Annotated in this window: 52 protein-coding genes (2 of these 52 cut by a window edge); 27 read left to right on the top strand and 25 right to left on the bottom strand. The window is 68.7% G+C overall.

The window, feature by feature from the left end; all coding sequences use genetic code 11:
• The 3 genes in view from J2S76_RS13485 to J2S76_RS13495 are tightly spaced (at most 52 nt apart) and all read right to left on the bottom strand, a layout consistent with a single transcriptional unit that may run on beyond the window.
• Window positions 1-350, bottom strand: partial view of a DUF4159 domain-containing protein gene (locus tag J2S76_RS13485; protein WP_307060957.1) — the start only. 2,554 nt of this gene lie to the left of the window's left edge; 350 of the gene's 2,904 nt are visible here — the first part of the coding sequence; its start codon is at window positions 348-350; its stop codon lies off the left edge, out of view.
• Window positions 347-1,294 carry a DUF58 domain-containing protein gene (locus J2S76_RS13490; protein ID WP_307060958.1) on the bottom strand — a complete coding sequence of 316 codons (948 nt, stop codon included), beginning with the start codon at window positions 1,292-1,294 and terminating at the stop codon, window positions 347-349. Before J2S76_RS13490 ends, J2S76_RS13485 begins: the two co-directional genes overlap by 4 nt.
• 52 nt (window positions 1,295-1,346) lie before the next feature.
• Window positions 1,347-2,357 (bottom strand): AAA family ATPase, encoded by a 1,011-nt coding sequence (locus J2S76_RS13495; RefSeq protein WP_018387168.1) that lies wholly within the window; start codon window positions 2,355-2,357, stop codon window positions 1,347-1,349.
• 260 nt (window positions 2,358-2,617) lie between these two features.
• On the opposite strand from J2S76_RS13495, the gene J2S76_RS13500 reads away from it, so the two are divergent.
• From J2S76_RS13500 to J2S76_RS13515, 4 genes are read left to right on the top strand one after another with little or no spacing between them, the layout of a single operon-like run.
• Entirely contained in the window at window positions 2,618-3,205 is a 588-nt protein-coding gene (locus J2S76_RS13500) for a DUF1285 domain-containing protein (RefSeq protein ID WP_307060959.1), read from the top strand.
• Window positions 3,202-3,876, top strand: coding sequence for a CoA pyrophosphatase (locus J2S76_RS13505; protein WP_307060960.1), 675 nt, complete (start codon window positions 3,202-3,204; stop codon window positions 3,874-3,876). Before J2S76_RS13500 ends, J2S76_RS13505 begins: the two co-directional genes overlap by 4 nt.
• Window positions 3,876-4,136, top strand: a complete 261-nt coding sequence (locus tag J2S76_RS13510; protein WP_307060961.1) for a DUF6111 family protein — start codon at window positions 3,876-3,878, stop codon at window positions 4,134-4,136. The genes J2S76_RS13505 and J2S76_RS13510 overlap by 1 nt, the downstream gene beginning before the upstream one ends.
• A complete protein-coding gene (locus J2S76_RS13515) occupies window positions 4,133-5,347 on the top strand; it encodes a CCA tRNA nucleotidyltransferase (protein WP_307060962.1) in 1,215 nt (404 codons plus the stop codon). The genes J2S76_RS13510 and J2S76_RS13515 overlap by 4 nt, the downstream gene beginning before the upstream one ends.
• A gap of 155 nt (window positions 5,348-5,502) precedes the next feature.
• On the opposite strand, the gene J2S76_RS13520 is transcribed toward J2S76_RS13515, so the two are convergent.
• The gene (locus tag J2S76_RS13520) at window positions 5,503-6,528 is read right to left on the bottom strand and encodes a helix-turn-helix transcriptional regulator (protein WP_307060963.1); all 1,026 of its coding nucleotides are present in this window, start codon (window positions 6,526-6,528) and stop codon (window positions 5,503-5,505) included.
• A gap of 176 nt (window positions 6,529-6,704) precedes the next feature.
• On the opposite strand from J2S76_RS13520, the gene J2S76_RS13525 reads away from it, so the two are divergent.
• Genes J2S76_RS13525 through J2S76_RS13560 form a run of 8 tightly spaced genes read left to right on the top strand, consistent with a single transcriptional unit; the run spans window position 6,705 to window position 15,089 of the window.
• A complete protein-coding gene (locus J2S76_RS13525) occupies window positions 6,705-7,832 on the top strand; it encodes an ABC transporter substrate-binding protein (protein ID WP_307060964.1) in 1,128 nt (375 codons plus the stop codon).
• Between the two features lie 10 nt (window positions 7,833-7,842).
• Complete coding sequence (locus tag J2S76_RS13530; protein ID WP_307060965.1) at window positions 7,843-8,577, top strand: aspartate/glutamate racemase family protein; 735 nt, start codon at window positions 7,843-7,845, stop codon at window positions 8,575-8,577.
• Window positions 8,574-9,464: an ABC transporter permease gene (locus J2S76_RS13535; RefSeq protein WP_307060966.1), complete on the top strand. Its 891-nt coding sequence runs from the start codon at window positions 8,574-8,576 to the stop codon at window positions 9,462-9,464. Before J2S76_RS13530 ends, J2S76_RS13535 begins: the two co-directional genes overlap by 4 nt.
• Window positions 9,461-10,258 carry an ABC transporter permease gene (locus tag J2S76_RS13540; protein ID WP_307060967.1) on the top strand — a complete coding sequence of 266 codons (798 nt, stop codon included), beginning with the start codon at window positions 9,461-9,463 and terminating at the stop codon, window positions 10,256-10,258. Before J2S76_RS13535 ends, J2S76_RS13540 begins: the two co-directional genes overlap by 4 nt.
• A gap of 3 nt (window positions 10,259-10,261) precedes the next feature.
• Window positions 10,262-11,344: an ABC transporter ATP-binding protein gene (locus J2S76_RS13545; RefSeq protein WP_307060968.1), complete on the top strand. Its 1,083-nt coding sequence runs from the start codon at window positions 10,262-10,264 to the stop codon at window positions 11,342-11,344.
• A gap of 21 nt (window positions 11,345-11,365) precedes the next feature.
• The gene (locus J2S76_RS13550; protein WP_307060969.1) at window positions 11,366-12,448 is read left to right on the top strand and encodes an S-methyl thiohydantoin desulfurase family protein; all 1,083 of its coding nucleotides are present in this window, start codon (window positions 11,366-11,368) and stop codon (window positions 12,446-12,448) included.
• Window positions 12,445-13,980 carry a hydantoinase/oxoprolinase N-terminal domain-containing protein gene (locus J2S76_RS13555; RefSeq protein WP_307060970.1) on the top strand — a complete coding sequence of 512 codons (1,536 nt, stop codon included), beginning with the start codon at window positions 12,445-12,447 and terminating at the stop codon, window positions 13,978-13,980. The genes J2S76_RS13550 and J2S76_RS13555 overlap by 4 nt, the downstream gene beginning before the upstream one ends.
• A 47-nt stretch (window positions 13,981-14,027) precedes the next feature.
• Window positions 14,028-15,089, top strand: a complete 1,062-nt coding sequence (locus tag J2S76_RS13560) for a threonine aldolase family protein (protein ID WP_307060972.1) — start codon at window positions 14,028-14,030, stop codon at window positions 15,087-15,089.
• On the opposite strand, the gene J2S76_RS13565 is transcribed toward J2S76_RS13560, so the two are convergent.
• Window positions 15,086-16,393 carry an amidase gene (locus tag J2S76_RS13565; protein ID WP_307060974.1) on the bottom strand — a complete coding sequence of 436 codons (1,308 nt, stop codon included), beginning with the start codon at window positions 16,391-16,393 and terminating at the stop codon, window positions 15,086-15,088. The two genes, J2S76_RS13560 and J2S76_RS13565, sit on opposite strands and share 4 nt — an antisense overlap.
• A 198-nt stretch (window positions 16,394-16,591) precedes the next feature.
• Complete coding sequence (locus J2S76_RS13570) at window positions 16,592-17,413, bottom strand: metallophosphoesterase family protein (protein WP_307060976.1); 822 nt, start codon at window positions 17,411-17,413, stop codon at window positions 16,592-16,594.
• Window positions 17,414-17,768: 355 nt separating this feature from the next.
• Here J2S76_RS13570 and J2S76_RS13575 point away from each other — a divergent pair, with 355 nt between their 5' ends.
• The 3 genes from J2S76_RS13575 (at window position 17,769) to J2S76_RS13585 (ending at window position 22,412) form a co-directional block, all read left to right on the top strand.
• A complete protein-coding gene (locus J2S76_RS13575) occupies window positions 17,769-19,364 on the top strand; it encodes a CYTH and CHAD domain-containing protein (RefSeq protein ID WP_307060978.1) in 1,596 nt (531 codons plus the stop codon).
• Window positions 19,365-19,473: 109 nt separating this feature from the next.
• Complete coding sequence (locus tag J2S76_RS13580; RefSeq protein WP_307060980.1) at window positions 19,474-21,831, top strand: Orn/Lys/Arg family decarboxylase; 2,358 nt, start codon at window positions 19,474-19,476, stop codon at window positions 21,829-21,831.
• A 20-nt stretch (window positions 21,832-21,851) separates the two neighbouring features.
• A complete protein-coding gene (locus J2S76_RS13585; RefSeq protein ID WP_307060981.1) occupies window positions 21,852-22,412 on the top strand; it encodes a GNAT family N-acetyltransferase in 561 nt (186 codons plus the stop codon).
• 156 nt (window positions 22,413-22,568) lie between these two features.
• Here J2S76_RS13585 and J2S76_RS13590 read toward each other — a convergent pair whose 3' ends face one another.
• Both J2S76_RS13590 and J2S76_RS13595 read right to left on the bottom strand, forming a co-directional pair.
• Complete coding sequence (locus J2S76_RS13590; RefSeq protein ID WP_307060983.1) at window positions 22,569-23,270, bottom strand: LytR/AlgR family response regulator transcription factor; 702 nt, start codon at window positions 23,268-23,270, stop codon at window positions 22,569-22,571.
• Window positions 23,255-24,346, bottom strand: a complete 1,092-nt coding sequence (locus J2S76_RS13595; protein ID WP_307060985.1) for a sensor histidine kinase — start codon at window positions 24,344-24,346, stop codon at window positions 23,255-23,257. The genes J2S76_RS13590 and J2S76_RS13595 overlap by 16 nt, the downstream gene beginning before the upstream one ends.
• 276 nt (window positions 24,347-24,622) lie before the next feature.
• Between J2S76_RS13595 and J2S76_RS13600 the strand changes: the two genes are divergently transcribed.
• The 3 genes from J2S76_RS13600 to J2S76_RS13610 all read left to right on the top strand — a co-directional run bounded on the left by J2S76_RS13600 (window position 24,623) and on the right by J2S76_RS13610 (window position 32,925).
• Window positions 24,623-26,344 carry a type I secretion system permease/ATPase gene (locus J2S76_RS13600; RefSeq protein ID WP_307060987.1) on the top strand — a complete coding sequence of 574 codons (1,722 nt, stop codon included), beginning with the start codon at window positions 24,623-24,625 and terminating at the stop codon, window positions 26,342-26,344.
• A complete protein-coding gene (locus J2S76_RS13605; protein WP_307060989.1) occupies window positions 26,341-27,651 on the top strand; it encodes an HlyD family type I secretion periplasmic adaptor subunit in 1,311 nt (436 codons plus the stop codon). Before J2S76_RS13600 ends, J2S76_RS13605 begins: the two co-directional genes overlap by 4 nt.
• 156 nt (window positions 27,652-27,807) lie before the next feature.
• A complete protein-coding gene (locus tag J2S76_RS13610; protein ID WP_307060991.1) occupies window positions 27,808-32,925 on the top strand; it encodes a Calx-beta domain-containing protein in 5,118 nt (1,705 codons plus the stop codon).
• A gap of 42 nt (window positions 32,926-32,967) precedes the next feature.
• Here the strand turns inward: J2S76_RS13610 and hemF are convergent, their stop codons facing one another.
• Complete coding sequence (gene hemF / locus J2S76_RS13615) at window positions 32,968-33,861, bottom strand: oxygen-dependent coproporphyrinogen oxidase (RefSeq protein WP_307060993.1); 894 nt, start codon at window positions 33,859-33,861, stop codon at window positions 32,968-32,970.
• A 68-nt stretch (window positions 33,862-33,929) separates the two neighbouring features.
• Entirely contained in the window at window positions 33,930-34,625 is a 696-nt protein-coding gene (locus tag J2S76_RS13620) for a VIT1/CCC1 transporter family protein (protein WP_307060995.1), read from the bottom strand.
• Window positions 34,626-34,768: 143 nt separating this feature from the next.
• On the opposite strand from J2S76_RS13620, the gene J2S76_RS13625 reads away from it, so the two are divergent.
• A complete protein-coding gene (locus tag J2S76_RS13625; RefSeq protein ID WP_307060997.1) occupies window positions 34,769-36,631 on the top strand; it encodes an ABC transporter ATP-binding protein in 1,863 nt (620 codons plus the stop codon).
• Between the two features lie 21 nt (window positions 36,632-36,652).
• On the opposite strand, the gene J2S76_RS13630 is transcribed toward J2S76_RS13625, so the two are convergent.
• Window positions 36,653-37,150, bottom strand: coding sequence for a tRNA (cytidine(34)-2'-O)-methyltransferase (locus J2S76_RS13630; protein WP_307060999.1), 498 nt, complete (start codon window positions 37,148-37,150; stop codon window positions 36,653-36,655).
• 293 nt (window positions 37,151-37,443) lie between these two features.
• On the opposite strand from J2S76_RS13630, the gene petA reads away from it, so the two are divergent.
• The 3 genes from petA to J2S76_RS13645 are packed head-to-tail and all read left to right on the top strand — an operon-like array spanning window position 37,444 to window position 40,171.
• On the top strand, window positions 37,444-38,004 hold the full coding sequence (gene petA, locus J2S76_RS13635) for a ubiquinol-cytochrome c reductase iron-sulfur subunit (RefSeq protein ID WP_307061001.1): 561 nt from the start codon (window positions 37,444-37,446) through the stop codon (window positions 38,002-38,004).
• 24 nt (window positions 38,005-38,028) lie between these two features.
• Window positions 38,029-39,303 carry a cytochrome b gene (locus tag J2S76_RS13640; protein ID WP_307061003.1) on the top strand — a complete coding sequence of 425 codons (1,275 nt, stop codon included), beginning with the start codon at window positions 38,029-38,031 and terminating at the stop codon, window positions 39,301-39,303.
• Window positions 39,304-39,313: 10 nt separating this feature from the next.
• The gene (locus J2S76_RS13645) at window positions 39,314-40,171 is read left to right on the top strand and encodes a cytochrome c1 (RefSeq protein WP_307061006.1); all 858 of its coding nucleotides are present in this window, start codon (window positions 39,314-39,316) and stop codon (window positions 40,169-40,171) included.
• 142 nt (window positions 40,172-40,313) lie between these two features.
• Here J2S76_RS13645 and J2S76_RS13650 read toward each other — a convergent pair whose 3' ends face one another.
• The 13 genes from J2S76_RS13650 to lgt form a co-directional block, all read right to left on the bottom strand.
• Window positions 40,314-40,790, bottom strand: a complete 477-nt coding sequence (locus J2S76_RS13650; protein WP_307061008.1) for a MaoC family dehydratase — start codon at window positions 40,788-40,790, stop codon at window positions 40,314-40,316.
• Window positions 40,791-40,798: 8 nt separating this feature from the next.
• Complete coding sequence (locus J2S76_RS13655; protein ID WP_307061010.1) at window positions 40,799-41,257, bottom strand: MaoC family dehydratase; 459 nt, start codon at window positions 41,255-41,257, stop codon at window positions 40,799-40,801.
• 138 nt (window positions 41,258-41,395) lie between these two features.
• Window positions 41,396-41,869, bottom strand: coding sequence for a GNAT family N-acetyltransferase (locus J2S76_RS13660; protein WP_307061012.1), 474 nt, complete (start codon window positions 41,867-41,869; stop codon window positions 41,396-41,398).
• A gap of 22 nt (window positions 41,870-41,891) precedes the next feature.
• Window positions 41,892-42,989 (bottom strand): redox-regulated ATPase YchF, encoded by a 1,098-nt coding sequence (gene ychF / locus J2S76_RS13665; RefSeq protein ID WP_018387146.1) that lies wholly within the window; start codon window positions 42,987-42,989, stop codon window positions 41,892-41,894.
• A gap of 87 nt (window positions 42,990-43,076) precedes the next feature.
• A complete protein-coding gene (gene pth / locus J2S76_RS13670; RefSeq protein WP_307061014.1) occupies window positions 43,077-43,688 on the bottom strand; it encodes an aminoacyl-tRNA hydrolase in 612 nt (203 codons plus the stop codon).
• Window positions 43,689-43,818: 130 nt separating this feature from the next.
• Window positions 43,819-44,442, bottom strand: a complete 624-nt coding sequence (locus J2S76_RS13675; RefSeq protein ID WP_307061016.1) for a 50S ribosomal protein L25/general stress protein Ctc — start codon at window positions 44,440-44,442, stop codon at window positions 43,819-43,821.
• Window positions 44,443-44,609: 167 nt separating this feature from the next.
• A complete protein-coding gene (locus J2S76_RS13680; RefSeq protein WP_307061017.1) occupies window positions 44,610-45,518 on the bottom strand; it encodes a hypothetical protein in 909 nt (302 codons plus the stop codon).
• A 134-nt stretch (window positions 45,519-45,652) separates the two neighbouring features.
• Window positions 45,653-46,606, bottom strand: coding sequence for a ribose-phosphate pyrophosphokinase (locus J2S76_RS13685; protein ID WP_307061019.1), 954 nt, complete (start codon window positions 46,604-46,606; stop codon window positions 45,653-45,655).
• Between the two features lie 148 nt (window positions 46,607-46,754).
• The gene (locus J2S76_RS13690; RefSeq protein WP_307061021.1) at window positions 46,755-47,429 is read right to left on the bottom strand and encodes a hypothetical protein; all 675 of its coding nucleotides are present in this window, start codon (window positions 47,427-47,429) and stop codon (window positions 46,755-46,757) included.
• A gap of 86 nt (window positions 47,430-47,515) precedes the next feature.
• Entirely contained in the window at window positions 47,516-48,667 is a 1,152-nt protein-coding gene (locus J2S76_RS13695) for a M24 family metallopeptidase (RefSeq protein WP_307061022.1), read from the bottom strand.
• A gap of 9 nt (window positions 48,668-48,676) precedes the next feature.
• A complete protein-coding gene (gene pgeF / locus J2S76_RS13700) occupies window positions 48,677-49,438 on the bottom strand; it encodes a peptidoglycan editing factor PgeF (RefSeq protein ID WP_307061024.1) in 762 nt (253 codons plus the stop codon).
• Window positions 49,435-50,544 (bottom strand): class I SAM-dependent methyltransferase, encoded by a 1,110-nt coding sequence (locus tag J2S76_RS13705; RefSeq protein ID WP_307061026.1) that lies wholly within the window; start codon window positions 50,542-50,544, stop codon window positions 49,435-49,437. The genes pgeF and J2S76_RS13705 overlap by 4 nt, the downstream gene beginning before the upstream one ends.
• The gene (gene lgt / locus J2S76_RS13710) at window positions 50,541-51,389 is read right to left on the bottom strand and encodes a prolipoprotein diacylglyceryl transferase (protein WP_307061028.1); all 849 of its coding nucleotides are present in this window, start codon (window positions 51,387-51,389) and stop codon (window positions 50,541-50,543) included. Before lgt ends, J2S76_RS13705 begins: the two co-directional genes overlap by 4 nt.
• A gap of 220 nt (window positions 51,390-51,609) precedes the next feature.
• Between lgt and J2S76_RS13715 the strand changes: the two genes are divergently transcribed.
• The 5 genes from J2S76_RS13715 to J2S76_RS13735 all read left to right on the top strand — a co-directional run bounded on the left by J2S76_RS13715 (window position 51,610) and on the right by J2S76_RS13735 (window position 54,876).
• Complete coding sequence (locus J2S76_RS13715) at window positions 51,610-51,888, top strand: accessory factor UbiK family protein (protein ID WP_307061030.1); 279 nt, start codon at window positions 51,610-51,612, stop codon at window positions 51,886-51,888.
• Window positions 51,889-52,175: 287 nt separating this feature from the next.
• Window positions 52,176-52,676, top strand: coding sequence for a type III secretion system chaperone family protein (locus J2S76_RS13720; RefSeq protein WP_018387136.1), 501 nt, complete (start codon window positions 52,176-52,178; stop codon window positions 52,674-52,676).
• 101 nt (window positions 52,677-52,777) lie between these two features.
• Complete coding sequence (gene proC / locus J2S76_RS13725) at window positions 52,778-53,602, top strand: pyrroline-5-carboxylate reductase (protein ID WP_307061032.1); 825 nt, start codon at window positions 52,778-52,780, stop codon at window positions 53,600-53,602.
• A gap of 128 nt (window positions 53,603-53,730) precedes the next feature.
• Complete coding sequence (locus tag J2S76_RS13730) at window positions 53,731-54,432, top strand: TetR/AcrR family transcriptional regulator (protein ID WP_307061034.1); 702 nt, start codon at window positions 53,731-53,733, stop codon at window positions 54,430-54,432.
• A gap of 90 nt (window positions 54,433-54,522) precedes the next feature.
• Window positions 54,523-54,876, top strand: a complete 354-nt coding sequence (locus J2S76_RS13735) for a tRNA-binding protein (protein ID WP_307061036.1) — start codon at window positions 54,523-54,525, stop codon at window positions 54,874-54,876.
• A gap of 11 nt (window positions 54,877-54,887) precedes the next feature.
• Here J2S76_RS13735 and J2S76_RS13740 read toward each other — a convergent pair whose 3' ends face one another.
• Window positions 54,888-55,880, bottom strand: the 3' portion of a protein-coding gene (locus J2S76_RS13740; protein WP_307061168.1) for an ATP-binding protein. Its footprint extends 345 nt past the window's final position; only the last 993 of its 1,338 coding nucleotides appear in the window; its start codon lies off the right edge, out of view; it ends in the stop codon at window positions 54,888-54,890.

Consider the following 55,880-nt stretch of genomic DNA (forward strand, 5'->3'; position numbering starts at 1 on the left):
CTGGCGCGGCGGGCGGCCCAGCCGGCGGCGGCCGGCCAGCCGGAATCGATCAGCAGCGCCACCGGGCCGGACGAGGCCGGGCCGGCGACGGGCGGATTCCAGATCGGGCCGGCGGCGGCGACGATGATGATGGCCGCCAACAGCAGCCGCAGCACGGTGAGCCACCACGGCGTGCGGGCCGGGGTCTCCTCCTTCGGCGGAATGTCCAGCAGCAGCCGCATCGGCGCGAAGGCGATCTTGCGCGGGCGCGGCGGCACGAGGCGCAGCAGGAACCACAGCAGCGGCAGGGCGGCGAGCGCGGTCAGCAGCAGCGGGGTGGCGAAGGCGAGGGGCAGCCCGAACAGGTTCATGCCGCGTGTCCCGTCTGGTCGGCGCCGTCGACGGCCGTGCCCTCACGCGGCGGCACGGCGCCATGGCCCCCGCTCATGCGCGCATGCAGCGCCAGCAGCACTTCGCTGGCCGGCCGGTCGGTGCGGTGGACGAGGAAGCTCCAGGTGCGGCGCTCGGCCTCGCGGCGGATGGTCTCGCGATGGGTGGCGACGCGGGCGACATAGTCGGCCCGCACCGTCTCGGCCCGGCCGATGGTCAGTGTCGCGCCGCTTTCCGGCTCGCGGAACTCGACCCGGCCGGAATAGGGGAAGGTTTCTTCCGCCGGATCGCAGACCTGCACCACATGGCCATGGGCGCCCGACGAGGCGAGGCCGGCAAGGCTCGTCACCACCTCGCGCGTCGGGCTCCAGAGATCCCCGAGCAGCACCACCTCGGCCAGCGGCGAGGGGGCGAAGGCGGGCGGCAGGCTTTGCGGCAGGCTGGGGGCGTGGATGAGCGATTCCGCCATCTTCTCGACGATGCGGCGCGAGGCGGACGGGTTCATGACGCCGGGAATGCCGACGCGCTCGCCGCCGCGCACCAAGAGCTCGGCCAGCGCGAAGGCGAGCACCAGCGCGCGGTCGCGCTTCGTCTCCCATACCAAGGGCGAGGCAAACACCATGGAGGCCGAAAGGTCCGGCCAGATCCACACCGTGTGGGCGGCCTCCCATTCGCGCTCGCGCACATACAGATGATCGTCGCGGGCGGAGCGGCGCCAGTCGACGCGGCTCGACGGCTCGCCATCGTTGAAGCGGCGGTACTGCCAGAAATTCTCGCCGGTGCCGGCGCGGCGGCGCCCGTGCAGGCCGTGATAGACGCTGGCCGCTATGCGGCGCGCCTCCAGCACCAGCCGCGGCATGGCGGCGATGAGGCCGGCTGCATCCTGCGCGGCGCTTCGCACGGCGGTATCGGCCTCGAACTCCACCCGGTCAGGTCTCCGTCACGCGGTTGGCGGCTCGCGCCGCGGTTAAACAGGTTCAGCCGATGCGCTTGGCCAGCTTGGCGATCACCCCCGGCACCGTCTCGCCATCGGCGCGGGCGGCGAAGGTGAGCGCCATGCGGTGCTTGAGGATCGGCTCGGCCAGCGCCACCACATCGTCGATCGAGGGGGCATAGCGCCCGTCCAGCAGCGCGCGGGCGCGCACCGCCAGCATCAGCGATTGCGAGGCGCGCGGGCCGGGGCCCCAGGAGATGAATTTGGAAAGGTCGCCGGCCTCCGAGCCCGGACGGGCCGAGCGGACCAGAGTGAGGATGGCCTCGACCACGGATTCGCCCACGGGCAGGCGGCGCACCAGGCGCTGGGCGGCGGCGAGTTCTTCCGCGTTCATCACCGCGCGCGGCTTGGTTTCCTCGGCGCTTGTGGTGTCGAACAGGATTTTCCGCTCGGAATCGCGGTCGGGGTAATCGACGTCGATCTCCATCAGGAAGCGGTCGAGCTGGGCTTCGGGCAGCGGATAGGTGCCCTCCTGCTCCAGCGGGTTCTGCGTCGCCAGCACATGGAAGGGCTTTGGCAGATCATGGCGCACGCCGGCGACCGTGACATGTCCTTCCTGCATCGATTGCAGCAGGGCGGACTGGGTGCGGGGCGAGGCGCGGTTGATCTCGTCCGCCATCAGCAACTGGGCGAAGACCGGGCCGGGAATGAAGCGGAAGGAGCGGCGCCCGCCCGCGCTTTCCTCCAGCACCTCGGCGCCGAGAATGTCGGAGGGCATGAGGTCGGGGGTGAACTGCACGCGGCGGGCGTCAAGGCCCAGCACCACGCCGAGCGTTTCCACCAGCTTGGTCTTGGCGAGGCCCGGCACGCCGACCAGCAGGCCGTGGCCGCCTGACAGCAGGGTGATGAGCGTGCGCTCCACCACCGCCTCCTGGCCGAAGATGACGGCGCCGATGCCGGCCCGGGCGGCGCGCACATTGGCAGCGGTGGATTCCGCCGTGCGGATGATCATGTCATCGAGGGATTCGAAATTCTCGCCGGTGGCGGACGTCATGCCGTTCTCCTGCAATCCCAAATCCCGCGCTCCACACCGCCCTGCCGGGCGTGCCGCGAGACGTTCTGTCTTTCCCACCCTGCTGGCATTGTGCGCTGCAACAATACGATTGCAATGCACCATCCGCAATTCCGCTGGTCGGGACTCGCGTGCCGGCATGGGCTTCCGAAGGACCGAGCTTACGCTATCTTGCAACCGCGTCGACTATCGGGCGGGGGATCACGACTGCGCGATTGCGGCTGTGTGACACGGATTGGTTCATGGATTCAGCGGTTTCCGGCCGATTTGACGAATTGGTGCGCGCGGTGGATGGCGCATCGCAACGGCCCCTGCCGCCGCTGGAGCGGTGGAATCCGCCCGATTGTGGCGAAATCGACATCGTGATCGACCGCGAAGGGGTGTGGCACCATGAGGGCCGCCCCATCCTCCGGCCGGCGCTGGTGCGCCTGTTCGCCTCGGTGCTGCGGGCCGAGGGGACGCGCCATGTGCTGGTGACGCCGGTGGAAAAGCTCGGCATCACGGTGGAGGATGCGCCCTTCCTCGCCGTCGAGATGGCGGTGGAGCCGGGTGAGGGCGAGCCGCGCCTCGTGTTCCGCACCAATCTGGACGACCTCGTCATCTGCGACCGCGACCATAGGCTGCGGGTCGAGATACGGGCGGATGGCGAGCCGCGACCCTATCTCTATGTGCGTCGCGGCCTGTGGGCCCGGCTGACGCGGGCCGTGTTCCTCGAACTCGCCGAGCGGGCGGAGGAGCGCGTGGTAGAAGGGCGGCCCGTGTTCGGCGTCGCCTCGGGCGGGGCGTTTTTCGCCCTGGCGCCCGCCGGGACGCTGAAGGAGGAGGGATGAACGCCGTGCCTGCCAACGTGCTGACGATGCCGGAAGCGAATGACGCGGCGCCGCTCGATCTCGGCGATTTTCTCGCCCGTGCCGGCACCCGCCTGCTCGCCGTGCCGGACCTCCATGGCGACCCGGTGCGCGGCGACCATGAACTGACCCCGGAATTCCGCGCCCTCGTCGACGCCCGGCCGGTGCGCGGGGCGGCGGTGCTGGTGCCGATCATCGCCCGCGAACGGCCCACCGTGCTGCTCACCCTGCGCTCGGCGCAGCTTTCCTCTCATGCCGCACAGATCGCCTTTCCCGGCGGCAAGATCGACCCCGAGGACGATGGCCCTCTCGGCGCGGCGCTGCGCGAGGCGCAGGAGGAGGTGGGGCTGGCGCCCGGCCTTGTCGCGCCGCTCGGCTATCTCGACGCCTATCTCGCCCGCACCGGCTACCGCATCATTCCGGTGGTCGGGCTGGTGCAGCCCGATTTCGGCCTGACGCTCAACCCGGACGAGGTGGACGAGGCGTTCGAGGTGCCGCTCGATTTCCTGATGAATGACGGCAACCACCAGCGCGAGAGCCGCGAATGGCTCGGCATGGTGCGGACCTTCCACGCCATGACCTATGAGAAGCGCCGCATCTGGGGCATCACCGCGGGCATTCTGCGCAGCCTCTATGAGAGGATCTACGTCTGATGGCCCGCATCCTCGCCCAGCTGGCGCTGTTCATCCTGCCCTTCCTCGCCTTCGCGCTCTATCTGCGCTACGGCCGCAAGGTCGATTCCTGGCTTTCGGGCTGGTCGCTGCGGGCGATGATCGTCTGCTCGATCATCGCGGTTCTGCTGGTGGCGGGCAGCCTCGTCGTGATGGAATCTTCCTCGCGCGGGCCGACCACCGGCCGCTACGTGCCGCCAACCTGGACGGACGGGGTGATGGTGCCGGGACATATCGAATGAACCCGCTGGTTGAGGGCCGGCCAAGCCTTGCCCGCGTGCTGGCCGCGCTCGATGGCGAGGGCGAGGAGGCGCGCATCGTCGGCGGCGCGGTGCGCGACTGGCTGATCGGGCGCGGGCTGCGCTCCGATATCGACATCGCCACCACCGCCTTGCCGGAGGAGGTGACGGCGAGGGCGAAGGCCGCCGGGCTGAAGCCGGTGCCGACCGGCATCGAGCACGGCACGGTGACGGTGATCGCCGATGGCGAGCCCTATGAGGTGACGACGCTGCGCGAGGATGTGGAGACCGACGGGCGCCGCGCCCGCGTCGTCTTCGGCCGCAGCTGGGCGCAGGACGCGCGCCGGCGCGACTTCACCATGAACGCGCTCTACCTCACCCGGTCCGGCGAGCTGGTCGACCTCGTCGATGGCGCGGCGGACGCGAAGGCGGGGTGCGTGCGCTTCATCGGCGATGCCGATACCCGCATCCGCGAGGACTATCTACGCATCCTGCGGCTGTTCCGCTTTCACGCCGCCTTCGGCCGGGGCCCGCTCGACCCGCCGGCGCTGGAAGCCGCCATCCGCAACCGCGAGGGGCTGGACCGGCTCTCGCGCGAGCGGGTGCGGGCGGAATTGATGAAGCTTCTCGTCGCCCCGCGCGCGGCCGAGACGCTGGCGCAGATGCAGCAGGCCGGCCTGCTGGCGCCCGTGCTCGGACGCGAGGGGGAGGTGCCCGCCTTCGTCCGCCTCGCCGAGGTGGAAGCCGCGCTGGGGCTGGCGCCAGACGCGGTGCGCCGGCTCGGCGCGCTCACCGTGCGCGAGGCAAGCGAGGCGCAGGCGCTGCGCGCGGGGCTGCGGCTGTCCAATACAGAGGCCGCGCGGCTGGAGGCGCTCGCCGGCCCGGCACCGACACCGGGCATGTGCGAGAAGGGGCAGAAGGCGTTCCTCTACCGCATGGGCCGCGAGCCGTTCCAGGACCGGGCGCTGATCGCCTTCGCCCGCTCCGGCGCGCCGCTCGACGATGAGGGCTGGCGGGCGCTGGCCATGCTGGCGGCGCAGTGGCCGATCCCGGTATTTCCGCTGAAGGCCGGCGATTTTCTCGCACGCGGCCTCGCCCCCGGCCCGGCGCTGGGCGCCGCGCTGAAGCGGGCCGAGGAGGCATGGATCGAGGCCGGTTTCCCGATGGAGCCGGCGGCCCTGGAGGGGATTCTGGCGGCGGCTGCGCAGGGCTGAGCCCCCCGGGTCACGCCGGTGAAGCCACCGATTCCGATGCCGCCCGGACCATAACCGACCAAAAAGAGAGCAGAGTCCCGCGATCAGCGAGGGTGGATCGGCGGCAGGGTCATCCGGATTCAAGGGGCCGCTGGTGGCAAGAAGGCGTGGCCCCGTCACAGCCCCATCAGGAACGCCGGCAGCAATTCACGTTCGCTGGTGATGTCGAGCTTGTCGTAGATCCGCAGCTTGTGGTTCTTCACGCCGCCGATGGAGATGTTCAGCAGCCGGGCGATGGAGGCGTTGTGGTGGCCCTCGAAGGAGAGCTGGACGATCTGTTTCTGCCGCTCGGTCAGTCCGTAAAGCCGCGCCAGCCGGTCGAGGCGACTGCCGAAATCCTGGGCTTCCTTGCGCAGCACGAAGATGCGCGCGTCGTGCAGCAGCGCATCGGTTCCCTCACAGGCCGGCCGGAACAGGCACCAGCCGCCATTGGCCGGGATGACGTGGCGGTCGGTGGAGGCGAGATGTCCCGGCAGCGCGGCGCGGTCGAAGGCTTGCCGCGCCGCTTCCATCCAGCCTTCGGACTGGAAGAGGGGGGTGCCATTGGCGGTGAGGATGAGGATTTCCGCCGAGGCGCCGCCGGAAAGCACCGCACTGCGCGCCACCTGCCGCTCCACCATGCGCGTCACATGCTGGCGGTGCATTTCCAGCAGCAGGTCGAGCATCTCGGAGGCGAGGCGCACCTCGCGCTCGTCAAAGGCTTCGCTATGCCGGTCGAGACACAAGGCGAGGAAGCTGCGCTCGTTCAGCGGCAGCAGCAGAGCGAGTTCGTCGACGATGCCGAGATCGACGTCGAGATAGCGCGCATAGGTCCGATCCAGCGAGCCATCCGCGCACAGCGTGCGCAGGCTGATGGCGCTGTGGCTCTCCCCGGCGAAGGGCGCGCGCGCGAGCGGATCGAGGCGCCAGAGCTTGTCGGCATAGGCGGACTTGGCCCCCGGCGCCATGCCGGATTCGGAGAGGATGCGGGGCTGCGCCGCTGTCTCGTAGCGTGCCATGATCCAGAAATCGCAGGGGATTAACGGCGCGACGGCGTCGATCACGCTCTCATAGAAATCGTCGCGGCCGATGCGGGAGAGCACGCGCGCCAGGTCCCGGCCGAAGCCGGCCGGAAGATCGTGGTCGCGTTGGTGGAGTCCCATGCCGGCCTGCTCCCTGTTGCTGCAGCCCCGGACTCAGGCAGAAACCATGCCACGGCTGGGCGAAGGCGCGGCGGGCGGTGACTGCGGTCACTATGGAAGGGCGACCGCCGCCGGCCTTATACATCGGCCATGAGCTGCGATGGTAGTCATACGCCGCTCCAAGAGGGAATGGTCGCATGTCTCGGTCTCGCGTGCTCACTCATCTGTCACCCAGCCGCCGCGACGTGCTGCGATTCGGCGCGCAGGCCGCGATGTTCGCGACCGTTGCCGCGCAAGTCGATTTCACCAAGCCCGCCTATGCCGGCGACACCAAGCTGACCGGCCCCCTCAACGTGCTCGCCTGGGCCGGGTATAACGACCCGGATCTGATGCGCGGCTTCACCGAGCAGACCGGCGTCGAGCTCAACATCAAGGAAGCCGAGAGCAACGGCGCGCAGCTGAGCCTGGTGCAGGCCGGCACCACCAAGTTCGACGTGATCAACCCGGACGCGGTGTGGACCGCCAAATTCGCCGCCGCCGGCCTCACCTTGCCGATCGACACCGCCAAGCTGCCCTCGCTCGAAGAGACGCTGCCAGCCTTCCGCAACCGGCCGGAGACGATGGTTGACGGCAAGGTCTACGCCATCCCGACCCGCTTCGGCGTCAACGGCTTCGTCTACTGGCCGGACAAGATTTCCGCCGCCTCCGCCGCCGATGCCGAGCTCGCCTGGGACCCCGCGCTGAAGAACCGGATCGAGATCATCGACTGGCCCGAGCTCTATCTCTGGATGACCGGCAAGTGGATCGGCCAGGAAAAGCCCGAGGAGGCGACCGGCGAGGCCCTCCAGAAGATCCTCGACAAGATGATCGCCTTCCGCCCCAACATGCGCGCGCTCCAGGCCGACATGGGCACGGTGAAGTCCGACCTCACCAACCGCGAGGCGTGGATGGTGTGGGGTTCGTCCAGCGACAATGTCCGCACCACCGCCCGCCTCGCCGGCGCCGATGTCGAACTGTCCATTCCCAAGCAGGGCGGCGCCATGTGGATGGAGACGCTGCAGATCGTGCGCGGCACCGAGCATCTCGCCTCGGCCATGGCCTATATCGACTACATGACCAGCGCCAAGGCGATGAAGCAGATGGCCTGGGGCGCGGACAAGTTCGCGGTGACCAATGCCAAGGTGAAGGACCTGCTCACCGCCGAGCAGGTGAAGGCGCTCGGCCTCGACAAGATGGAAGAGTGGGTCGCCAACTGCCAGATGAGCCTGGCGCCCGTCGACGAAAACGCCTGGGCGGATGCCTGGCAAACCTTCAAGATGGGCTGAGGCGTCGCAGATGCATATTCGCGTGATCGTGCCGGTGCTGGATTCCAAGGAGCTGGTGGGCAAGGCCGAGGCCGAGTACCGCTCCTTCGCCGGCGAAGGCGTCGAGATTTCAGCCGTGCCGCTGCGGCGCGGCACCCACTCGATCGAGGCGGAGTTCGATTCCGCGCTGGCCGCGCCGGAGGTGATGCGCCTCGCGCGCGAGGCCGAGGCGGATGGTGTGGATGCCTGCACCATCGCCTGCTTCACCGATCCGGGCCTGACGGGCGCGCGTGAGCTGGTCTCGATCCCCATCGTCGGGGAGGGCGAAGCCGCGCTGCACATGGCGGCGATGCTGTCGAACCGCTTCACCGTGTTCATCACCGAGAAGCCGCTCTTCCCGCTCATCCGGCGTGTCGTGGCGCGGTATGGGCTGGAGCGGAACCTCGCCTCGGTGCGGGCGGCGGGAGCCAGTGTGCTGACGCTGGACGAAGGCTGCCTTCCCCATATCATCGCCGAGAGCATCGACGCGGTGGAGCGCGATGGCGCGGAGGCGTTCGTCATGGGCTGCACCGGCACCGGCTTCGACATGGCTCAGGCGGTCGAGGAGGCGCTGCACCGCCATTTCGGCGTGGCGATCCCGGTGATCGATCCCGGCAAGGTGGCGCTGCATTTCGCCCGCGCCATGGTCGCGACGGGGCTGAAGCCGTCCAAGCTCGCTTACCCCAGGCCGGCCTTCGCCCGCGACGAATATGCCTTCGCCAGATGAGCGCCGCGCGTGACATTGCACGGCGCCGCTCGCGGCTGAGGGCGGCGCTTCCGGCAGCCGGCCTGCTGCCGCTGGTGCTGTGGCAGATCGTGTTCTTCGTCGTGCCGGTGGCGCTGATCCTGGGGCTCAGCGTCTGGCGCAGCCAGAGCTACCGCCTGATCCCCGCCTTCACCTTCGACAATTACATCGCCATCTTCGCCCGCCCGGCGATCTGGCGCGCCCTGCTGCTGTCGGTGGAGACGGCGGCCTTCGTCACCGTCGCCTGCGCCGTCCTCGCCTATCCCGTCGCCTATTTCATCGCCAAGAAGGCCGGCCGCTGGCGCGGGCTGCTGCTGGTGGCGGTGATCGCGCCGTTCTGGATCAGCATCGTCATGCGGGTGGCCGCGTGGCGGTTGCTGCTCGGCGAGCGCGGGGTGATCAACCAGATGGCGATAGCGCTCGGGCTCACCGAGGCGCCGATGAGCTTCCTGCTCTACTCCCCCGTCTCGACGGCGATCGGGCTGATCTACGCCTATCTGCCGCTTTATGTCCTGCCGCTCTATGCCGCCATCAGCAACATCCATGACAACTGGATCGATGCGGCGATGGACCTCAACGCCAGCCCCACCCGCACCTTCTTCGAGGTGATCCTGCCGCTGTCGGCGCCGGGGCTGGTGGTTGGCGCGGTGTTCTGCTTCGTGTTCGGGCTCGGCGAATTCGTGACGCCGGCCCTGCTCGGCGGCGGCAAGCAGCTGATGTTCTCGCAGGTCATCCAGGACGAGTTCCAACGCCGGCTGGACTGGCCGAGCGGGGCGGCGATGGCCGTGGTGCTGCTGGTTCTCGTCTTCGCGTCGCTGGCGCTGTCGATGAAATGGATCCGCCGCGCCAGCGGGGAGACAGGGCTATGAGCCGGCTTTCCCTCGGCTGGACGCTGCCGGCCTATTCGGTGCTGCTCTACGCCTTTCTCTACCTGCCGATCGCGGTGATCGTGCTGTTCGCCTTCGATGCCAAGGCGATACCGGGCCTGCCGATCGACACCTTCACGACGGACTGGTTTGCCGTGAGCCTCGCGGATACGCGGCTCGTCGGTTCGCTGTTCACCAGCATCCGCCTGGCGCTGCTGGCGGCGGTGCTCTCCACCGCGCTCGCCATGCCCGCCGCCATGGTGCTGGCCTGGCGGCCGGTGCGGATGAAATCGCTGGTGCTCTGTCTGGTGCTGGGGCCCGTTGTGCTGCCGCAGCTGGTGCTCGGCCTCGGCCTGATCGTGCTGTTCCGGGCCGCGCCCGACCTCATCGGATCGCCGGCCATCGTGCTGGCCCACACGACGATGACGTCGAGCTACGCGACGCTGATGCTCTATTCGCGTTTTCTCGGCTTCCGGCGCAGCTATATCGAGGCGGCGATGAATCTGGGGGCCGACGAGTTCGTCACGTTCCGGGAGGTGGTGCTGCCGCTGGTCGCGCCCTCGCTCATCGCGGTGCTGCTGCTCGCCTTTACCGATGCCTTCGGCGAGTTCGTCGTGGCGTGGTTCCTCGCCGGCTTCACCGAGACCCTGCCCATCGCCATCTGGACCTCGCTGCGGCAGGTCATCTCTCCCAAAATCTACGCGCTGTCCGCGCTGGTGATCCTCGTGACGCTGTTCGTCAGCGTCTCGGCGCAAATCTGGATCCTCGGCCAGAGCCGGCGCGAATGTGAGTCCTGACCGATGACCGAGCCAGTCCCCAACGCCGTCGAACTGCGGGCCGTGAGCAAGGTCTATGGCGCGTCGACCGCTGTCCGCGAGGTCTCGATGGACATTGCGCGCGGCGCCTTCGTCACCATTCTCGGCCCGTCCGGCTGCGGCAAGTCCACCTTGCTGCGGATGATCTCCGGCTTCGTCAGCCCCAGCTCCGGCGACGTGCTCATCGACGGCGTGTCCGTTCTCGGCGCCGCGCCCTATGAGCGCGACACCGCCATGGTGTTCCAGGACTACGCGCTGTTTCCCCACCGCACGGTGGCGCAGAACCTCGCCTTCGGGCTGCGCATGCGCAAGGTGGCGAAGGACGAGATCGCCCGCCGGGTCGAGGCGATGCTGGAGCTGGTCAATCTCAAAGGCTTCGGCGACCGACGGGTGAGTCAGATGTCGGGCGGGCAGGCGCAGCGCGTGGCGCTGGGCCGGGCGCTGATCGTGCGGCCGGCGGTGCTGCTGCTCGACGAGCCGCTGGGGGCGCTCGACCTCAAGCTGCGCAAGCAGATGCAGGCGGAGCTGAAAACGATCCACCGCGACCTCGGGCTCACTTTCGTCGCCGTCACCCATGACCAGGAGGAGGCGCTGACGCTCTCCGACCGAATCGCGGTGATGAATGGCGGCGCGCTGGAGCAGTTCGACACGCCGGAGAACCTCTACCGCCGGCCGGCGACACGCTTCGTCGCCGACTTCGTCGGCAACGCCAACCTGTTCGACGCGCGGCTTGGCAGCGATGGGCGGGTGGAGGCGCAGGGCCTGCCGCTGACCCTCTTCCTCAATCCCGTACAGCGCGGCGGACGGCAGTCCGGGGCCGCCATCGCGCTGGTGGTGCGCCCGGAAACCATCGCCGTCGGTGCCACTGCCCCGGAGAGCCATGACGGGCGCGTCGAGGCGCAGGTGGAGGAGATCATGTTTTCCGGCGCGGTGCAGCAGATCGTCGGCCGCCTGCCGGACGGGCGGCGCATCACCGCGCACCAGAGCGCCGCTCTGCCCGCGCCCGAGCGTGGCACCACCGCCGTCTTTTCATGGCCAAGCCAGTCGGTCTGGCTGGTCGACGCCTGACACCTTCAAGGCAGCAGTTTCATGCGCGAACTCCACTATGACGAACTGGAGGCGCTCGCCATTGGCGCGGGCGTCCTCGGGACGGGCGGCGGCAATCATCCGCATCTCGAACTCATGTGCGCCCAGGCGGAGTACCGCCGTGGCCGGCGCATCCGCCTGATCGACCCGGACGAACTTGCCGACGACGCCCGCGTCGCGGTGGTGTGCATCATGGGCGCGCCTCTGGTGACGAAGGAGCGCCTGCCGGAACCGCAGTCGATCTGCCGTGCCGTGCGGCGGATGGAGGCGCATACCGGCGCCCCCTTCGATGCCATCATGTCGATCGAGATCGGCGGCGAAAATGCCTTCTTCGCCATGCTGGTGGGCATGGAACTCGGCCTGCCGGTGGTGGATGCCGACACGATGGGCCGCGCCTTCCCCGAGGCGCAGATGGCGAGCTTCGCCATTCGCGGGCTGGAGGTGGCGCCCTTCGCCATCGCCGACATCCGCGACAATGAAATCCTGATCCCGCGTGCGGAGAGCGCCACCCGGGTGGAGCGGATTGGCCGGCGCATCGTGGTCGAGCTCGGCTCGATCGCCGGCACCTGCACCGCGCCGCGTTCCGGTGCCGAGGTGAAGGCGCACGCCATCCTCGGATCGGTCTCACGTGCCATCGGTATCGGCCACACCATCCAGGCCGCCAAGGCGGCCGGCGCCGATCCGGTGGCGGCGGTGGTGAACGGCGCGCATGCCCGGCTTGGCTTCACCGGCAAGGTCGAGGACGTCTCGCGCCGCACCGAGGGCGGCTTCGTGCGCGGCACGGTGCGTCTGGCCGGCAGCGGCGCGCATCAGGGGCAGGAAATGCTCATCGCTTTCCAGAACGAGTTTTCCGTCGCCCGGCGCGATGGCGCGCTGGTGGCCAGCGTGCCCGACCTCATCACCGTGCTCGACGAGGAAAGCGCCGAGGCGATCGGCGCCGAAGTGATCCGCTATGGCCAGCGCGTCGCGGTGATCCTGCTCGCCGCCGACCCGATCATGCGCAGCCCGGAGGGACTGGCCGTCGTCGGCCCGCGCGCCTTCGGCTACGATTTCGACTACCGCCCGTTCGAGGAGCTGGCCCGATGAAGCGCATCGGCATTGATGTGGGCGGCACCAACACGGATGCGGTGCTGCTCGACGGCGGCACGATCCTGCGGTCGATCAAGACCCCCACCACGGCGGACGTGACCACCGGGGTGAAGAACGCGCTGGCGCATGTGCTCGGCGGGGCCGACGACGCGGGGGTGGATGTGCGGGCCGTCATGGTCGGCACGACCCATTTCACCAATGCGGTGATCGAGCGTCGGGGCCTCTCCAAGGTCGCGGCGATCCGCATCGGCCTGCCGGCGGCCTCGTCCATCCCGCCCCTGGCGGACTGGCCGGCGGATCTGGCCGCCGCGGTGGCGGGGCCGGTCTTCCTGCTGGAGGGCGGGCATGAGTTTGACGGCCGCCCCATCGTCGCCTTCGACCGGGCCGGCATGCGCCGGGCGGCGGAGGCGATCCGCGACAGCGGCGTCACCGCCGCCGCGATCACCGCCGTGTTCTCTCCGCTCATCGCCGATTGCGAGACCGAGGCGGCATCCATCCTCGCGGAGGTCGCCCCCGATGTTACCGTCACGCTCTCCAGCGACCTCGGCCGTATCGGCCTGATCGAGCGCGAGAACGCCACCATCCTCAACAGCGCCCTGCACGCGCTGGCCCGGCGCACGGTCGCGGCCTTCCGGCAGGCGATCGCGGAATCAGGGCTCAACGGCCCGCTTTACCTCACCCAGAACGACGGCACGGTGATGCGCGCGGAGGAGGCGGAGCGGTTCCCGGTGCTGTGCTTCGCTTCCGGGCCGACCAACAGCATGCGCGGCGCGCATCTGCTCTCCGGCCTCGCCGACGCGGTCGTGCTGGATGTCGGCGGCACCACCACCGATGCCGGCATGCTGCGGGCCGGCTTTCCGCGCCAGGCCAATACCCAGGTCGACATTGGCGGCGTGCGGACCTTCTTCCGCATGCCCGACGTGGTGGCCGTCGCCCTCGGGGGCGGCACCATCGTGCGTGACGACCCCTTCGCCATTGGTCCCGATAGTGTGGGATTTCGTCTTCTCGAAAAGGCGCGGGTCGCCGGTGGCGATATGCTGACGCTGACCGATATCGGCGTCCGGCTCGGTCTGATCGAACTTGGCGACGCCGGGCGTCTCGCCGATGTGCCCGTCGCCCTGACCGAGGCGGTCAGGGGCTGGATTGGCCAGCGGCTAGCCGACCTCGTCGATCGCATGAAGACCAGCGCCAGCGACCTGCCTGTCATCGCGGTGGGCGGCGGCGCTTTTCTCGTGCCCGACAGCCTTCCCGGCGTCTCCACCGTCATCAAGGTCGCGCATGCCGGCGTGGCCAATGCCGTCGGGGCGGCCATGTCGCAGGTGAGCGGCGAGAGCGAGCGAATCTTCTACGGCGTGCCGCGCGAGGCGGCGATTGGCGAGACGCTGGCCGCCGCCCGTGACCAGGCCATCGCCGCCGGCGCGGATGGGGACACGCTCGTCGTGCTCGACATTGAGGACACGCCGATGTCGTACATTCCCGGCGATCCGCTGCGCGTGCGGGTCCGTGTCGTCGGCGACCTCGCGGGATGAGAGCGCCGGCCGCAGATGACAGCCACAGGTGAAGGGAAGGATAGGGCATGGCACCGTCTCCGCAGCAATTCGCCAGCGACAATTATGCCGGTATCTGCCCGGAAGCCTGGGCGGCCATGGCCCGCGCCAATGATGGCTCCTGCGTGGCCTATGGCGACGACGAATGGACCAGCGAGGCGGCGGATGCCTTCCGCCAGCTTTTCGCGACCGATTGCGACGTGTTCTTTGTGTTCAACGGCACGGCGGCCAACTCGCTGGCGCTGGCCTCGCTCTGCCAGTCCTTTCACAGCGTGATCTGCGCCGCCTCGGCCCATGTCGAGACCGATGAATGCGGTGCGCCGGAGTTCTTCTCCAACGGCTCCAAGCTGCTGGTGGCGCCGCCCGGCACCTCCAAGCTCACGCCGGACATGATCCGCGCGCTCGCCACCAGCCGCTCCGACATCCATTTCCCGAAGGCGCGGGTGGTGACCATCACCCAGCCGACCGAGACCGGGCTGACCTACAGCCTGGACGAGATACGGGCGATCTCCGCCCTGTGCCGCGAACTCGGGCTGAAGCTGCACATGGACGGGGCGCGCTTCGCCCATGCCTGCGCGAGCCTTCGCTGCACGCCGGCGCAGATGACATGGCAGGCCGGCGTGGACGTGCTGTGCTTCGGCGGCACCAAGAACGGCATGGCGGTGGGCGAGGCGGTCCTGTTCTTCGACCGCTCGCTGGCGGCGGATTTCGACTATCGCTGCAAGCAGGCGGGGCAACTCGCTTCCAAGATGCGCTTCCTCTCCGCCCCCTGGATCGGCCTGCTGCAAACCGGCGCCTGGCTGCGCAATGCCGAGCACGGCAATGCCTGCGCCGCGCGGCTCGCCGAGGCCGTCCGCGCGATCGAGGGAGTTGAACTTCTGTTCCCCGTCGAGGCGAACTCGGTGTTCATCAAGGCGCCCGAGCCGGTGCTGGCGGAACTGCGGGCGCGCGGCTGGCGCTTTTATACCTTCATCGGCGGCGGCGCGCGCTTCATGTTCGCCTGGGACGCCGAGCCGCAGCGCGTGGAACAGCTCGCCACCGATATCAGCGAGGCCGCCCGTCTGCACCGCGACACCGCGTTGGCGGGTTAGAGCAGCGGCGCCAGCTGATTGACCCGCGCGAGGAGCGCCGCATCGGCGCCGCGCGGCCCGGTGAACTGAAGTCCGACGGGAAGACCGCCGTCGGTCCGGCAGGGAACCGAGACGCTTGGCGCGCCGGTGAGATTGGCGTGGGTGAGGGTGAGAATTTCGTCGTCGCCCTCCGCGCTCAGCGCCGGGTCGGTGTCCGGGGCGAGGAAGGGCACCGTGGGAGCGATGAGGGCATCGACCGCCGCGAAGACGCCGTCGAGCTCCGCCGTCAATCGCGCCTGCTCTTCCTTCGCCATGAGATAGCGCAGGGCCGGCAGGCTCAGGCCGGCGCGGATCTGCGCGGCGGTGCCCGGGGCATAGCCGGCTTCCGCCTGCCGGAACATGTCCGCATGCACCAGGGCCGCCTCCGGCAGCAATATGTCGAGCAGGGCCGCCGCCATTGCCTCCGGGGCGGGCAGATCGATCTCGACGATCTCCACCCCGGCCTCGCGCAGACGGGCCGCCGCCGCCTCGATGCTGGCGCGCACCTGCGGCCGCACCGCCGGGTGCTCCCACTGGTTGCGCACGATGCCGAGACGGGGCCGCGCGGGTGCCGTCGCGGGGAGCGGGGAGGGGGCCAGCGCGGCAAGCGCGAGCGCCACGTCTTCCGTCGTGCGACCGAGGATGCCGAGATGGTCGAGGCTCGGCGACAGCGGGTGGACACCCTCGAGCGACAGAAGGCCGTGGCTGGGTTTCAGTCCCACGATGCCGCAATAGGCGGCCGGGGCGCGGACCGAGCCGCCCGTGTCGGTTCCCAGCGCCAGCGGCACGATGCCCGCCGCCACCGCCGCGGCCGATCCGCCGCTTGAGCCCCCGGCGGTACGCGACGGGTCGCGCGGATTATTGGTCTGGCCGAACGCCGGATGGGCGATCCCGTAGGCAAATTCCAGCAAATTGGTCTTGCCGAACAGGATCGCGCCGGCCTGCCGCAGGCGGCGCACGCAATCGGCATCCCGCGCGGCGAGGCGCGGAGGAACGGCCTTGGTCGCAAAGCTCGTCGCAACGCCCGCAATGTCGATGATATCCTTGATGGCGACGGGAATGCCGTGCAGCGGCCCCCGGTCCTCACCCCGGGCGAGTTCACCGGTGGCCTGCTCTGCCTGGCGCATCACCTCATCGGTCATCGGGTCGATGAAGGCGTTGAGCCGTGGTTCCCACATACGCAGCCTCGCCACCGCGCTGTGGCAGACATCGAGGGGCGTGAAGCGCCCGGCGCGATACCCCTCGGACAGCGCCCGGACCGACAGGAAGGCTGAAGGATCGACCATGGTGCGGGCTCCGGCAGTGGTGCGTCACACCTACAGCCGGCCCCCTGCGCCAGCAATGAGGACGGCAGTCACCATCGCTGCGCAGCAAAGAATGGTCCGTCCGGCGTCAGCTCGCCTGTTGACGGTTCGAGGCCCGGAAGAAGGCGCGGACCCGTCGCCCCGGGGGAAAGCGGCCGGCAGCCTGACGGCCGGTTGCCGCTAGGACGGCTTTGTCGACAGAAAGGCCTTGCGGTCGCCATCGATGACCAGCGCGGTGAGGCGGCCGGTCCGATAGGCGCCGGTATCGATGCCGATGCGGTTGATCCGCTCCTCGGGCTTGGCGCTGATCGTGTGTCCGTGGACCACTACTTTTTCCAGCGGCATCAACGAATCCAGGAAGGGGGCGCGCATCCACAGCAGATCTTCGGGGTCCTGGCGCTCCAGGGACGTTCCGGGCCGGACCCCGGCGTGGCAGAAGAAGTAGTCGCCAAACGACACCGCATGCTGCAGCCCTTTCAGGAACTGCACATGCGAGGAAGGTACCGTCTCCACCAGCTTCCGATGCACCTGTTCGAGATCGGCCTGCGTCTTCAGCTTCGAGCGATTGAGCTTCACGCCATAGGAGCGCGCCGTGGCGTTGCCGCCGCTATTGACGAAAACGCCGTCGATGCGGGGCTGATCGAGAAAGGCGAGGAATTCCACGTCGTGGTTTCCCGCCAGCATGATGTGGCGGGGATCCGCAGCCTGGAGCGCAATCAGACGGTCGATGACGCCTTTGGAATCCGAGCCCCGACCGACATAGTCGCCAAGGAAGATGATCCGCCAGTCGCCCGGCTTTGACCGTGCGCTATCCTCCTCGATCTTCTGCAGAAGCTTGTCGAGAAGAGACCGGCAGCCGTGGATGTCGCCAATGGCGTAGATCCGGATTCCCTCCGGGCCGCGCGCCTCGGAAAGGGTGACAAGGGGTGTTTTCCAAAGTCCAAAAATTCTCTGCCGACTCCAATCCGGAGCGTCAGAATGATCCAACGTGTCGTGGAACACAATATCCCGGCAGCGGACCGGGCGGCATGGGCTACCGTCCCACCGCCTGTGCCTGGGGTGGTGATCGCCACGGGGGCGCCGGCCGATGGCGAGGCCCTGCGCGGCGGTGAGCGATGCCTTGCCCGGTAAAAACGCACCGGGCGTCGATGAGTCGCGCGCCCGCCTGCGGCGTCGCCCGGCGCGGCGGTTCTGCTGCAGATCCGCCGGTCGTGCGGGCGTCGTCCCGCGGCCCGGGAGCGCCAATGCTACTTTTATGTGACAATGCGAGCCGCTATCGGTGGGCTTTCAGCTGACGGGAGGTGGTCTCTTCGTGGCGGCAAAACCGGGCGCACGCCCGGATGAGCGGAGAGACGACATGTCGGAGCAAGCTCCAGAGGTTCAACTGCACGGCGACATGGACGCGCAGGAGCCGGTGAGCGCCGGCCGCGAGGTCGAATTGAAGCTGTTGACAGATCCCGCCACCCTGCAGCGCCTGCTTGCCGCCGCTGTCGTTACGCGAAACGCCACCTCCAAGGGCGTCGTCCGGCGCCTGGAGGCCACCTATTACGATACGCCGGATGCGGTGATCGCCCGGCAGGGCGCCTCGCTGCGCGTCCGGCGCAGCGGCAAGCAGTTCGTCCAGACGCTGAAGCTGGCGTCGGAGGACAGCCCGCTCCAGCGGCGCGAGATGGAAGCGCGCGTGCCCGACATCGCCCTTCAGCTTGAAGCGCTGCCCCTGGCCGAGCTGGGTGCGCCCTTCGCGACGCTGCCGGGCGCGGGGCTCGCGCCGGTGTTCACCACCAAGATCCGCCGCCAGATCAAGGTGGTGGAGTTTGGCGGCGCCGTCATCGAGGTTGCGTTCGACGAGGGAACGCTGAGCGCCGGCGACAAGGCGGAAGCCGTCTGCGAGATCGAGCTGGAGCTGAAAGCCGGCGGGGCGGGGGCGCTCTATGAGCTGGCCCTGTCGCTGCTGGAGCAGGGTCCCGTCCGCATCGGGTTCCAGAGCAAGGCCGAGCGCGGCTATGCGCTTGCCTTCGGCACCTCGCCCAACGCTGAAAAGGCGTTCGCGACCGGCATCGGCCCCGCCGATACCACCGACGATGTGATCGCCAAGGTGTTGAACGCCTGCCAGTCCCACGTGATGGCGAATCTGATGGCGGCGCATCATGGCCAGGACCCGGAGGGCGTTCATCAGCTGCGGGTCGCGCTGCGGCGTCTGCGCACCGCCATATCGCTGTTCAAGAAGGAGGTCCCCGCCTCGGCACTTGAGGCCCTCGGCCTCGACGCCAAGCGGCTGGCCAGCGCTCTCGGGCCGGCCCGCAATTGGGACGTGTTCGCCACCTCGACCATCGCCGAGATCGAGCGCGCCAATCTGCCCGGCGTCGACTTTACCGAACTGAGAGCGGCCACCGCCGCGCCGCGTGCTCTCAGCTATCAGGCCGTGCGCGTCGATCTGATCGATCTCGAATGCACCCGCTTCCTGCTGTCGCTTGGCCGGGTGATCGAGCGCCGGAGCTGGCGCAACGACATCGGCATCGAGGCTCTCGCCGTGCTCACCCAGCCGGCGGGCGAATTCGCCGGGCGGGGGCTGGCGCGCCTGCACCGCAAGGCGCTGAAACAGGGCCACAATTTCCGCAAGCTGCGGCCGACGGCGCGGCATGAGCTGCGCCTGACGCTGAAGAAGCTGCGCTATGCGGCGGAGTTCCTGCTGCCGCTTTACGACCGTGACGGTGCCGCCCGGAAATATCTGAAGCGGATGTCCCGGCTGCAGGACATTCTCGGCATCGACAACGATATCACCACCACGCAGGCGCTGCTGCGCGAGGTGGAGGAGAGCACATCGCTGCCGCAGGTCCACAAGGCCATCGGCGCCATCACCGGCTGGCAGGGGCGCGACCGCATCGAGACCGCCGAGTCGCTGCGGCGCAGCTGGCGCAAATTCCTCGATGCCGAGCCGTTCTGGCTCGGCTAGCCCACCCACACGCTTCGCTCTCTCACCAGGCTTGTCGCCGTATTGTCGTGCTCTCGTCATGAGGCACGTCGAAACGTCGCGTCGACGCCGAACAGGAGGGGATGCCCGCATGGACTATTTCAAACGCTTCAACTTCCTTTTCGCGACCCCCGCCTTCGACGCGGACGATCTGGAAGGCGCCCGCTATCACCAGATCGTCGCGGAGATCGAGAGCTCCGGCTTCGAGGTGGTGCGCGCCCGCACCATCGAGGACGCCGAGATCGCGGTGCAGACCGACGCCGCCATCGGCTGCATGATGGTGGACTGGGGCAAGAAGGGCATGGAGGGCAAGACCGCTTCCCTCATCAACCTGATGCGCCGGCGCGGCCTCGACTTCCCGATCATCCTGCTGATCCGCCGCAAGCGGTTCGAAGATGTGCCGGTGGAGGTGCTGGACTTCATCGACGGCTATGTCTTCCTCTCCGAGGAAACCCCCGCCTTCATCGCCAAGAACCTCATCAGCCGGCTCAAGCAATATGCCGAGACGCTGAAGACGCCTTTCTTTGGCGCGCTGGTGGATTATGCCGAGGAGGGCAACCAGCTCTGGACCTGTCCCGGGCACAATGGCGGCGTGTTCTACTCGCGCAGCCCGATCGGCCGGGTGTTCATGGAGCATCTGGGCGAGGCGGTGTTCCGCGACGACCTCGACAATTCCGTGCTCGATCTCGGCGACCTTCTGACCCATGAGGGCCCGGCCCTCGCGGCGCAGAAGGAAGCGGCCAAGATCTTCGGCGCCGAAAAGACCTATTTCGTGCTGAACGGCACCTCGACCTCGAACAAGGTCGCGCTCTCCGCCCTCGTGACCGATGGCGACCTCGTGCTGTTCGACCGCAACAACCACAAGGCCGCCCATCATGGCGCGCTGATGATCTCCGGCGGCATTCCGGTCTATGTGCCGACCGTGCGCAATGCCTGGGGGCTGATCGGCCCGATGGACTTCGCGGCGCTGGACGAGGAGGCGCTGCGCGAGCGCATCCGCACCCATCCGCTGGTCACCGACCCTGAGGCCTGGCGGAAGCCGCGCCCGTTCCGCGTCGCCGTGGTCGAGCAGTGCACCTATGACGGCACGATCCACAATGCCGAGATGATCCTCAACAAGATCGGGCATCTGTGCGACTACATCATGTTCGACGAGGCGTGGGCGGGCTTCATGAAGTTCCACCCGCTCTATGCCGGGCGCTTCGCCATGGGGCTGAAGGATCTGGGACCGGACGCGCCGGGCATCATCGCCACCCAGTCAACCCACAAGCAGCTCGCGAGCTTCAGCCAGGCCTCGCAGATCCACATGAAGGACCGGCATATCAAGGGCCAGAAGCGGCGGGTGGAGCACCGGCGCTTCAATGAGAGCTTCATGCAGCACGCCTCCACCTCGCCCTTCTACCCGCTGTTCGCCTCGCTGGATGTGGGCGCGCAGATGATGAAGGGACGGTCCGGCGAAGTGCTGTGGGACGATACGATCCGCCTCGGCATCGAGCTGCGCAAGAAGATCCGCGCGGTGCGCCGGGAGTTCGAGGAGAAGGAGCAGCGCCCCGAGCGCCGCTGGTTCTTCGAGCCCTTCGTGCCGGACCGGGTGGCGATTCCCGATGCCGCCAGCCCCGGCGCGGTCCATGACGTGCCGTGGGAGAGCGTCTCCACCGACCAGCTCGCCACCAACCCGGCCTTCTGGCATCTCACACCGGGTGCCACCTGGCACGGCTATGCCGGCATGGCGGCTGGCTTCGCCATGACCGATCCCAACAAGCTGACGCTGCTGACGCCCGGCTTCGACCGCGCCACCGGCGCCTATGTGGAACACGGCATCCCGGCCCCGGTGGTGGCGCAGTATCTGCGCGAGAATCGCATCGTTGCGGAGAAGAACGACCTCAATTCGCTGCTGTTCCTGCTGACGCCGGGCGTTGAATCGAGCAAGGCCGGGACGCTGATCAGCGGTCTGGTCGCCTTCAAGAAGCTGCACGACGACAATGCTCTGCTGGAAGACGCCATCCCGGAATTCTACCGGCGCCGGCCCGGGCGCTATGAAGGCGTGCGCCTGCGCGACCTGTGCGGCGAGATGCACCGCTTCTTCCGCAACGCCAATGTCAGCGCGTTGCAGGCCATGCAGTTCGCGGCCGAGCACCTGCCCGATATCGCGCTGTCTCCCCATGATGCGGCGCGCTGCCTGGTGCGCAACGATGTGGACTACCTGCCGATCGACGCCATTGCCGGGCGTATCGCCACCACCCCCTTCGTGGTCTACCCGCCGGGCATCGCCACCATCGTCCCCGGCGAAAGGCTCACCGAGCGCGCCCAGCCGATGATCGATTATCTCCGGATGTTCGAAGCCTGCTTCAATACATTCCCGGGCTTTGACGTCGAGATCCAGGGCGTCTATCGCGAGACCGATGCCGCCGGTCGCATTCGGCTCTATACCTATGTGGTTGCGGAATAAGCGGGAGTTCGGGTTCGTTGATGGAGCAGGAGAACGCGGTCATCGTCCGCCCGACGCGGGATTCCGACGTGGATGCCATGCTGGCGATCTACCGCCATCACATCCGCCGGGGCGTCGAAGAGGGGGTGGACGACAATGACACGCCGCAGCCCGACGACCTGCGGGACCGGCGCAAGAACCTGAAAAGCCGCCGGTTTCCCCATATCGTCGCGGTCCGGGACGGTGAGGTGGTGGGCTATGCCTATGTCGTGCTGTTCCGCAAGCGCCCGGCCTATCGCTACACCGTCAAGCACTCCATCTATGTCCACCACCAGCATATTGGCCACGGCATCGGCAGCCAGCTCATGCGCAGCCTGATCGATGCCTGCGCGGCGGCCGGCTTCCGGCAGATGATCGGCTATATCGACGGCGACAACACCGCGTCGCTCGCCATCCATGAGCGGTTCGGCTTTGTCCGGGTGGGGTTTCTCCCCGCGGTCGCCTACCGTTATGGCCGCTGGGCCGACAGCGTGATGGTGCAGCGCTCCCTGGGGCCCGGCGCCACCGCTCCGCCCACGCCCTTGCCGCTCTCCACCTATTGAGGACCGCACAGCTTTCCGCGCGGCGCTGGCGGCGCTCATCGTCGATCGTCCGTGAGGACCGCATGATGGCGGATGCGATCCGCGCGGGGTGTCGGCGCCCTGGCGCGCGGGGAGGCATGCGCGATCACCCCGGCGGCAATGGCTTGGGAGAAAGGGCTAGGTTGCGAGCGCCTGTTTCAGCCGGCCCGCCGCCGCCCGGCCGAGGGTGATCGGCTCGGCCTTGCCGACAAGCGTGAGCTTCACCTCGTCGCGCGAGCGCATGTCGAGGCTGCGGACGCGCGCGCAATTGACCAGGATGGAGCGGCCGGCGCGCAGGAAGGGCGGGCAGGGCAGCACTGTCTCGAAGTGCCCGATATTGCGCAGGATCATCAGCGGCGGCTGGTCGGCCACATGCACGCGGCTGAAATCGCCCTCCGCCTCGATGGCGAGGATATCGCCCGGCGCGCAGCGCAGCAGCCGTCCCGGCGCGCGCAGTTCCAGGGTGGCGGGCGCTTCTGGCGGCGGCGCCAGAAGACGTCGCGCCCGGTCGAGCGCCGCGTCGAGGCGGGGCTGCGCCACGGGCTTGAGCAGATAGTCGATCGCTTCCACCGCGAAGGCGTCGACGGCATATTCCGCATAGGCGGTGACGAAGATCACCCGCGGCGGATCGGCCATGGCGGCGAGCAGGTCGAAACCGTCGGCGCCGTTGAACTCGATGTCGAGCAGGATCAGAGCGGGTCGCAGACTGCCGACCAGCTCCATTGCCTGCGCGACGCTCTCGGCCTCGCCGACAATCTCGACATCTTCATGCGGCGCGAGCAGGCGGCGCAGGGCGCGGCGGGCCAGCGGCTCGTCATCGGCGATCAGGACGCGGAGCACACTTCCCCCTCGATCCGCAGCGTGGCGACGACCTGTCCGCCCTCAACCTCCCGGAGATCGAAGCCGTGCCGGCCGGGATAATGAACGTCAAGCCGGCGGCGCAGATTGGCGAGACCGAGCCCATGCCCGGCGCGCAGGCGATGGGCGGGCTCCAGACGGCCGGTATTGAGGATATCGACGCGCAGGGCCTCGCCCTCCAGCGCGACATGGACGGCAAGCTCCAGCACCTGCGAGCGGTCGCCATGTTCCACCGCGTTCTCGGCGAGCGGCTGGAGCAGGCTGTTGGGAATGCGCCGGCCGGCAACGGCCGGCTCCATCTCCACCCGCACGCGCAGCCGACCGCCGAACCTCGCCTGCTGGATCCTGAGATAGGCCAGCAGCGCCGCCACCTCCTCCTCCACCGGCACGACCGGCGTGCGGATGCCGGCGAGGACATGGCGGAGATAATCGGTGAGATCGCGCAGCATCGCCAGCGCCGCCTCTGGATGCTCGGGCACTTCCTCGGCAATGCCGTTCAGCGCGTTGAACAGGAAATGCGGGTTGATCTGCAGGCGCAGTTGCTGGATCTCGGCGGCCAGCGCCTCGGCCTTCGCCGCGAGCATCTGCGTTTCGGCGGTGAGCGCGGCGCCATGCGCGGCCTGGCGCTGGCGGTCGGCGCGCAACCAGAAGAACAGCAGGCTCCAGCCGGTCAGCGCCACCGCGTAATGGGTGAAGGGCAGCGCGATTTCCTCCAGCGCCCCCCAGTCCGGAATGGCCCAGTCGAAGAGCTGGCGCGCCAGCATGGTGGCCGCGACCACCAGCGCCGAGGCGGCGCTGGAGAACAGCACCAGCACCCCGAAAATGCGCGGGCCGAGCACCGCGCCGGCGAAAGCGCCGTCATAGATGCGGCCGAGCACGGTCGAGAGGCCCACGAGCAGGAGAAAGGCCAGCCCGCTCATCGCCAGCGCGGCGGTGATGTCCTGATAGGTGATCTGACGGTTCACCAGATCGACAAGGGTGAACAGGCCCCAGCCCGCGATCTGGATCCGCGCGAAGGACCCCGGGTACCACCACGCGCCGGACGCAGTGATCGGCATGGGCGGGATGCTCACCTGAAAGGCTCCGGGGTCGGCAGGATGATGGGGCAGGGAGGGCGGGGCGGGACCGCCGGCAGGCTCGTCGATTTCTGCGCCCCGTTCATCGAGTCGCAGGCGCCGTGGCGGTGCCGGAGTGCTTAGCCCATGGCATCTTTCCCGCGCGGTGCCTAGAGCACGCGCCGACCGGATCGTGCGGCGGCCCTTCGCTGGCGTGGCGGGTCGCGCGGGTCGCAGGCCGGCGGTTTCCCGGCGGCTCACCGCTCACAGGACTTGCGAATGGCCGTTCTGCCCGTTGCCCGTGCCCTGTCCTCCTGCCGGCCAGCCTTCCTTGCGGTCGGGGCGTTCTCGGCCGTCATCAACCTGTTGATGCTCGCCGGCTCGCTCTACATGCTGCAGGTCTATGACCGGGTGCTGAGCGCGCGCAGCGTGCCGACGCTGGTCGGCCTGTCGCTGCTGCTGCTCGCCGCCTATGCTCTGCAGGGCTTTCTCGACTCGGTGCGGGTGAAGATGCTGGCCCGCATCGGCGCGCGCTTCGACGAGCAAATCTCCCCGCTCGCCTTCGCCGCCGCCCGCCGGCTGTCGCTGGCCGGACGGCGTGCCGACGAGGCGCTGCAGCCGATCCGCGACCTCGACCACATCCGGGGATTTCTGGCCTCGCTCGGCCCCACCGCCCTGTTCGACATGCCGTGGATGCCGCTGTTCTTCGCCGGCTGCTTCCTGCTGCATCCCTGGCTCGGCCTGCTGGCCCTGGGCGGAGGCGCCCTCATCGTCGCGCTGACGCTGGCGACCGAGCGGGCCAGCCGTTCGGCCCTGAAAGCCCAGATGGCCAGCCGCGCCGCGCGCGAGGCGCTGGCCGAGGCGTGCCGGCGCAATGCCGAGGCGGTCACGGCGATGGGCATGGGCGGGGCGTTCGGCGGTAAGTGGCTGGAGGCCAACCGGCGCCATGTCGGCGACTGGCTGGCCGCCGCCGATATCACCGGGGCCAGCGGCGCCTTCGCCAAGATTTTTCGCATGGTGCTGCAATCGGCGGTGCTGGGGCTCGGCGCCTATCTCGCCATCCACGATCAGATTTCCGGCGGGGCGATGATCGCCGCGTCGATCATGACCTCGCGGGCGCTGGCGCCGATCGAGATCGCGGTGGCCAACTGGAAGGGCTTCATCGCCGCCCGGCTCGGCCGGCGCCGGCTGGCCGAACTGCTGGACACGCCTTCCATGGCCGCGCGCGAACCCACCCCGCTGCCGGCGCCGGCCGCCACGCTCACGGCGGACGCGCTCGTGGTGACCGCTCCCGGCCGCGCCGCGCCGATCGTTACCGGCGTTTCGTTGCGGCTGGAGGCGGGGCAGGGGCTCGGCATTATCGGCCCCAGCGCCTCCGGCAAGTCGACGCTGGTGCGGGCGCTGGTCGGCGTCTGGCCAGCGCTCAAGGGCGAGGTGCGGCTCGACGGCGCGCGGCTCGACCAATGGGCGCCTGATGCGCTGGGCCGCCATGTCGGTTACCTCCCGCAGGATGTGGAACTGTTCGACGGCACGGTGGCGGAGAACATCGCCCGCTTCGCCGCCAATGCCACGGGCGACGCCATCCTCGCGGCGGCGCGGGCGGCGGGGGCACATGAGCTGATCCTGCGGCTGGAACAGGGCTACGACACCCGCATCGGCGAAGGCGGCATGGCGCTTTCCGGCGGGCAGCGCCAGCGCATCGGGCTGGCCCGCGCGCTCTATGGATCGCCCTTTCTCGTCGTTCTCGACGAGCCCAATTCCAACCTCGACACCCAGGGCGACGCCGCGCTGACCCAGGCGGTGCAGGGCGTGCGCGCCCGCGGCGGCATCGTGATCGTCGTCACCCATCGCCAGAGCGCCATTGCCGGGCTCGACCGGCTCGCGTTGATGGCCGAGGGCCGGCTTCAGGCCTTCGGCCCGGCGGAGGAGGTGCTGGCAAAGCTCGCCCGGGAGTCCCGCGTTGCCGGCCTGCCCGGCCTCAAGCCGGCGGTCGCCTCATGACAAACGCCTCCGCCTCGGACCATGGCGCCGCGCTTCGCCGGCTGACGCTTCTCGGCGGGGCAGGCGTGCTGCTTTTCGCCGGCACGATCGGCGTCTGGGCGGTAACGTCGACGCTGACCGGCGCGGTGGTGGCGTCCGGCCAGTTCGTCGTCGACGGCAATGTGAAGAAGGTGCAGCACGCCACCGGCGGCATTGTCGGCGCGCTCAACGTGCGGGAGGGCGACCGGGTCGAGGAGGGGGCGGTGCTGATCCGGCTCGACGACACCATCACCCGCGCCAATCTCCAGCTGGTCACGCAGCAGCTCGATGAATTCGCCGCGCGGCGGGCCCGCCTGCAGGCCGAGCGCGACGGGCTCAGCGCGAGCGCTGTCGCGCCGGAACTGGCCGCGCGCGGCGGCGAGCCAATGATTGCGGCGCTGATCGCCTCCGAGCAGAACCAGTTCGCCGCCCGCCGCGCCGCGCGCGCGGGACGCCAGGCGCAGCTGGCCCGCCGCATCGCGCAGCTGGAGGACGAGATCGCCGGGCTGCGGGCGCAGCAGGCGGCGCGCGACCGGCAGGCGGTGCTGATCGCCGAGGAACTGGCGGGCGTGCGCGAACTCTACGCCAAGAATCTGGTGGCGCTCAGCCGCAAGGCGGCGCTGGAGCGGGAGGCGGCCGAACTCGACGGCGAGAGCGGCCGCCTTGTCGCGGCGGTGGCGCAGGCCGAGGGCCGGATCGCCGAGACGCGGCTGCAGGTGATCGAGATCGACGACGTGCTGCGCGAAGAGGTGATGAAGGAGCTGGGCGAGATCCAGGCCAAGGCGGCCGAACTCACCGAGCGTCGCATCGCCGCCGAGGACCAGCTGAAGCGGGTCGACATAAGGGCGCCGAGCGCCGGCTTCGTGCACCAGCTCGCCGTGCACACGGTGGGCGGCGTCATCAGCCCGGCCGAACCGGCGATGCTGATCGTGCCGGCCCGCGAGGCGCTGCAGGTGGAGGCGCGGGTGAACCCGCCTGACATCGACCAGATCGTGCCCGGCCAGCCGGCGCAGATCCGCATCCACGCCTTCAACCAGCGCACCACGCCGCAGCTGGCCGGCACGGTGGCCCGCATCTCCGCCGATACCAGCCGCGACCCGCAGAGCGGGGCGGTGTTCTACACGCTGCGTGTGGCGATTCCCGCCGGGGAACTGGCGCGGCTCGCGCCGCAGGCGGTGAGCCCGGGAATGCAGGCGGAGGTGTTCGTCGAGACGCAGGACCGCACGCCGCTGCACTACCTCGTCAAGCCGCTGCAGGACCAGATCGCCCGCGCCTTTCGCGAGCGCTGACCCGGCGGGAGGGCGAGACCCGGCGGGGCGGGCGGACTCGTCGATTTCTGCGCCGCCTTCATCGAGTGGCCGGGAGTGCCCCGGTGATGATGACGGCGGCTCATGCATTCTTTTGCCGCTCCGGTGAGAGCGGTGACCTGACGAGGAGAGCACAGAATGGCCGGTATCCTTTATTCCGCGGAACTGCCTGAATCCGGCCAGCGGCGCATCGAGAGCTTCGATCCCGCCAGCGACAAGCTCGATCTCGGCACCAATTCGGTGCATGCCTTCATCGTCGTCGACACGCCGGAAGGCGTCGCCTTCATGGACCCGTGGAGCGGCAAGCAGACGCTGATCGTCGGCGTCTCGCTCGGCCAGCTCACCGTGAACAGCTTCGTGCCTGTTGAGAACGACCATCTGCGGCAGGATCTCAGCGGCGCCCTGGCCTGGGAGCACGGCATCACACGCGCGCCGCACACGGTCTATGCCCGCTCGCATGAGGTCGGCCAGATCGACCGTGTCGCCTTCAATGCCGAAACGGATGTGGTCGACTTCCGCTATTATGGCACGCGCGAGCAGATCTACATGGTGGACGGCGCTGAGGGCGTGGTCATCGGCAACTACACCACCGGGCAGACGCTGATCCTGCTCGACACCACCGTGGCCGAGCTGTCCGTGGAGAATTTCCTGTTCCACACCGCGCAGGTGCGGGAAGACCGGCTCTTCCTGCAGCTTGGCTTCGCCTCGGTGCCGGAGACGCAGGTGATCGGCCGGGCCGACATTCCCACCGTCGGCAGCGATGCGTGGCCGACCGCCGCCGGCCCCGGCACGCCGCCGAGCGGCGTCACCGGCACCACCTATCTGATCGACTGGGATTACGGCACCAAGGCCGTGCTCGACTTCGACCCGGCGGTGGACCGGCTGGATTTCAAATATTTCCGCCCGGCCGAATTCACCGTGGCGGAGGTGAACGGCTCCACGGTCATCACGATTGTCGGGCAGAACCAGACCTACACGCTCACCGGCGTCTCGCTGGCGGAGCTCGACTACAACAACATCGTCGCGGTGGAGGACGCCACCTACCAGAAATGGCGCGGCCTGATCGAGGCGGCGAATGCCGGGGGCGACACGCCGACGCTGCGGGTGGCGGATGCCCAGATCACCGAGGGCCAGAGCGGCACGAGCGTGATGAGCTTCACCGTCACGCTGTCCAAGGCGGCGGCGGGCGTGGTGAGCGTCGATTATTCCACCCTCAACGGCACGGCGCTGGCGGGTTCCGACTACCAGGCCGCCCTCGGCCGGCTGACCTTCCAGCCCGGCGAGACCAGCAAAACGGTGCAGGTCAATGTGATCGGCGACGCGACGTTCGAGCTCAATGAGGCGTTCGATCTCGTCCTGTCCTCGCCTTCAGGCGCGACGCTGGCGGATGAGCGGGCGACCGGCACCCTCGTCAACGACGATGCGCAGGCGCCGAACGTGCTGCCGGCCCTTTCCATCGCCGATCTCTCCGTCGCCGAGGGCGACGGGGCGCATGTGCATTTCATGTTCATGGTGACGCTGGACAAGGCCTCCACCAGCCCGGTGAGTGTGCAGTACCGCACCGGCAACGGCACCGCGCTGGCCGGCACGGACTATGAGGCGACCACCGGCACGCTCACCTTCGCGCCGGGCGAGACCGCTAAGCAGATCCATGTCGACGTGATCGGCGACACGCTGGCGGAAGCCGATGAGCGCTTCACCGTGACCCTGCTCACCCCGACCGGGGCCACCATCGCCGATGGCGAGGCGACCGGAACGCTGCTGAACGACGATGCCGCCGGGCCGGTGCCAAGCGGCGACAGCCTCGCCTTCGCGGTGGCGAGCAATTGGGGCGCCGGCTTCACCGGGGCGATGACGCTGAAGCCCGTCGCCACGCTGAATGGCTGGACGGTGGAATTCGACGCCTCCTTCGACATCAGCAACATCTGGAACGCCGAGATCGTCAGCCATGTCGGCGACCACTATGTGATCCGCAACGCCAGCTGGAACGGCAAGGTGGCGGCCGGCGGCACGGTGAGCTTCGGCTTTCAGGCCTCGCCCGGCGGGGCGGCGATTGTGGCGGAGGATTTCGTCGTCAATGGCAGCCCGGCGGGCGGCGGGACCGACCCGGTGCCTGTGCTGCCGACGCTGGCCATCGCCGATGCGAGCGTGACCGAGGGCAATGACGGCACCGCCTATCTCTCCTTCACCGTCACCCTCTCCAAGGCCGCGACCGGCGCGGTCAGCGTCGCCTATGCCAGCGCCAATGGCACGGCGGTGGCGGGGCAGGACTATCAGGCGGTGTCCGGCACGCTGACCTTCGCCGCCGGCGAGACCTCCAAGGTCATCCGCGTGCCGGTGACGGGCGACACGGTGGTGGAGGCCAATGAGGCGCTGACCATCACTCTCTCCAGCCCCTCCGGCGCCACGCTGGCGGATGGGAGCGCGACCGGCACCATCCTCAATGACGATGTGGCGCCTGTTCTGCCGACGCTGGCCATCGCCGATGCGAGCGTGACCGAGGGCAATGACGGCACCGCCTATCTCTCCTTCACCGTCACCCTGTCCAAGGCCGCGACCAGCGCGGTCAGCGTCGCCTATGCCAGCGCCAATGGCACGGCGGTGGCGGGGCAGGATTATCAGGCGGTGTCGGGCACGCTGACCTTTGCCGCCGGAGAGACCTCCAAGGTCATCCGCGTGCCGGTGACGGGCGACACGGTGGTCGAGGCCAATGAGGCGCTGACCATCACTCTCTCCAGCCCCTCCGGCGCCACGCTGGCGGACGGCACCGCGACCGGTACCATCCTCAATGACGATGTGGCGCCGCCGCCCACCGTCTCGGTATCAGGCACGACCGTGGCGGAAGGCGATGCGGGCGGCGGTGGCGTGGCGGAGGGCTGGTTCTCCACCTCCGGCAACCAGATCGTCGATTCCGCCGGCCATGCGGTGAAGATCGCCGGGGTGAACTGGTTCGGCTTCGAATCCACCAATGCCTCGCCGCATGGCGTCTGGACCCGGCCCTACACCGACATGATGGACCAGATGAAGGAGCTGGGCTTCAACACCATTCGCCTGCCCTTCGCCAGCGCCACCCTGCATGCCAGCAGCGCCAGCGGCATCGACTACAACCAGAACCCGGATCTGAAGGGGCTGACGCCGCTTGAGATCATGGACAAGATCGTCGCCTATGCCGAGGAGATCGGGCTCAAGATCATTCTCGACCATCACCGCTCCTCCTTCGGCGCCGGCACCTCGGAGAACGGGCTCTGGTACGAAGGCACCTTCACGGAAGCGGCGTGGATCGACGACTGGCAGATGCTGGCCGAACGCTACGCCGACAGCACCGCCGTCATCGGCGCCGACCTGCACAATGAGCCCCACGCGGGCACCTGGGGCGGCGGCGGGGCGAACGATTGGGCGGCGGCGGCCGAGCGCGCCGGCAACGCCATTGGCGAGGTCAACGCGAACTGGCTGATCTTCGTCGAGGGCGTCGCTTCCTATGAGGGCGACAATTACTGGTGGGGCGGCAATCTCCAGGGCGTGCGCGACCGGCCGATCGAGCTCGATGTGCCGAACAAGCTGGTCTATTCGGCGCATGACTACGGCAATTCGGTCTATGAGCAGCCCTGGTTCAGCGATCCGGACTTCGCCGCGCAGCTGCCGGAAAAGTTCGACGCGATGTGGGGCTATATCTACCGCGAGAACATCGCCCCCGTGCTGATCGGCGAGTTCGGCACCAAGCTGCAGGACCCGAAGGACGCGCCCTGGCTGGAGGCGCTGACCTCCTACATGGCCGGCGATTTCGACAATGACGGCACGCTCGACATCCCCGCTGGGCAGGAAGGCATCAGCTGGACCTATTGGTCGTGGAACCCCAATTCCACCGATACGGGCGGCATTCTCGCCGATGACTGGCGCACGGTGAACACGGCCAAGCTCGCCTATCTCGAACCCATCCAGTTCGATCTTGAGGATGATGGCGGCAGCGGTGCCGGCACCACTGCGGTGTTCACCGTCACCCTCTCGGCGGCGGCGGCGCAGGCGGTGACGGTCAGCTACCAGACACTGGCGGGCAGCGCCGGGGCCGACGATTTCACGGCCGCCAGCGGCACGCTGAGCTTCGCGCCGGGCGAGACCAGCAAGACGGTGCGGATCGCCATAACAGGCGACAGCCTCGCCGAGGCCAATGAAAGCTTCACGCTCCTGCTGCGCGATGCGCAGGGGGCGGTGATCGGCATCGGGCAGGCGAGCGCTGTCATCGAGGACGACGACGCGGCGGCGCCGGCTTTGCCGTCCTTCAGCATCAGCGATGCGACGGCGGCGGAGGGCAGCGCCGGCGCGCCCGGCACGCTCACCTTCACAATCAGCCTGTCGCAGGCGGCCGAGGGGCCGGTGAGCGTGCGCTACGCCACGGCCAATGGCGCGGCGGTGGCGGGGCAGGATTATCAGGCGGTGTCCGGCACGCTGACCTTCGCGGCGGGCGAGACCAGCAAGACGGTCACGGTCGCCGTGCTCGGCGATGGCGTCCTGGAGGGCCATGAGACGTTCAACCTCGTGCTCTCCAGCCCCGTCGGCGCCACGCTGGCCGATGGCACGGGACGCGGCACGATCGAGAATGACGACGCCGCCCCGCCGGCCGGGGGCGACATGGTCGCCTTCTCCGTCGCCAGCAACTGGGGCAGCGGCTTCACCGGCGCGATGACGCTGAAGCCGGAGGCGGCGCTGAACGGTTGGACGGTCGAATTCGATGCGCCGTTCGACATCAGCAACATCTGGAACGCCCAGATCGTCAGCCATGTCGGCGACCATTATGTGGTGCGCAACGCCTCCTGGAACGGCAAGGTGGCGGCGGGAGGCGAGGTGAGCTTCGGCTTCCAGGCCTCACCGGGCGGCGCCGGCGTGGCGGCGGAGGATTTCGTCGTCAACGGAAAGTCCGTGGGCGAGGCCGAGGCCCCGGCGCTGCGCCTTGCCGCCGTGCCGCTCAGCGACGATGTGATCGATGCCTCGATCGCGCTGGTGGAGGCGCGCGCCTTCGACTTCACCGCCGAGGTGACGCTGCACACTGACAGCGTCGCGCTCGACGGCTGGACGCTGGACATCGCCACGCCCTATGAGATCGCCGCGCTTCAGGGCGCGGAGATCGTCGCGCGGGATGAGGACGGCTATGTCGTGCACGGCCTTGCCGCCACCGGGGCGGTGGATGCGGGCGCCGATATCCGCTTCCAGCTTGTCGGCCACGGCACGTTCGACAGCGCGCAGTTCGATTTCCTGATCTAAATCAGGGGGTGGGACCGGCGCCCGCGCCTCATGCCCGGGGCGTCACGGCCACTTCACCACCGGCGGCATGGAGGAGAGGATCGAATCCACATTGCCGCCGGTCTTCAGGCCGAACAGCGTGCCGCGGTCATAGAGCAGGTTGAACTCGACATAGCGGCCGCGGCGGATGAGCTGTTCCTCGCGCGCCGCCGCGTCCCACGGCGTTTCCATGTTCGCCCGCACGAGGCGGGGATAGACGTCGAGAAAGGCGAGGCCCACCGCCTTGGTGAAGTGGAGATCGGCGTTCCAGTCGCCCGAGTCCAGCCAGTCATAGAAAATGCCGCCAATGCCGCGCATCTCCTTGCGGTGCGGTAGGTAGAAATATTCGTCGCACCACTGTTTGTAGCGAGGATAGTCGATATGCGGGCGGCCCTCGCAGGCGCCGCGCATCGCGGCGTGGAAGGCGAGCGAATCCGGGTCTTCCTGGGTGCGGCGGGCGTCCAGCACCGGGGTGAGGTCCGCCCCGCCGCCGAACCACGCCTTGGTGGTGGTGACGAAGCGGGTGTTCATGTGCACTGCCGGCACATGCGGGTTCGCCATATGGGCGATGAGCGAGATGCCGGTGGCGTGGAAGCGCGGGTCTTCCTCGGCGCCGGGAATCTGCTTGCGAAACTCGGGCGCGAACTCGCCATGCACGGTCGAGCAGTGGACGCCGACCTTCTCGAACAAACGTCCGCGCATCAGCGACATCACGCCGCCGCCGCCCGGCGCGCCGGAATGGTCGGTGCGCTCCCACGGCGTGCGCTCGAACCGGCCCGGCGCGCCGGGATAGAGCGAATCGGGCGCCTCGTCCTCCAGCCGCTCGAAAGCCGCGCAGATGCGGTCGCGCAGCTCCTCGAACCAGGCGCGGGCGGCGGCCTGGCGGCTCAGCGTGTCGGCGGCGATGTCGGTGGCCATGGCGGCTTCTCCTGCACGGGGGCGCAGGGCGCTTCTAGCCGCTTGCGGACCGGCCCGGAAGGGCGAGGCTACAGCATCGTGCCCGACACGGAGCCGATGGCGGCGGTGGCCGCCATGGCCAGCGCGCCCCAGAAGGTGACGCGCAGCGCCGCCTTGACCGGGTCGGCCCCGCCCGCCTTCGCCCCGGCCACGCCGAGAAGGGCGAGGAACACCAGCGCGGCGGCCGAGACAATCAGCGGCAGCCCGGAGAGCGGCATAAGCAGCGCGGTGGCGAGCGGCAGCGCCGCGCCGGCGGCAAAGCTCGCGGCGGAGGCCAGCGCCGCCTGCACCGGGCGGGCGGCGGTGATCTCGTTCATGCCGAGTTCGTCGCGGGCATGGGCGCCGAGCGCGTCCTTGGCCATCAGCTGGCGGGCGACCTCGCCGGCCAGCACCGGGTCGAGGCCGCGCTCCACATAGATCTGCCGCAGCTCCTCCTGCTCGCCGACCGGGTCGGTGGCGAGTTCGGCGGTCTCGCGGGCGAGGTCGGCGCGCTCGGTGTCGGATTGCGAGGAGACCGAGACATATTCACCCGCCGCCATCGACATGGCGCCCGCCACCAGCCCGGCAATGCCGGCCAGCAGCACGGCGTCGCGCTCCGCGCTCGCGGCGGCGACGCCGACGATGAGGCTGGCGGTGGACAGGATGCCGTCATTGGCACCGAGAACGGCGGCGCGCAGCCAGCCGGCGCGGTCAACATAATGATTTTCGTCGTGGCGCGAGCGCATGGTGTTCTCCCCGGTCAAGGCGCGGGACACTGCGCTGGAACCGTTACAATCTCATGATACCGCCGCGCGGCGTGCGGGCTAGAGCGTAGTTCCACACAGCAAGCGACACAAAGGTGCCGCATCGGCGGCGCAAAAGGCGGGCCATGTTCGCGCGCATCTTTGCCTTCTTCGAAAAATTCGTCGATCCGTTCCATCCCGCGCCCATTGGGCAGCCGCCGGAGGGGCTGATCGCGTTCTATTGGCACTTCGTGCGCCAGACCGGCTGGGTCTATGTGGCGGCGCTGGCGGCCGCCTTCCTCGTCGCCGTCATCGAGGTCTCGCTGTTCCGCTATATCGGCCAGATCGTCGATCTCGTGCAGGCCTCCAACCCGCAGACGATCTTCTCCGACCATGGCGGTCTGCTGCTGTGGATGGCGTTTGTGGTGGTGGTGGCGCGACCCATCGCCAACCTGCTGCACGATTTGCTGGTGCGCCAGTCGATCACCGCCAAGGTCGGGCCGATGATCCGCTGGCAGTCCTATCGCTGGGTCATTCGCCAGAGCGTCGGCTTCTTCAACAACGATTTCGCCGGCCGCATCGCCACCCGCGTGCTGCAGGCCGGCCCCGCCGTGCGCGGCTCGGTGGTCGAAGTGATCGACGCGCTCTGGTATGCCGGCATCTATGCGGTCAGCGCAGTGCTGCTCTTCGCCGAGGCCGACTGGCGGCTCGCCATGCCGATGGTGGGGTGGATCGCCTTCTATGTGCTGGCGCTGGTGGTGTTCGTGCCGCGTATCCGCCACCTCTCCAAGCGCACCGCCGAGAGCAATTCGGCACTGACCGGCCGGGTGGTGGACAGCTACACCAACATCCTCACCGTCAAGCTGTTCGCCCATTCCGACCGCGAGGACCGCTATGTCCGCGCGGCGCTGGCGCGCAATATCGACGATAACAGCGGCCAGCAGCGCCACATCACCCGCATGGCGTTCACGGTGAGCGTGCTGAACAGCCTGATGCTCGGCGGCATTGGCGGGCTGGGGCTCTGGCTGTGGTCGGTCGGGGCGATCAATCTCGGCGCCATCGCGCTCTCCACCGGCCTTGCCATTCGCATCACCAACATGTCCGGCTGGATCATGTGGGTCGTCACCGGCGTTTTCGAGAATGTCGGCACGGTGCAGGAGGCGATCACCACGCTCTCGCGCCCGCGCGAAGTGGCGGACGCGCCCCGAGCCCCGGCGCTGGACGTGCGCGCCGGCGAGATCCGCTTCGATCATGTCTCGTTCCATTACGGCAAGGGCGGGGGCGTGATCGAGGACCTCACGCTCACCATCCGCCCCGGCGAGCGGGTCGGGCTGGTCGGCCCTTCGGGCGCCGGCAAGTCGACGCTGATGAGCCTGCTGCTGCGCTTCTACGATGCCGAATCCGGCCGGGTGCTGATCGACGGGCAGGATGTGCGCAGGGTGACGCAGGATTCGCTGCACGCGCAGATCGGCGTGGTGACGCAGGACACCTCGCTGATGCACCGCTCGGTGCGCGACAACATCGCCTATGGCCGCCCGGACGCCAGCGAGGAGGACATCCGCATAGCGGCCCGCCGCGCCCATACCGACGGCTTCATCGACAGTCTGAGCGACCCGCAGGGACGGGTGGGCCTCGACGCCCATGTCGGCGAGCGCGGGGTGAAGCTCTCCGGCGGCCAGCGCCAGCGCATCGCCATCGCCCGCGTGCTGTTGAAGGACGCGCCGATCCTCATTCTCGACGAGGCCACCTCGGCGCTCGATTCGGAGGTGGAGGCGGCGATCCAGGCCAATCTCGACGAGCTGATGACCGGCAAGACGGTGATCGCCATCGCCCACCGCCTCTCCACCATTGCCCGCATGGACCGGCTGGTGGTGATGGAGCACGGGCGAATCGTCGAGAGCGGCACCCATGCCGAACTGGTCGCCAGGGGCGGCCTCTATGCCCGGCTCTGGCACCGCCAGTCCGGCGGCTTCATCGACGCGGATGAGGTGGACGCGGCGGCGGAGTGAGGGGGCACCCTCATTCCCGGGTCACGCCCGGGGAGCAGGGCGATCTGTTATCAAGCCGCCCCCGAATCCCCCCGTCTGCCGCAGCGCCTCGCCGAGAATCATCGCCCCCGCCAGCGCCACGTTGAGCGAGCGGGCGCCCTCCGCCAGCGGGATGGCGATTCGCGCATCGGCCACCGCATGCACCGGCTCCGGCACCCCCGCGCTCTCGCGGCCGAGCAGCAGCACATCGTCGGGCAAATAGGCGAGGGCGGTGTAGGCCACCGCGCCGCGCGTCGTGCACAGGACGAGGCGCCGCCGCTCGTGCACGCGCCACGCCTCGAAGGCGGTGAAGCTGGCATGGCGGGTGATCGCGGCGCGGTCGAGATAGTCCATTCCCGCCCGCCGGAAGCCGGCATCGCCCACCGGAAAGCCCGCCGGCTCGATGATGTGCAGCGACAGACCGAAGCAGGCGCTGGTGCGCGCCAGCGTGCCGGCATTCTGGGCGATATCGGGCTGGTAGAGCGCCAGTGCCAGCGTCATGCGGTGTCCTTCCTTGATCGGCGCGCTGCCGCGCGCAACGCCTTCCCTAACGACAGTGGCCCCCTCGGGGAAGGACGCGGACGCTGCGAGGCGCTCCGCCGCCGGGGGCAGGACGGGTTGCCGCACTGCCTTCATCTGGACAAGGAGCGGCCCGGATGCAATTAGAGGCAATCGAAGGTAGGGTCGACCGCGTGCCACGCGGACGCCTGCCCGTTTCGCGCGAGCGCTCGACGCCGCGCCGGGACGGTCTGGCCGAGGCAGCGGTGACGGGTTCGAGGGGAAAGGAAACCATCGTGGCAGCAACTGAGACGGCGGGTACCACGCGCCGCGACTTTCTCTACATCGCCACCGGCGCCATGGGCGCGGTCGGCGCCGCCGCACTCGTGTGGCCCTTCGTCTCCCAGCTCCAGCCCGACGCCTCGGTCCTCGCCATGTCCACCACCGAGGTGGACCTGTCGCAGGTCGCCGAGGGCCAGATGGTCACGGTGAAGTGGCGCGGCAAGCCGGTCTTCGTATGGAACCGCACGGAGAAGGACATCGCCGAGGCGAAGGAAACCCAGCTCTCGGCGCTGCTCGACCCGATCGCCCGCAACGCCAACCTGGCGGCGGACGCCCCGGCGACCGACGCGAACCGGGCCGGCGAAGGACATGAGAAGTGGCTGGTCGTCATCGGCATCTGCACCCATCTGGGCTGCGTGCCGATCGGCCATTCGGGCGAATATGATGGCTGGTTCTGCCCGTGCCATGGTTCGGAATACGACACGGCCGGCCGGGTCCGTCGCGGGCCGGCGCCGACCAACCTCGAAGTTCCGCCCTATCAGTTCGTGTCCGACACGAAGATCTCCATCGGCTGAGCCGGCGTTCAGGGATATTCACAGATGAGCGGACACTCCACGTTCGAGCCGAAGCACCCGGCGCTCAAGTGGTTCGAGAGCCGGCTGCCGCTGGTTGGCCTGATCCATTCCTCCTTCGTCGCCTATCCGACGCCGCGCAACCTGAACTACTGGTGGACCTTCGGCGGCATCCTGTCGCTGATGCTGGTCTGCCAGATCGTCTCGGGCGTGGTGCTGGCGATGCACTACACGCCGCACATCACGCTGGCGTTCGATTCGGTCGAACACATCATGCGCGATGTCAGCTTTGGCTGGCTGATCCGCTACATCCATGCGAACGGCGCCTCGATGTTCTTCATCGCGGTGTACATCCACATGTTCCGCGGCCTCTATTACGGGTCCTACAAGGCCCCGCGCGAGGTGCTGTGGATCCTCGGCTGCATCATCTACCTCCTGATGATGGCCACCGCCTTCATGGGCTACGTGCTGCCGTGGGGCCAGATGAGCTTCTGGGGCGCCACCGTCATCACCAACCTGTTCTCGGCCTTCCCGGTCGTCGGCCCGACCATCGTGGAATGGCTGTGGGGCGGCTTCTCGGTCGATAACGCGACGCTCAACCGCTTCTTCTCGCTGCATTACCTGCTGCCCTTCATGATCGCCGGCGTCGTCGTGCTGCATGTCTGGGCGCTGCATGTGGTGGGGCAGAACAACCCGACCGGCGTCGAGCCGAAGAGCCCGAAGGACACCGTGCCGTTCACGCCCTACGCGACCATCAAGGACGGGTTCGGCATGGTGTGCTTCCTGATCTTCTTCGCGTGGTTCCTGTTCTACATCCCGAACTATCTCGGCCATGCCGACAACTACATCCCGGCCAACCCGCTGGTGACGCCGGCGCACATCGTGCCCGAATGGTACTACCTGCCGTTCTACGCCATGCTGCGCGCGGTGCCGGACAAGCTCGGCGGCGTGCTGACGATGTTCGGCGCCATCATCGTGCTGTTTTTCGTCCCGTGGCTGGATACGTCGAAGGTGCGCTCGGGCGTCTACCGCCCGCTGTTCAAGCAGTTCTTCTGGATCTGGGTGGCGGTGTGCGTCGGCCTCGGCTGGCTCGGCGCCAAGCCGGCGGAAGGCGGCTATGTCATCGCCGGCCGCATCCTGACGATCTACTACTTCGCCCATTTCCTGATCATCCTTCCGCTGCTCGGCCTGTTCGAGAAGCCGAAGGCGGTGCCGGCCTCGATCACCGAGGCCGTGCTGGGCAAGAACAAGGGCGCGGCACCGGCCTCGGCAGGCGTCTCGGCGCCACAGACCAAGGGTTGAGCGGATCATCATGAGCACCACCATGTCCTTCCGTTCCAGCCTTCTCCGTCCGCTCGCCGTCGCCGCGCTGGCGTTCGGCCTCGCCGCCCCGGCGCTCGCCGCCGACGGGCACGGCACGCCGAAGCCCCCGCGCGAGGAGTGGAGCTTCGCCGGTCCGTTCGGCACGTTCGACCAGGCGCAGGTTCAGCGCGGCTTCCAGGTGTTCAAGGAAGTCTGCGCCTCCTGCCACGCCGCCCACCTGTTCTCGTTCCGCAACCTCGCCCAGCCGGGCGGGCCCTCCTTCAGCGAGGCGCAGGCCAAGGCGGTGGCCGAGAGCTATCAGGTTCAGGATGGGCCGAACGATGCGGGCGACATGTTCGACCGCCCCGGCCGGCTGTCCGACCGCTGGCCCTCGCCCTTCCCGAACGAGCAGGCGGCGCGCGCTTCCAATGGCGGCGCCTATCCGCCTGATTTCTCGACGCTGGCCAAGGCGCGCACCTATGAGGTCGGCTTCCCCGGCTTCCTGATCGACATCTTCACCCAGTACCAGGAGAACGGCGTGGACTATATCCACGCCCTGCTGGTGGGCTATGAGGAGCCGCCGGAAGGGTTCGTCCTGCCGGAAGGCGCGCATTACAACAAGTACTTCCCCGGCCACGCCATCAAGATGCCGCAGCCGCTCACCGACGGGCAGGTGACGTACACGGATGGCACGCCCGAGACGCTCGACCAGTACTCGCGCGACGTGACCGCCTTCATGATGTGGATGGCCGAGCCGCATCTCGAAGCGCGCAAGCGCATCGGCTTCCAGGTGATGATCTTCCTCATCATCTTCGCCGGCCTGCTCTACTTCACCAAGAAGAAGGTGTGGAAGAGCGTCGGCCACTGAGCCGCCGCTTCTCCTGCCGCATGATTGAGCGAAGGGCCCCGAAAGGGGCCCTTTTGCTTTGGGGGCACGGTTCTGCGCGCGATGCCGGCTCCACACCCTTGCGGGCTTCCGCCGGGATCATGGCGGGGTTAATGCCCCTCGCTCACGCTTCCAGCCTTTCCACGAAGACGCAGTTGGTGAACTCCAGCACGAGCTCCCCGGTGGGGTCGGTGGCGGTCTCATGGGTGAAGACGAGGCCCCATTCCGGGCGGCTGGCGCTGGGCTTCTTCGCCGTCACCTCGCTGAAAAAGGCCAGCGTGTCGCCCGGGCGCACCGGGCGCAGCCAGCGCAAATTCTTGAAGCCGGGGGAGGGGCCGAGGCGCGGCACGGGCTTGCCCTCGCGGCGCAGCGCCTCGTGCTGGCGGGCGCAGGCCTGCGCTCGCAGCCGGGCCGAAATCGCCACCGCCTGCCAGCCCGAGGCGACCAGCCCGCCGAAATGGGTGCGCGCACCCGCCGCCGCGTCGAGATGAAACGGCTGCGGGTCGAAGGCGCGGGCGAAGGCGATGATCTCGGCGTCGTTGAAGCGGTGCGAGCCGAGCCGCGTGAGCGCGCCGATCTCGATATCCTCAAAGAACAGCATGGGTCCTCTCAGGCTGGCCGGAAGCCGGGATTGCGCCGGCCGAACAGGATTGTGCCGACAAGGTCGGTCCTCACCTCACCGGCGGTGTCGAGGAGTTCAAAGCGGAATTTCACCAGCCCCATTTCCGGCCGGCTTTTGGACGAGCGGGTTTCCAGCACATGGCGGCGCAGGCTCAGCACCGTGCCGGGATGGACCGGCTTCAGGAACCGCACCTCCTCCAGCCCCGGCGAGCCCAGGCAATCGCTGCCGATGAGAAAGCCGTCGGCGGCAAGGCGCATGAAGATGCAGCACAAATGCCAGCCGGAGGCGGAAAGCCCGCCCAGCCGCGTCGCCTCGGCGGCGGAATCGTCGAGATGGATGGGCAGGGGGTCATAGTCGCGGGCGAAGGCGACGATTTCCTCGCGCCCAACCACATAGCGGCCGCAGGTCGCGACATGGCCTTCGTGGAAGTCTTCCCAGAACAGCATCACACCCCCGTCAGGCGCGCGCTCTCGCGGCGCGCCTCTTCCGGGTGCGATCACAGGCGACGATGCCCGCGAGGTCAAGGGCGGCGTTTGACGGGCGAAAGCGGCGGGGTCATCGCGCGGTGGGGCGACTGCGGCCGCTCACAGCTCCATCAGCACGATCGCGATCGGATCGCCGCCGATGCCGTGGGAGAACGTGCCGGTCCCGACCCTGCGGAAGCCGTGGCGCCGGTAGAAGCCCTCGGCGTTCATCGTGGCCTCGACCTTGATCGGCCCGGCGTGCCCCACGCGGGCCTGGCCGATGCCGATCTCCAGCAGCCGTGCGCCCAGGCCCGCGCCAGCGGCATCCGGCACGAGGAACAGCCGTGTTACCTCGCCGGGCTCGGCATCGACGAAGCCCACTATAAGTCCGTCGCGCTCGGCAACGGTTACACCGCCCTTGGCGATCAGGCCCTCATAGGTGGCGGGGGTGCGGGCACCCATCCAGCCCTCGATCTGCGCCGGCGAGTAGGCGCCCTTGGCGAGGCCGGCGACGGAGAGCCGCGTGACCTCGAACAGGGCGGCGCCGTCCCCGGCGCGGGCGGGTCGCAGCTCGAAACCATCGGCGCCGCTCATGTCAGGCTCCGTCCGGCTTGGCTCAGGTGTTGAAGCGGAAATGCAGCACGTCGCCATCGGCGACGACATATTCCTTGCCTTCCAGCCGCAGCCGGCCGGCATCGCGGGCGCCGGCCTCACCATTGCCCTTGACGTAGTCGTCGAAGGCGATGGTCTCGGAGCGGATGAAGCCCTTCTCGAAGTCCGAATGGATGACGCCGGCCGCGCCGGGGGCCTTGGTGCCCGCGGTGATGGTCCAGGCGCGGGCTTCCTTTGGGCCGACGGTGAAATAGGTGACGAGCTTCAAGAGCTCGTAGCCGGTGCGGATGATGCGGTTGAGGCCGGGCTCCTCAAGGTCGATCGCCTCGAGATAGTCCTTCTGTTCGTCCGCCGGCAGCACCGCGATCTCGCTCTCGATCTTGGCCGAGACCACCACCGCCTTGGCGCCTTCCTTCTTCGCCAGCGCGAACACCTCGGCGGAAAGGGCGTTGCCCGCCTTGGCCGAGGCTTCCTCGACATTGCAGACATAGAGCACGGGCTTGGAGGAGAGCAGGCCGAGCATGCGGAAGGCCTTTTCCTCCTCGGGCTTCACCTCGACGAGCCGCGCCGGCTTGCCTTCGCGCAGCAGCACGAGGGCGCGGGTCATCAGGTCGAGCAGTTCCTTGGCGTCCTTGTCGCCGCCCTTGGCCTTCTTCTCCAGCGCGCCGGCGCGCTTCTCAAGGCTTTCGAGATCGGCCAGCATCAGCTCGGTTTCGATGGTCTCGATGTCCGAGATCGGCGCCAGCTTGCCCTCGACATGGGTGACGTCGGAATCCTCGAAGCAGCGCACCACATGGGCGATGGCGTCGCATTCGCGGATATTGGCGAGGAACTGGTTGCCGAGGCCCTCGCCCTTGGAGGCGCCGCGCACCAGGCCGGCAATGTCGACGAAGGTGAGGCGGGTGGGGATGATCTGCTGCGAGCCGGCGATCTTCGCCAGCGTCTCCAGCCGCGGATCAGGCACCGCCACATCGCCGACATTCGGCTCGATGGTGCAGAACGGGTAGTTCGCCGCCTGTGCCGCCGCCGTCTGCGTCAGCGCGTTGAAGAGGGTCGACTTGCCGACGTTGGGCAGGCCGACAATGCCGCATTTGAAGCCCATGATGCGATGCTCGGTCGAGAGGAACGGTTGCCGCCGTGGTTAGGCAGAATGGCGGGCGAGTGCAAGTGATGGCGCGCTGTCCGGGGTTCAGCCCGGCTTCTTGCCGGGCTTATCAGGCGGCCCGAAGCCGCGCGCTTCGAGAAACAGGTGCATCCGGTTCTGGAACTCGTCCAGCCGGTGGGTGGCGAGCAGGCCGGCGAGATCGGCGCAGCCCTCGCACACCGCCTCCACCCAGTCGCGCTCGGCCTTGGCGAAGTCGCTCAGCACATAATGATGCACCAGCGCCTTGTCGCCGGGATGGCCGATGCCGAGGCGGATGCGGGCATAGTCATTGCCGCAATGGGCGGTGATGGAGCGCAGGCCATTATGCCCGGCATTGCCGCCGCCGACCTTGTAGCGGATCTTGGCCGGGGGCAGGTCGAGCTCGTCATGAAAGGCGAACACGTCGCGCAGCTCGATCTTGTAGAAGAGCTGGGCTTCCGCCACCGCGCGGCCGCTCTCGTTCATGAAGGTTTCGGGCAGCAGGGCGATCACCTTCTGCCCCTCGATCTCGCCCTCGCAGGCCGCGCCCTGGAACCGCCGGCGCCACGGCGTGAAACGGTGCCGGCGGGCGATGGCATCCACCGCCATGAAGCCGATATTGTGCCGGTTGCCGGCATATTTCGAGCCGGGATTGCCGAGCCCGGTGAACAGCAGCACCGCGTGCCTCCATTGCGCCGAAAGCGCGCCGATGCCGGCGCCGAAACGGCGAGAGCCGGAAGCGGGCTTCCGGCTCTCGATTCACAGATCGTCCGGGCCAATGGCCCGATCGCGATCAGGCCTGTCGTGATCAGGCCTTGGCAGCGTCGGCGGCAGCGGCCGCAGCCTCGTCTTCCTCGGCTTCCTTGAGGCCCGACGGGGCCGCAATGGTGGCCAGCGTGTCGTCGCCATGGCCGGCCCAGGTCACGCCCGCCGGCAGCTTGACCGCCGAGAGATGGATCGAATCGCCGAAGGCGTAGTCGGCAATATCGACCTCGATGGCGGTCGGGATGGCGTCGGCCGGAACGTTCAGCGCCACGGTGTGGCTGACGATGTTCAGCGAGCCGCCTTCCTTGATCGCCGGCGCGCTGTCGGCGTTGAGGAAGTGCACCGGCACGTCGACGGCGAGGGTGGCGCCAACGGCCACGCGCAGGAAGTCGATGTGCAGCGGGAAGTCCTTGACCACGTCGAGCTGGTAGTCGCGCGGGATCACCCGGTGCTTCTGGCCGTCAACCTCGACGTTGAACAGCGTGGTCAGGAAGTGACCGGCATAGATGATCTTGTTGATCTCGACATGTTCGAGCGTGATGCCGATGGGGGCCTTGCCGTCGCCGTAAATCACGGCGGGTACGCGACCGGCGCGGCGTTCAGCACGAGCGGCCCCCTTGCCGACCTTCGTGCGGGCCTGCGCCTTCAGTTCCTTGATGGCGGTCATGGTTGTCCTCAATGGTTGCAAATGGACAAGGCCGCTTGCGCGGCCCGTTCCTTCAGGCGTGGTAGGTTGAATCCACGGCGCGCCTCCAGGGGTGCGGAAAGGCCGGGACCGGGCGCGCTCATAGCAGCAAAAGCCTTGGCGGGCAATGTTTGCCCGCTGCTGCGGCCTCAGAACTTGCCCAGCACGCCCGCCTTGACGATGCCGCTGGCCTGCGAGCCGGGGCTCTGCGAGCGCTGCACCGAGATGAATCGCTCGGCGGTGCCGGCCGGGGCGCGCAACTCGACCCCGGTGGTCACGGTCTGGCTCTTGTTGACCTCGACGCTGGCGCCGAGCTTTTCCGGCCCGAGCCCGAGCGGGGCGAGCGGCACGGAATAGGTGCTGCCGACGGCCATGTTGTCATACACCGTGGCCGAGCCGGGGCTGGCGGAGGCGCCCACCGCGCCAGCGCTGTAGACGGTGAGGTTGTCCTGCTCCAGCCCGACGCGACCCTTGATCTCGCCCGAGCCGCTGGTGGCGGTGGTGGAGAGCGCGCCGGAGGCCGGGGCGGTGGCGCTGGCGCTGGAGGAGACGGAAACCATCGCCGCACCCTGGCGCAGTTCCATCTGGGTCGGCAGCGTGGCACGTGCCCGCTCGACCGGCGCCGTGCGCGGCTGGAGTTGCTGATAGGGCTTGGGTGGCTCCGGCGCGGGCTCTTCCGGGGCGCCGCCGAGCCCGAGCTCGATGGTTTCCCACAGCGAGGGCATGGTCGCCGTCTCCTTCTCAGGATCGAACGGCTCCAGCGGAACCTGCGGCGCGTCGGCTGCCTCGGTGGGGGCGGGCGCCGCCCCCACGGTCTGCGCCGCCTCCGCCGCGCGCTGGGCGGCCTCGTAGGGCGAGTCCTCGTCGACCGGCGTGATGATGATGACGCCGTACCACGGGTCTGGCAGGCCCGGCTTCGTCACCGTGCCGATGGACTGCGCCGCCGCCGGAAGGGATAGACTCAAGCCGATGCCCATACCCGCCACGAGCATCGGCAGGCGTGCGAAGGGCGTGGCAAGGCGAATCCGCTGGGGGCGCGGCAAAAGGGTGCGCAGCATGGTCTCGTCCGCATCGTTGAGCGAGCGGACAGGCTGGGACCAAACTGTGGAGCGATGATGGCGCAGCGCACAATTTTGCCGAGGCGCCTTTGTTTTCAATGATTTAGGTAGAGGTTGGCCATGCTCGCGCGCGCTCAGTCGAACAGGCTGGAGACGCTTTCCTCATGCGCCGTGCGGCCGATGGCCTCGGCGAGCAGGCTGGCGATGGAGACCACGCGGATGTTGCGCGCCACCCGCACCGCCTCGGTCGGCTGGATCGAATCGGTGATCACCAGTTCCTTGAGATTCGAGGCGGTGACGCGCGAGACCGCGCCGCCCGAGAGCACGCCATGGGTGATGTAGGCGTGAACTTCGGTGGCGCCGCGCGCCAGCAGCGCGTCGGCCGCATTCACCAGCGTGCCGCCGGAATCGATAATGTCGTCGACCAGGATGCAGCGCTTGCCCTCGACATCGCCGATGACGTTCATCACCTCGCTCTCGCCGGGGCGCTCGCGGCGCTTGTCGACGATGGCGAGCTGGGCGTCGATGCGCTTGGCCAGCGCGCGGGCGCGTACCACGCCGCCGACATCCGGCGAGACGACGGTGATGTCGGAAAGATCAAAACGCGACTTGATGTCCGCCACCATGACCGGGGCCGAAAATAGATTGTCAGTCGGGATATCGAAGAAGCCCTGGATCTGCCCGGCATGCAGGTCGACGGTGAGCACGCGGTCGGCGCCGGCATGGGTGATGAGATTGGCCACCAGCTTGGCGGAGATCGGCGTGCGGCCGGAGGAGCGGCGGTCCTGTCGGGCATAGCCGAAATAAGGCAGCACGGCGGTGATGCGGCGGGCGGAGGAGCGGCGCAGCGCATCGGTGATGATGAGCAACTCCATCAGATGGTCATTGGTCGGGAAGGAGGTGGACTGCAGGACGAAGACGTCCTTGCCGCGCACATTCTCCTGGATCTCGACGAAGATCTCCATGTCGGCGAAGCGGCGCACAACGGCGTTGGTCAGCGGCGTGCGCAAATAGGCTCCGATGGCCTCTGCCAGCGGACGGTTTGCATTGCCGGCGACGATTTTGATCGAACCGTTATTGTCGGACATTCCGGCGCGCTCCCAGCCGTCACTCTTCCGCCGGCCGTCTTATAGCCGTCGCGCAGCCCTGATAGGCGGGCCGGCCCGGCCTGTAAAGCTTCCAAAGGCCCGCATTGCCGGCTTGTCCCTATGCACAGCTGCATAGGTGCGATGCCGGTTAGGGATGGGCGGCAAAGGTGAGGGCGCGCGAGGGCTCGTCGGCGACCGCAGCTTCCGCAACGGTATCCGCCGGTATGTCGTCCGGCGTCGCATCGGCGACGGCGGGGCCATCGCCCGGCACCACGGGCGGCGCATCCGCCGGGTCGAGCTCCGGGGTCGCCGATGTCGGCGCGCTGGAAGAGGGGGCGCCGCCGGACAGGCGGGCGGAAATCTCGTCGAGGCTCTGGGCGGCGATGCGCTGCACGGTGGCGTCGTCGAGCTTGGCCCAGACATCCTTGCCGGGGCCGAGCTTCTCGCGGCCCGCGACGCGCAGCACGCGGTCGCTGTCGGCATCGAACACGTCCCACACCCAGTCGACCTCGCCCTTGCCGTTGGCGACGCTGGCGGCGAGATAGCCGCGCACGCGATAGGCGGCGGGCGATTCGCGCGAGACGATGGGAATTTGCCGGGCCTTGGCCTGATCGGACAGGTCCGCCACCAGCCGGTCGAACACCGGCTCAGGCGCGCCGTCGATGGATTCAAAGGCGATCGTCTTGCTGCCCGAGGAAATCGAGGTCGCCGCCACCGGCTTGTTGCCGCCGCCATTGGTCTGGCAGGCGCCGAGGGCGAGGGCGGCAAGCAGAACCGCGGTCGTCGTGAGGCGTCGGCCGAGAGGGCGAAGGCAAGCGCGCATGAACCATTCCCTGTGAGCCGGTCGCGCCACGTATCCCTGCCGAAGCAGGTTCGCGGCTGTCGCCAGCGGACGGGGAATGGTTAAGACTAATTAACGATCAGGTCCAGTGGGGCGGGCGTTAAGCCCTCGTTACCGTTAACGCCGACAAGGTAGGTCCGCCCCAGGCACATCGCCGTGCCGGTATCGCTGTCCATCAGGATCATGTGCGCGAACAGCACCATGCCGGCCTCCAGCACCCAGGAATTACCGGCATAGAACATTGGCGGGTCCATCCAGGAGGGGGTGAACTTGGCGCCGAGCGAATAGCCGCAGGCCGCCAACCGGTGCTTTTCCAGCCCGTGACCATCCATCACATGGGCGTGGGCGGCGAACACATCGCCGGCGGTCTTGCCCGGCACCATGGCGTGGGCGCAGGCTTCCAGCGCCTGCTTCGCCGCCGCGAACAGCTCCAGATGCCGGTCGCGCGGCGGGCCGATCACCACCGTCTCCATCATCGCCGCATGGTAGTGGCGATAGGCGCCGGCCCATTCCAGGGTGAGCTGGTCTTCCTCATCAAGCACCCGCCGGCCGCTCTTGTAGCGGCAGAGGAGCGCGTCCGCGCCCGAGCCGATGATGAACTCATTGGCGGGATAATCGCCGCCGCCGCGGAAGATGGCGCCCTGCATCGCCGCCAGCACCTCGCCCTCGTCGACGCCCGGCGCGATGGTGGCGAGCGCCGCCTCGCGCGCCGCCAGTGCCAATTTGCCGGCCTGCCGGACATACAGGATCTCCGCCGCCGACTTCACCGCCCGCAGCGCGTCGACGAGGCGCGAGGCGTCGATGAGCGTGGCGAAGCCGTCAAAGGCGGCGTCGAGCTTCTTTCCATTGGCGGCGGTGAGGCCGTAGCTCTCATATTCCACGCCGATCCTTCCTCCCGCGCCGCCCAGCTCCGACACCATGTCGCGCAGCTGCTGCTGCGGCGTGGCGTCGGCGCGGTCGGTCCAGACGCGGATGTCTTGGATCAGCGAGGTGTGCTGCGCCTGCCGCAGATCGGCCGAGCGGGTGAGCAGAGCGAGCCGCCCGTCGGCGCCGAGCCAGAGCGCCTGAAAGAAGCAGAAGCCGAACGTGTCGTAGCCGGTCAGCCAGTACATGGACTCCTGCTGGAACATCAGCAGCCCGTCGAGCCGCTGCTCCGCCATCACGGCCAGCAGGCGCTGGCGGCGGCGCTCGAATTCCGGTCCGGTGAAGTGCAGCGTCATGAGGTGGCCTCACACCAGGGTGATGGCGGCGATCAGCCGGCCATAATCGGGCTCATTGCGATGGGTGGCGCGGCGATAGGAGAAGAAGCGGGCCTCGTCGCCATAGGTGTCGAGGCCGAGATCGTCGATCGTGCCGACGCCGAGCGCCCTGAGCCGGGCGGCGATGTAGCCGGGCAGGTCGAACAGCGCATGGTCCGGCCGCGTGGCGGGAATGAGGAAGCGCTCATTGCCGGCGGCGAGGCCGGTGAGGGTGGCGATGAAGTCCGGCCCGACCTCATAGCTCTGCTGCCGGATCAGCGGGCCGATGGCGGCGACGATGTTTTCGCGCCGGGCGCCGAGCTGTTCCATGCGGGCGAGCGTGGCGTCCAGCACCCCGCCAACCGCGCCCTTCCAGCCGGCATGGGCGGCGCCGACGACGCGGGCCTCAGGATCGGCGAACAGCACCGGGCCGCAATCGGCGATGGTGACGGCGGCGGCGATGCCTGTCGTGGCGGTGGCCACCGCATCCGCCTTCGGCCGCTCGTCCCACAGCCGGTCGACGATGACGCAATCGGGGGAGTGCACCTGCCAGGCGGTGAGCAGATGGCCGGCCGGCACGGCGAGCGCGGCTTCCATGCGGGCGCGGTTCTCCGCCACATGGGCGGGGTCGTCGCGCGAGCCGGTGCCGCCATTCAGCCCGGCATAAATGCCCTGCGACACGCCGCCCTCGCGGGTGAAGAAGGCGTGGCGGATGCCGGGCAGGGCGCTCAAGGCGGGGGATTCGACCTTCATGCCTGGGTGTCCTCGAATGCCTCGCCGGGGGCGAACCCGGCCACCATGTCCAGTGCAGGATGCACCAGGGCGAGCGCCTTGAAGAGAGTGCCCATCTGGCCTTCGTCCGGCCCGGCGAGGCGCAGGCGTGCGGCCTCGATCATCTCCCGGTCGGCCTCGCTCGCGGCGCGCTTCAGCCGGAAGGCGCGGTCGTCAAGGCCGAGCCGCTCCAGCAGCAGGCCCTGTCCGATCGGGCCGAAGGCGCGGGCGCCGGCCGCCGATGCGGCGCTGGCGAGGGCCGCGAAGTCGACATGGGCGGTGAGATCGGCTTGCCCGGGATGGGCCAGCACGTCGTCAAAAGCCTGGCGATGCAGCGCCTGCAGCGTGTCGCCGAAACCGCCGGCATGACCGTAATCGACCAACAGCGCGGCGCCGCCAGTGGCGGCGATGCGGGCGCCGAGATGTGCCGCGACGGACAGGCCGAGCGGGCAGATTTCCAGCACCGCGCCGAGCGGGGCGGCGGCAAGGCGGGCCTCGGCACGGGCATCGAGGCGGGCGCCGGGGCGCAGGCCGAAGGCGAGCTTCCCCTCCGGGCCGAGGCCGACCATGCGCTCGGCGATGCCGTCCGGCGTGCGGACGAACTGGCGGATCGGCAGCGCGTCGATGAACTCATTGGCAAGCAGGACGAGAGGGCCGTGCGGCAGGGCGTCGATGCGGTCCACCCATTCCACGGGATGGCCGGGCAGGGTCTCGGCCTGCCGGGCCCGCAGGCGCGGCGAGGCTTCCACCAGCACCACGCGGGCCGCCTCAAGGAATCCCGGCACGCGGGCGGTGGCGCGCAGCATGTCGGCCATCATCGTGCCGCGCCCGGGGCCGAGCTCGGCAAGGACGAAAGGCGCGGGCGAACCCAGCCGCAGCCAGGTCTCCGCCGCCCACAAGCCGAGCAACTCGCCGAACATCTGGCTGATCTCGGGCGCGGTGATGAAATCGCCGGACGCGCCGAAGGGCTCGCGCGTGGTGTAGTAGCCGAGCGTGGGATGGAACAGGCACTGTTCCATATAGTCGGCGACGGTGATCGGCCCGGTGAGGGCGATCTGCCGGGCGAGATGTTCCGCCAATGCCGTCATGCGGCACCCGCGCTGAGCGCCGGGCGGCGGCGGGCGCGCCAGACGAGCCAGCTTCCCAGCGCCAGCATCGGCAGCGAGAGCAGCATGCCCATGGTCAGCCAGCCGCCGAGGAGATAGCCGATCTGCGGGTCCGGCTCGCGGAAGAACTCGACGAAGATGCGGGCGCAGCCATAGAGGAAGACGAACATCCCCGCGACCGTGCCCGGCCGCGCCAGCGCCCCGGCCCGGATGGCGATCTGCAGGATGAGGAAGATCGCCAGCCCTTCCAGCCCCGCCTCATAGAGCTGGCTGGGATGGCGCGGCTCCGGCCCGCCATGCGGGAAGACGAAGGCCCAGGCGACATCGGTCGGCCGGCCCCACAATTCACCGTTCACGAAATTAGCCAGCCGGCCGAGGAACAGGCCGACCGGCACCACGCTGGCGGCGATGTCGAGCATGGAGACGAAGGGCAGAGCTCGCCGCCGGCAGAACAGGTACATCGCCAGGATGGAGCCGAGGAACCCGCCATGGAAGGCCATGCCGCCATGCCAGAGGGTGAAGGCTTGCCACGGGTTCGCGGCATAGAAGGGCAGATTGTAGAACAGCACATAGCCGATGCGCCCGCCGAGGATGACGCCGACCGCGATCCACACCACCGCGTCGTCGAACTCCTCCGGCTTGATCGGGGCGTGGCCGCCCCACAGCGCCGGGCTCGAACAGAGCCGCTTGGCCATCCACCAGCCGAACAGCAGCCCGCCAATATAGGCGAGGGCGTACCAGCGTATGGCGAAGGGGCCGAGCTCGATCAGCACCGGGTCGATGTTCGGGAAGGGCAGGGCGAGGAGCGGCGGGGCGAGCATGAGCATCCCATATCTCGGCGGAAGGCGGGCGGACGCGGGTGCGGTGCAGACGAAGTCCGCACCTTTCGCTTTGCCCCCGTTGCGTGACGGGATCAAGGCGCCTTGTGCCGGCCGCGTGGCTTCCGGGGCGGTTGCCCTTGCGATCCCCGCGCCGCCGCCCCATTGTTTCCGCACAGGCACGACAGAGTGTGGGCCCGATCGCAGGGGCCCAAGTCGGGAGATGACAATGACCCAGACCACCGGCCGAATCTTCGACGATTTCGCCAAGCTGATGAACGACGCGGCCGGCGTCGCCACCGGCGTGCGCCGCGAGGCGGAAGGCGTGATGCGCGCCCAGGCCGAGCGCATCCTGCGCGAGCTTGACGTCGTCACCCGCGAGGAATTCGAGACGGTGAAGGAACTCGCCGCCGCCGCCCGCGAGGAGAATGAGCGCCTCGCCGCCCGTCTCGCCGCGCTGGAGGCCAAGCTTGAGGCGACGATCGATCCGCCCGATTCGCTTGGCTGAGGCGTTGGCCTGCAAGGCGCCGCCGCTCCACCTTCCGCACGTCAGGCTTGTGGACGTTTCGCCTTGGCGCTTGCCGCGCCGGGGCGAATCCCCCGACAAGTCAATTGCGCCAATTTTCGCCAGGGTCCGTTTTTCCACGGACCATGGTACAACGGTCGTAGCGAGGTACGGATTCAGCGCGATATAGTTGGGACGACGGCGATTCGTTTGATTCTCGAACGGCTTGCCGGGAACCGTCGCGTTGCGTGCGTTCGACCCCCTCCGCGTCCACCCTCGCGAGGTCGAGCATGACCTATACTAGTGACTTCGAAGCCGACACCAGCCTGAACCCTCTCGACCTGGTCGAGCGCATGGCCGCGCTCAACGAATGGGCGTTCGAGCGCTCGGCCGAGGACGAGATCACCATCTCCCTCGAAGGGCGCTGGACGGACTGCCATGTCTCGTTCCAGTGGATGGACGAGGTCGAGGCGCTGCACATCGCCTGCGCCTTCGACCTGAAGGTGCCGGAGAAGCGCAAGACCGAAGTGCTGCGCCTGCTTTCCCTCATCAACGAACAGATGTGGGTGGGCCATTTCGACCTGTGGTCGAAGGAGGGTGTCATCATGTTCCGCCACGCCTTGCTGCTGGCCGGGGCGGAAGCCACCGACCGCCAGTGCGAAGTGCTGATGGAATGCGCCATCGAGGCGGTGGAGCGCTATTTCCCCGCCTTCCAATTCGTCGTCTGGGCCGGCAAGACCGCCCGCGAGGCGATGGACGCCACCCTGTTCGAGACCGTCGGCGAAGCCTGAGCGCGTCGCCGGCGCACGTCCCGCCATTGCCAAAGACGCGCGCGAGCGGCAGTAAGGCCCTGTGACGGCGCGCGGGGTCGCGCGGGCAGGGGAGTTCAGTCATGGCCACACTTTCCGACATTCCCGGCCGGGTGCTGCTTGTCGGCGCCGGCAAGATGGGCGGCGCCATGCTGGAAGGCTGGCTCGATCTCGGGCTCGATCCGGCGCTGGCGGCGGTGATCGATCCCGCCCCGCCGGCGGAGATCGCCGCCCTCATCGAGGCGCGCGGCGTGGCGCTCAACCCGCTCAATGGCGGCCCGCCCGCCGTGATGCTGCTGGCGGTGAAGCCGCAGGTCGCCCCGGAGGTTCTGGCCCGGGTGGCGCCGCTGGCCGATGCCGGCACGCTCATCGTCTCGGTCATGGCGGGGCGCACGCTCGGCTTCCTTCAATCCTACTTCCCCGCCGGCACGGCGGTGGTGCGCTCCATTCCCAACACCCCTGCGGCGATCGGGCGCGGTGTGACGGTGGCGGTGCCGAACGGTGCCGTCACCTCGGACCAGATGACCATCGCCGACGCGCTGCTGCGCGCCACTGGCGGGGTGGAATGGGTGGAGGACGAGGCGCTGATCGACGTCGCCACCGCCGTCTCCGGCTCCGGGCCGGCCTATGTGTTCCTGCTGGCCGAGGCGCTGGCGGCGGCCGGCGTCGAGGCCGGGCTGCCGGCCGACATGGCCGACCGGCTGGCGCGGGCGACCGTGGCGGGGGCGGGCGAGCTGATGGTGCGCACCGGCATCGACCCGGCGCAGCTGCGGCGCAACGTCACCTCGCCCAACGGCACGACGGCGGCAGCGCTCGCTGTGCTGATGGACGAGGAGAAGGGCTTCGGCCCGCTGCTGACTGACGCGGTGGCGGCGGCGGCGAAGCGCTCGCGTGAACTCGCCGGCTGACGCTTCCGCATTCCTGACGCTCCCGCAAACGTGCGGCACGAGCGGGCGCGGGGGCGCGCCGGGGTCTTCTCCTTGGCCGGGGCACGCCTTACATAGAGGTGAGGCAACGTTCAGGACAGGAGGTCTTCATGGCACGCTCCCCGGGAACGAAAGCGATCGCCGACAAACCGAGCGAGGCGCGCGCCCTCGCCCTCGACAGTTTCATGCGACTGCTGGCGCGCATGCCGTTCGAGCGCATCAGCCTCGGCGCGGTGGCGGACGAGGCGAAGATTCCCCTCGCCGAACTGCGGGCCTCCTTCGGCTCCACCTTCGACATGCTGGCCGGCTTCCTGCGCGAGGTCGATTCCAAGGTGCTCGCGCCTTCCAGCGAGGACATGGCGGACGAGCCGGCCCGTGACCGGGTGTTCGACGTGCTGATGCGCCGGCTAGACGTGCTGGCGCCGCACAAGCCGGCGCTGCGCTCGCTGATGGACTCGGCCCGGCGCAACCCGTTCTTCGCCCTGGCGCTGAACAAGCTTTCCGTCCGCTCGCAGCAATGGATGCTGGCGGCGGCGCGGATCGACACCGCCGGCCTCAAGGGCGCGGTGCGGGCGCAGGGGCTGGCGCTGGTGTTCGGCCGGGTGCTGCAGACCTTCCTCACCGATGACGACCCGGCACTGGCCCGCACCATGGCGGCGCTGGACCGCGAACTGGCGCGCGGCGAGCGGGCGCTCGGCCTGATCGAGGGCGCTGTGTGCCTGGCCACCGGTGGACGACGCGGGCGCGGTGGCAAGGCCGCGTCGCCCGAGGCGACGCCCGCCGCCCCGCCGGACGCGCCCGTGGTGGCGTGAGAGCGCCCCGGGCTGGGCTTTCGCGTATATTCCAGTGAGGAATCAGCCGTCAGCACCGATACTGAGGCGGCCAGCGTGAGGAACCCCATCGTGAGTCTCGCCCCCCTCGAACAGATCACCTTCGCCGATTTCCTGAAAGTCGATATCCGCGTCGGCACCATCATCCAGGCCGAGCCTTTCCCCGAGGCGCGCAAGCCGGCGCTCAGGCTGGTGATCGATTTCGGCCCGCATATCGGCTGCAAGAAGTCCTCGGCCCAGATCACCGTGCATTACGCGGCGGAGGATCTGATCGGGCGGCAGGTGGCGGCGGTGGTGAATTTCCCCTCCCGCCAGATCGGCCCGATCATGTCCGAGGTGCTGACCCTCGGCTTCCCGGACGAGGACGGCGCCGTGGTTCTGTTCAAGCCCGACCAGGACGTGCCCAACGGCGCGCGGCTGTTCTAAAGCGGCATTGTTCAGACCGGAATCCGGATCGCCGCGCGGAGGCCGCCCAGCGCGCTTTCGCCGAGGATGACGTCGCCGCCATGGGCGCGTGCGGCGTCGCGGGCGATGGTGAGGCCGAGGCCGGAGCCGCCGGCATCCTGGTTGCGCGCCTCATCGAGCCGGAAGAAGGGACGGAAAACGTCTTCGCGCAGCGCGGGGGCGATGCCGGGCCCGTCATCGTCGACGGCGATGGTGAGCCAGCGCTCGTCGCGCGTGCCCGTGATCTCGATGCGCGCGGCGTGCCGGCCGGCATTGCCGACCAGATTGGCGAGGCAGCGGCGGAAGGCGTCGACCCGCACCATCACCATCGGGTCGCCGCTGTAGCTGGCGCTCACCTTCGCGCCCTGGCGCTCGGCATTGATCCGCGCCTCCTCGATCAGCCGCGCCATGTCGGCCAGCGCCGGCGCCTCGGCGACATCCTCGCGGGCGAAGGCGAGATAGGCTTCCAGCATGCTCTGGAGATCGTCCACATCCTTGCGCAGCGCCTCGGTGTCGGCGCTGTCGCCCAGCAGGGCCAGTTCCAGCTTGAAGCGGGTGAGGATGGTGCGCATGTCGTGGCTGACGCCGGCGAGCATGGTGGTGCGCTGCTCGATCTGCCGCTCGATCCGCCGCTTCATCTCCAGGAAGGCCAGCGCCGCGCCGCGCACCTCGCGCGCGCCGCGCGGGCGGAAGCCGGCGACGTCGCGACCCTTGCCGAAGGCGATGGCGGCATCGGCCAGCGCCTCGATCGGCTTGATCTGGTTGCGCAGGAACAGGATGGCCACCGCCATCAGCACCAGCGCGGTGCCCACCATCCACAACAGGAAGATGTGGGAGTTGGAGAGATAGGCCTGGCTGCGGCGTGCAAAGACCCGCAGCACCATGCCGTCCATCTGCACCCGCACCTCGATCAGGTTGGAATTGCCCACAGTATCGGTCCAGAACGGCCGGTGCAGCCGCTTGGCCAGTTCGCCGGTGAAGGCGGA

The sequence above is a fragment of the Ancylobacter vacuolatus genome (assembly GCF_030813595.1).
In the GTDB taxonomy this organism is placed as follows: domain Bacteria; phylum Pseudomonadota; class Alphaproteobacteria; order Rhizobiales; family Xanthobacteraceae; genus Ancylobacter; species Ancylobacter vacuolatus.

Coding starts and splice junctions, on each gene's coding strand:
- J2S76_RS13495 (WP_018387168.1), bottom strand. CDS start 2,357: ATGACGTCCGCCACCGGCGAGAATTTCGAATCCCTCGATGACATGATC.
- J2S76_RS13500 (WP_307060959.1), top strand. CDS start 2,618: ATGGATTCAGCGGTTTCCGGCCGATTTGACGAATTGGTGCGCGCGGTG.
- J2S76_RS13505 (WP_307060960.1), top strand. CDS start 3,202: ATGAACGCCGTGCCTGCCAACGTGCTGACGATGCCGGAAGCGAATGAC.
- J2S76_RS13510 (WP_307060961.1), top strand. CDS start 3,876: ATGGCCCGCATCCTCGCCCAGCTGGCGCTGTTCATCCTGCCCTTCCTC.
- J2S76_RS13515 (WP_307060962.1), top strand. CDS start 4,133: ATGAACCCGCTGGTTGAGGGCCGGCCAAGCCTTGCCCGCGTGCTGGCC.
- J2S76_RS13520 (WP_307060963.1), bottom strand. CDS start 6,528: ATGGGACTCCACCAACGCGACCACGATCTTCCGGCCGGCTTCGGCCGG.
- J2S76_RS13525 (WP_307060964.1), top strand. CDS start 6,705: ATGTCTCGGTCTCGCGTGCTCACTCATCTGTCACCCAGCCGCCGCGAC.
- J2S76_RS13530 (WP_307060965.1), top strand. CDS start 7,843: ATGCATATTCGCGTGATCGTGCCGGTGCTGGATTCCAAGGAGCTGGTG.
- J2S76_RS13535 (WP_307060966.1), top strand. CDS start 8,574: ATGAGCGCCGCGCGTGACATTGCACGGCGCCGCTCGCGGCTGAGGGCG.
- J2S76_RS13540 (WP_307060967.1), top strand. CDS start 9,461: ATGAGCCGGCTTTCCCTCGGCTGGACGCTGCCGGCCTATTCGGTGCTG.
- J2S76_RS13545 (WP_307060968.1), top strand. CDS start 10,262: ATGACCGAGCCAGTCCCCAACGCCGTCGAACTGCGGGCCGTGAGCAAG.
- J2S76_RS13550 (WP_307060969.1), top strand. CDS start 11,366: ATGCGCGAACTCCACTATGACGAACTGGAGGCGCTCGCCATTGGCGCG.
- J2S76_RS13555 (WP_307060970.1), top strand. CDS start 12,445: ATGAAGCGCATCGGCATTGATGTGGGCGGCACCAACACGGATGCGGTG.
- J2S76_RS13560 (WP_307060972.1), top strand. CDS start 14,028: ATGGCACCGTCTCCGCAGCAATTCGCCAGCGACAATTATGCCGGTATC.
- J2S76_RS13565 (WP_307060974.1), bottom strand. CDS start 16,393: ATGGTCGATCCTTCAGCCTTCCTGTCGGTCCGGGCGCTGTCCGAGGGG.
- J2S76_RS13575 (WP_307060978.1), top strand. CDS start 17,769: ATGTCGGAGCAAGCTCCAGAGGTTCAACTGCACGGCGACATGGACGCG.
- J2S76_RS13580 (WP_307060980.1), top strand. CDS start 19,474: ATGGACTATTTCAAACGCTTCAACTTCCTTTTCGCGACCCCCGCCTTC.
- J2S76_RS13585 (WP_307060981.1), top strand. CDS start 21,852: ATGGAGCAGGAGAACGCGGTCATCGTCCGCCCGACGCGGGATTCCGAC.
- J2S76_RS13595 (WP_307060985.1), bottom strand. CDS start 24,346: ATGCCGATCACTGCGTCCGGCGCGTGGTGGTACCCGGGGTCCTTCGCG.
- J2S76_RS13600 (WP_307060987.1), top strand. CDS start 24,623: ATGGCCGTTCTGCCCGTTGCCCGTGCCCTGTCCTCCTGCCGGCCAGCC.
- J2S76_RS13605 (WP_307060989.1), top strand. CDS start 26,341: ATGACAAACGCCTCCGCCTCGGACCATGGCGCCGCGCTTCGCCGGCTG.
- J2S76_RS13610 (WP_307060991.1), top strand. CDS start 27,808: ATGGCCGGTATCCTTTATTCCGCGGAACTGCCTGAATCCGGCCAGCGG.
- hemF (WP_307060993.1), bottom strand. CDS start 33,861: ATGGCCACCGACATCGCCGCCGACACGCTGAGCCGCCAGGCCGCCGCC.
- J2S76_RS13620 (WP_307060995.1), bottom strand. CDS start 34,625: ATGCGCTCGCGCCACGACGAAAATCATTATGTTGACCGCGCCGGCTGG.
- J2S76_RS13625 (WP_307060997.1), top strand. CDS start 34,769: ATGTTCGCGCGCATCTTTGCCTTCTTCGAAAAATTCGTCGATCCGTTC.
- J2S76_RS13630 (WP_307060999.1), bottom strand. CDS start 37,150: ATGACGCTGGCACTGGCGCTCTACCAGCCCGATATCGCCCAGAATGCC.
- J2S76_RS13640 (WP_307061003.1), top strand. CDS start 38,029: ATGAGCGGACACTCCACGTTCGAGCCGAAGCACCCGGCGCTCAAGTGG.
- J2S76_RS13645 (WP_307061006.1), top strand. CDS start 39,314: ATGAGCACCACCATGTCCTTCCGTTCCAGCCTTCTCCGTCCGCTCGCC.
- J2S76_RS13650 (WP_307061008.1), bottom strand. CDS start 40,790: ATGCTGTTCTTTGAGGATATCGAGATCGGCGCGCTCACGCGGCTCGGC.
- J2S76_RS13655 (WP_307061010.1), bottom strand. CDS start 41,257: ATGCTGTTCTGGGAAGACTTCCACGAAGGCCATGTCGCGACCTGCGGC.
- J2S76_RS13660 (WP_307061012.1), bottom strand. CDS start 41,869: ATGAGCGGCGCCGATGGTTTCGAGCTGCGACCCGCCCGCGCCGGGGAC.
- ychF (WP_018387146.1), bottom strand. CDS start 42,989: ATGGGCTTCAAATGCGGCATTGTCGGCCTGCCCAACGTCGGCAAGTCG.
- J2S76_RS13675 (WP_307061016.1), bottom strand. CDS start 44,442: ATGACCGCCATCAAGGAACTGAAGGCGCAGGCCCGCACGAAGGTCGGC.
- J2S76_RS13680 (WP_307061017.1), bottom strand. CDS start 45,518: ATGCTGCGCACCCTTTTGCCGCGCCCCCAGCGGATTCGCCTTGCCACG.
- J2S76_RS13685 (WP_307061019.1), bottom strand. CDS start 46,606: ATGTCCGACAATAACGGTTCGATCAAAATCGTCGCCGGCAATGCAAAC.
- J2S76_RS13690 (WP_307061021.1), bottom strand. CDS start 47,429: ATGCGCGCTTGCCTTCGCCCTCTCGGCCGACGCCTCACGACGACCGCG.
- J2S76_RS13695 (WP_307061022.1), bottom strand. CDS start 48,667: ATGACGCTGCACTTCACCGGACCGGAATTCGAGCGCCGCCGCCAGCGC.
- pgeF (WP_307061024.1), bottom strand. CDS start 49,438: ATGAAGGTCGAATCCCCCGCCTTGAGCGCCCTGCCCGGCATCCGCCAC.
- J2S76_RS13705 (WP_307061026.1), bottom strand. CDS start 50,544: ATGACGGCATTGGCGGAACATCTCGCCCGGCAGATCGCCCTCACCGGG.
- lgt (WP_307061028.1), bottom strand. CDS start 51,389: ATGCTCATGCTCGCCCCGCCGCTCCTCGCCCTGCCCTTCCCGAACATC.
- J2S76_RS13715 (WP_307061030.1), top strand. CDS start 51,610: ATGACCCAGACCACCGGCCGAATCTTCGACGATTTCGCCAAGCTGATG.
- J2S76_RS13720 (WP_018387136.1), top strand. CDS start 52,176: ATGACCTATACTAGTGACTTCGAAGCCGACACCAGCCTGAACCCTCTC.
- proC (WP_307061032.1), top strand. CDS start 52,778: ATGGCCACACTTTCCGACATTCCCGGCCGGGTGCTGCTTGTCGGCGCC.
- J2S76_RS13730 (WP_307061034.1), top strand. CDS start 53,731: ATGGCACGCTCCCCGGGAACGAAAGCGATCGCCGACAAACCGAGCGAG.